46 protein-coding genes (1 of these 46 cut by a window edge) are annotated in these 49151 nt (G+C 64.6%); 28 read left to right on the plus strand and 18 right to left on the minus strand.

Features of this window, described 5'->3' with window-relative positions; genetic code table 11:
- Both AC3WRR_RS09600 and AC3WRR_RS09605 read right to left on the minus strand, forming a co-directional pair.
- Positions 1-642, minus strand: partial view of an alpha/beta fold hydrolase gene (locus tag AC3WRR_RS09600; protein WP_011617467.1) — the 5' portion only. Its footprint begins 180 nt before the window's first position; only the first 642 of its 822 coding nucleotides appear in the window; the start codon lies at positions 640-642; the stop codon falls past the left edge of the window.
- 71 nt (positions 643-713) lie between these two features.
- A complete protein-coding gene (locus AC3WRR_RS09605) occupies positions 714-1103 on the minus strand; it encodes an MAPEG family protein (protein ID WP_011617466.1) in 390 nt (129 codons plus the stop codon).
- Positions 1104-1226: 123 nt separating this feature from the next.
- Between AC3WRR_RS09605 and AC3WRR_RS09610 the strand changes: the two genes are divergently transcribed.
- Entirely contained in the window at positions 1227-2186 is a 960-nt protein-coding gene (locus tag AC3WRR_RS09610) for a GlxA family transcriptional regulator (RefSeq protein ID WP_010810251.1), read from the plus strand.
- A 96-nt stretch (positions 2187-2282) separates the two neighbouring features.
- Entirely contained in the window at positions 2283-2717 is a 435-nt protein-coding gene (locus AC3WRR_RS09615; protein ID WP_010810250.1) for a MarR family winged helix-turn-helix transcriptional regulator, read from the plus strand.
- A 32-nt stretch (positions 2718-2749) separates the two neighbouring features.
- On the opposite strand, the gene AC3WRR_RS09620 is transcribed toward AC3WRR_RS09615, so the two are convergent.
- Positions 2750-3526: an enoyl-CoA hydratase gene (locus AC3WRR_RS09620; protein ID WP_010810249.1), complete on the minus strand. Its 777-nt coding sequence runs from the start codon at positions 3524-3526 to the stop codon at positions 2750-2752.
- 293 nt (positions 3527-3819) lie between these two features.
- Here AC3WRR_RS09620 and AC3WRR_RS09625 point away from each other — a divergent pair, with 293 nt between their 5' ends.
- The 4 genes from AC3WRR_RS09625 (at position 3820) to AC3WRR_RS09640 (ending at position 7086) form a co-directional block, all read left to right on the plus strand.
- Positions 3820-4308 (plus strand): winged helix-turn-helix transcriptional regulator, encoded by a 489-nt coding sequence (locus AC3WRR_RS09625; RefSeq protein WP_492292854.1) that lies wholly within the window; start codon positions 3820-3822, stop codon positions 4306-4308.
- A gap of 116 nt (positions 4309-4424) precedes the next feature.
- On the plus strand, positions 4425-5612 hold the full coding sequence (locus AC3WRR_RS09630) for a thiolase family protein (protein ID WP_011615250.1): 1188 nt from the start codon (positions 4425-4427) through the stop codon (positions 5610-5612).
- Between the two features lie 65 nt (positions 5613-5677).
- Complete coding sequence (locus AC3WRR_RS09635) at positions 5678-6151, plus strand: MaoC family dehydratase (protein WP_010810246.1); 474 nt, start codon at positions 5678-5680, stop codon at positions 6149-6151.
- Positions 6148-7086 carry a 2-dehydropantoate 2-reductase gene (locus tag AC3WRR_RS09640; RefSeq protein WP_010810245.1) on the plus strand — a complete coding sequence of 313 codons (939 nt, stop codon included), beginning with the start codon at positions 6148-6150 and terminating at the stop codon, positions 7084-7086. The genes AC3WRR_RS09635 and AC3WRR_RS09640 overlap by 4 nt, the downstream gene beginning before the upstream one ends.
- 103 nt (positions 7087-7189) lie before the next feature.
- Here the strand turns inward: AC3WRR_RS09640 and AC3WRR_RS09645 are convergent, their stop codons facing one another.
- Together AC3WRR_RS09645 and AC3WRR_RS09650 are read right to left on the minus strand one after the other, a co-directional pair.
- A complete protein-coding gene (locus tag AC3WRR_RS09645; RefSeq protein WP_010810244.1) occupies positions 7190-7531 on the minus strand; it encodes a putative quinol monooxygenase in 342 nt (113 codons plus the stop codon).
- 73 nt (positions 7532-7604) lie between these two features.
- A complete protein-coding gene (locus tag AC3WRR_RS09650; RefSeq protein WP_011617463.1) occupies positions 7605-8354 on the minus strand; it encodes an SDR family oxidoreductase in 750 nt (249 codons plus the stop codon).
- Positions 8355-8467: 113 nt separating this feature from the next.
- Here AC3WRR_RS09650 and AC3WRR_RS09655 point away from each other — a divergent pair, with 113 nt between their 5' ends.
- Together AC3WRR_RS09655 and AC3WRR_RS09660 are read left to right on the plus strand one after the other, a co-directional pair.
- Positions 8468-9385: a LysR family transcriptional regulator gene (locus AC3WRR_RS09655; RefSeq protein ID WP_010810242.1), complete on the plus strand. Its 918-nt coding sequence runs from the start codon at positions 8468-8470 to the stop codon at positions 9383-9385.
- Positions 9386-9453: 68 nt separating this feature from the next.
- Complete coding sequence (locus AC3WRR_RS09660) at positions 9454-10833, plus strand: FAD-containing oxidoreductase (protein WP_492296791.1); 1380 nt, start codon at positions 9454-9456, stop codon at positions 10831-10833.
- Between the two features lie 29 nt (positions 10834-10862).
- On the opposite strand, the gene AC3WRR_RS09665 is transcribed toward AC3WRR_RS09660, so the two are convergent.
- Both AC3WRR_RS09665 and AC3WRR_RS09670 read right to left on the minus strand, forming a co-directional pair.
- Positions 10863-11459 (minus strand): DJ-1/PfpI family protein, encoded by a 597-nt coding sequence (locus tag AC3WRR_RS09665; protein WP_011617461.1) that lies wholly within the window; start codon positions 11457-11459, stop codon positions 10863-10865.
- 83 nt (positions 11460-11542) lie between these two features.
- The gene (locus AC3WRR_RS09670) at positions 11543-12667 is read right to left on the minus strand and encodes an NAD(P)H-dependent flavin oxidoreductase (protein ID WP_492296793.1); all 1125 of its coding nucleotides are present in this window, start codon (positions 12665-12667) and stop codon (positions 11543-11545) included.
- A gap of 264 nt (positions 12668-12931) precedes the next feature.
- Between AC3WRR_RS09670 and AC3WRR_RS09675 the strand changes: the two genes are divergently transcribed.
- Complete coding sequence (locus AC3WRR_RS09675) at positions 12932-13831, plus strand: GntR family transcriptional regulator (RefSeq protein ID WP_492296795.1); 900 nt, start codon at positions 12932-12934, stop codon at positions 13829-13831.
- Between the two features lie 108 nt (positions 13832-13939).
- Here the strand turns inward: AC3WRR_RS09675 and AC3WRR_RS09680 are convergent, their stop codons facing one another.
- Entirely contained in the window at positions 13940-14608 is a 669-nt protein-coding gene (locus AC3WRR_RS09680) for a GntR family transcriptional regulator (protein WP_010810237.1), read from the minus strand.
- Between the two features lie 335 nt (positions 14609-14943).
- On the opposite strand from AC3WRR_RS09680, the gene AC3WRR_RS09685 reads away from it, so the two are divergent.
- Genes AC3WRR_RS09685 through AC3WRR_RS09700 form a run of 4 tightly spaced genes read left to right on the plus strand, consistent with a single transcriptional unit; the run spans position 14944 to position 20467 of the window.
- Positions 14944-16197, plus strand: a complete 1254-nt coding sequence (locus AC3WRR_RS09685; RefSeq protein WP_010810236.1) for an MFS transporter — start codon at positions 14944-14946, stop codon at positions 16195-16197.
- A gap of 28 nt (positions 16198-16225) precedes the next feature.
- The gene (locus AC3WRR_RS09690; RefSeq protein ID WP_010810235.1) at positions 16226-17038 is read left to right on the plus strand and encodes a putative hydro-lyase; all 813 of its coding nucleotides are present in this window, start codon (positions 16226-16228) and stop codon (positions 17036-17038) included.
- Between the two features lie 27 nt (positions 17039-17065).
- Positions 17066-18709: a 5-oxoprolinase subunit PxpB gene (gene pxpB, locus AC3WRR_RS09695; protein WP_492296796.1), complete on the plus strand. Its 1644-nt coding sequence runs from the start codon at positions 17066-17068 to the stop codon at positions 18707-18709.
- A 27-nt stretch (positions 18710-18736) separates the two neighbouring features.
- Positions 18737-20467, plus strand: coding sequence for an acetyl/propionyl/methylcrotonyl-CoA carboxylase subunit alpha (locus tag AC3WRR_RS09700; protein ID WP_492296798.1), 1731 nt, complete (start codon positions 18737-18739; stop codon positions 20465-20467).
- A gap of 39 nt (positions 20468-20506) precedes the next feature.
- On the opposite strand, the gene AC3WRR_RS09705 is transcribed toward AC3WRR_RS09700, so the two are convergent.
- Positions 20507-21310, minus strand: coding sequence for a BPL-N domain-containing protein (locus tag AC3WRR_RS09705; RefSeq protein ID WP_492296799.1), 804 nt, complete (start codon positions 21308-21310; stop codon positions 20507-20509).
- Between the two features lie 172 nt (positions 21311-21482).
- A complete protein-coding gene (locus tag AC3WRR_RS09710; RefSeq protein ID WP_010810231.1) occupies positions 21483-22394 on the minus strand; it encodes a LysR family transcriptional regulator in 912 nt (303 codons plus the stop codon).
- A gap of 114 nt (positions 22395-22508) precedes the next feature.
- Here AC3WRR_RS09710 and AC3WRR_RS09715 point away from each other — a divergent pair, with 114 nt between their 5' ends.
- On the plus strand, positions 22509-23507 hold the full coding sequence (locus tag AC3WRR_RS09715) for a Bug family tripartite tricarboxylate transporter substrate binding protein (protein WP_010810230.1): 999 nt from the start codon (positions 22509-22511) through the stop codon (positions 23505-23507).
- A gap of 7 nt (positions 23508-23514) precedes the next feature.
- A complete protein-coding gene (locus AC3WRR_RS09720; RefSeq protein ID WP_010810229.1) occupies positions 23515-24690 on the plus strand; it encodes a M20 aminoacylase family protein in 1176 nt (391 codons plus the stop codon).
- A gap of 146 nt (positions 24691-24836) precedes the next feature.
- On the opposite strand, the gene AC3WRR_RS09725 is transcribed toward AC3WRR_RS09720, so the two are convergent.
- The 7 genes from AC3WRR_RS09725 to AC3WRR_RS09755 form a co-directional block, all read right to left on the minus strand.
- Complete coding sequence (locus AC3WRR_RS09725) at positions 24837-25790, minus strand: tripartite tricarboxylate transporter substrate binding protein (protein ID WP_011617455.1); 954 nt, start codon at positions 25788-25790, stop codon at positions 24837-24839.
- Positions 25791-25848: 58 nt separating this feature from the next.
- Positions 25849-27348 (minus strand): aldehyde dehydrogenase family protein, encoded by a 1500-nt coding sequence (locus AC3WRR_RS09730; protein WP_492296801.1) that lies wholly within the window; start codon positions 27346-27348, stop codon positions 25849-25851.
- Between the two features lie 24 nt (positions 27349-27372).
- Complete coding sequence (gene mmsB, locus AC3WRR_RS09735; RefSeq protein WP_011617453.1) at positions 27373-28272, minus strand: 3-hydroxyisobutyrate dehydrogenase; 900 nt, start codon at positions 28270-28272, stop codon at positions 27373-27375.
- A 12-nt stretch (positions 28273-28284) separates the two neighbouring features.
- The gene (locus tag AC3WRR_RS09740; protein WP_492296803.1) at positions 28285-29421 is read right to left on the minus strand and encodes a CaiB/BaiF CoA transferase family protein; all 1137 of its coding nucleotides are present in this window, start codon (positions 29419-29421) and stop codon (positions 28285-28287) included.
- The gene (locus tag AC3WRR_RS09745; protein WP_492296805.1) at positions 29418-30671 is read right to left on the minus strand and encodes a CaiB/BaiF CoA transferase family protein; all 1254 of its coding nucleotides are present in this window, start codon (positions 30669-30671) and stop codon (positions 29418-29420) included. Before AC3WRR_RS09745 ends, AC3WRR_RS09740 begins: the two co-directional genes overlap by 4 nt.
- A gap of 73 nt (positions 30672-30744) precedes the next feature.
- Positions 30745-31581, minus strand: coding sequence for a patatin-like phospholipase family protein (locus AC3WRR_RS09750; protein WP_492296806.1), 837 nt, complete (start codon positions 31579-31581; stop codon positions 30745-30747).
- Positions 31582-31677: 96 nt separating this feature from the next.
- A complete protein-coding gene (locus tag AC3WRR_RS09755) occupies positions 31678-33813 on the minus strand; it encodes a flavin-containing monooxygenase (RefSeq protein ID WP_492296807.1) in 2136 nt (711 codons plus the stop codon).
- 298 nt (positions 33814-34111) lie between these two features.
- On the opposite strand from AC3WRR_RS09755, the gene AC3WRR_RS09760 reads away from it, so the two are divergent.
- The 13 genes from AC3WRR_RS09760 to AC3WRR_RS09820 all read left to right on the plus strand — a co-directional run bounded on the left by AC3WRR_RS09760 (position 34112) and on the right by AC3WRR_RS09820 (position 48149).
- Entirely contained in the window at positions 34112-35218 is a 1107-nt protein-coding gene (locus AC3WRR_RS09760; protein ID WP_011617448.1) for a Zn-dependent alcohol dehydrogenase, read from the plus strand.
- Positions 35219-35273: 55 nt separating this feature from the next.
- Positions 35274-36425 (plus strand): 4Fe-4S binding protein, encoded by a 1152-nt coding sequence (locus AC3WRR_RS09765; protein WP_011617447.1) that lies wholly within the window; start codon positions 35274-35276, stop codon positions 36423-36425.
- Between the two features lie 20 nt (positions 36426-36445).
- On the plus strand, positions 36446-37642 hold the full coding sequence (locus AC3WRR_RS09770) for a cytochrome P450 (protein ID WP_439669210.1): 1197 nt from the start codon (positions 36446-36448) through the stop codon (positions 37640-37642).
- A gap of 40 nt (positions 37643-37682) precedes the next feature.
- A complete protein-coding gene (locus tag AC3WRR_RS09775) occupies positions 37683-38543 on the plus strand; it encodes an enoyl-CoA hydratase/isomerase family protein (protein WP_039016261.1) in 861 nt (286 codons plus the stop codon).
- Positions 38544-38613: 70 nt separating this feature from the next.
- Positions 38614-39474, plus strand: a complete 861-nt coding sequence (locus tag AC3WRR_RS09780; RefSeq protein ID WP_011617444.1) for an enoyl-CoA hydratase-related protein — start codon at positions 38614-38616, stop codon at positions 39472-39474.
- Positions 39471-40664: a CaiB/BaiF CoA transferase family protein gene (locus AC3WRR_RS09785; protein ID WP_011617443.1), complete on the plus strand. Its 1194-nt coding sequence runs from the start codon at positions 39471-39473 to the stop codon at positions 40662-40664. Before AC3WRR_RS09780 ends, AC3WRR_RS09785 begins: the two co-directional genes overlap by 4 nt.
- Before the next feature lie 2 nt (positions 40665-40666).
- Positions 40667-40912: a ferredoxin gene (locus AC3WRR_RS09790; RefSeq protein WP_136227872.1), complete on the plus strand. Its 246-nt coding sequence runs from the start codon at positions 40667-40669 to the stop codon at positions 40910-40912.
- A gap of 58 nt (positions 40913-40970) precedes the next feature.
- Positions 40971-41768, plus strand: a complete 798-nt coding sequence (locus AC3WRR_RS09795; RefSeq protein ID WP_041688154.1) for an enoyl-CoA hydratase — start codon at positions 40971-40973, stop codon at positions 41766-41768.
- 58 nt (positions 41769-41826) lie between these two features.
- Positions 41827-42795 (plus strand): LysR family transcriptional regulator, encoded by a 969-nt coding sequence (locus tag AC3WRR_RS09800; RefSeq protein ID WP_492296810.1) that lies wholly within the window; start codon positions 41827-41829, stop codon positions 42793-42795.
- A 261-nt stretch (positions 42796-43056) separates the two neighbouring features.
- Complete coding sequence (locus AC3WRR_RS09805; RefSeq protein ID WP_492296811.1) at positions 43057-44661, plus strand: class I adenylate-forming enzyme family protein; 1605 nt, start codon at positions 43057-43059, stop codon at positions 44659-44661.
- A gap of 18 nt (positions 44662-44679) precedes the next feature.
- Positions 44680-46101 (plus strand): aldehyde dehydrogenase family protein, encoded by a 1422-nt coding sequence (locus tag AC3WRR_RS09810; protein ID WP_011617438.1) that lies wholly within the window; start codon positions 44680-44682, stop codon positions 46099-46101.
- Between the two features lie 44 nt (positions 46102-46145).
- The gene (locus AC3WRR_RS09815; RefSeq protein WP_439669208.1) at positions 46146-47174 is read left to right on the plus strand and encodes a zinc-dependent alcohol dehydrogenase family protein; all 1029 of its coding nucleotides are present in this window, start codon (positions 46146-46148) and stop codon (positions 47172-47174) included.
- Positions 47175-47222: 48 nt separating this feature from the next.
- On the plus strand, positions 47223-48149 hold the full coding sequence (locus AC3WRR_RS09820; protein WP_011617436.1) for an AraC family transcriptional regulator: 927 nt from the start codon (positions 47223-47225) through the stop codon (positions 48147-48149).
- 43 nt (positions 48150-48192) lie between these two features.
- On the opposite strand, the gene AC3WRR_RS09825 is transcribed toward AC3WRR_RS09820, so the two are convergent.
- Positions 48193-48954: an SDR family NAD(P)-dependent oxidoreductase gene (locus AC3WRR_RS09825; protein WP_492294283.1), complete on the minus strand. Its 762-nt coding sequence runs from the start codon at positions 48952-48954 to the stop codon at positions 48193-48195.
- Between the last annotated feature and the right edge of the window lie 197 nt (positions 48955-49151).

Genomic DNA, 49151 nt, shown 5'->3' on the forward strand with positions numbered 1-49151 from the left:
ATCCTGCTCGCTGAGGATGTACCAGGACGGCCTGGTCCGCCATGCGGCAACCGTGACCTTGTCCTCGAAGCTCTTGCCGCTGACGGGTCCCTGTGTCGCCGCCATGATCCGGGTCTGGGCCGCTGGCACGTCCTGGGCGAAGTGTTTGGACATCCCCTCGGGCGTCAGCGTCAGGAAACCGTCCTTGTCAGCGACGATGAAGCTGGATCCCTCGGGCTTTGGGTAATCCTTGGCCAGGTCCGCCACCGACTGGTTTTCCGAAGGTGCAAACGCCGCGACATAGACCAGGGCCTTGACGCGCTCATGCTGTCCGATTTCAGAGATCACCACACCGCCCCAGGAATGCCCCACCAGCACGACCGGTCCGGCCTGCTTGTCGAGCGCGCGGCGCGTGGCTGCCACGTCGTCGGCCAGGGAAGACAGCGGGTTCTGGACCGATACAACATGAAGCCCCTTGGACTGGAGCAGGGCAATGACCTTGTCCCAGGCCGATCCGTCGGCAAAGGCGCCGTGCACAAACACCACCGTGGTAGCGCGGGTGTCAGCAGCCGGTGCGGCGGCGGCTGTGCTCGCAGCGGCTGCAAGGCTGCTGACGGTGGCAACAAGCGCCGCAGTCCTGATGAACGTATTCAATGTCTTCATGCGATTCCCCTTAAGGGTCAGGTACTAATGGGATTGGAGAGTGGCCGCTCTGCCGGCATCGGCAGCCCGGGTCAGACGGTGAGGGCGGCCACGCAAAGGGCTGTCCCGAAGGCATACGTTCCCAGGGCACCAACGGCGCGGGCCGGATTCGGCCTGGACATGGAGGGCCAGGCAAGCAGTGCAACCACCAGGAGCACGCGACAGGCGGTTGCACCTGCCATGCACCAGACCGCCCAGCCAGGCGGATGCTGAGTTCCGAGGTACAGGAAGAGCACCGCAAGGAACGGCGCGTACTCGGTGGTGTTGCCGTGAGCGCGAATCAGCCGTGCCAGCAGTTGATCGGGCTCGGATGGGTAGCCGCTCAGCACGCCGATCCTGGACCGCTGCACCGAGGTGGCGAGTCCGAGCGAGAACAGAAGCAGACCGAGGACAGTGGTGCAGGCCAGCGCAATGATGTTCATTCGATACCTCGTGGATGGTCGATAGCGCGCATTGGGAGAAGCCCATCGGGAGTTGATTGACAGTTTCAGGATAGGGTCCTAGCCTTTGTCCTGAATGACGAACTTCCCTCGTTTCAGGACAACATGAACCAAATCGGCCTCGTGCTCTTCCCCGGCTTTCAGATGCTCGATTTGGCGGCGGTGTCGGTCTTCGAGATGGCTAACCTCGAAGTGCGGGTCCCGGCCTACGAAATCCATGTCGTCTCGGAACGCGGCGGGGCCGTGAAGAGTTCAATGGGCACGGCGATCCAGACCACCGCGATGGATCCGCTGGCTTTTGACACGCTGATGGTTGGGGGCGCTACCTCGGTGCCGGCGCCATCGCCCAGGCTGCTGCGCCTGCTAGGCCATGCACTCGAGCCGACCAGGCGCATGGCCAGCATCTGCACAGGGGCGTTCATCCTCGCCGAGGCCGGCATCCTGGACGGCCGGCGGGCTACTACGCATTGGCACCATGCCAGTACGCTGCGGCAGCGCTTTCCTGCGGTGCGCGTCGAAGACGACCGCATCTTTGTCCGGGACGGAACGGTGTGGACATCGGCCGGCATGACGGCATGCATCGACCTTGCGCTGGCACTGGTAGAGCAAGACCTGGGGACCGACGTGTCGCGCGCAGTCGCGAAGAAGCTCGTGGTTCATCACCGCCGTGCCGGGGGGCAGTCCCAGTTCTCGATGCTGTCGGAACTGGAATCGAGGTCAGAGCGCATACAAGCGGCATTGACCTACGCCAGGAATCATCTGCACCAGGATCTGTCGGTGGAGCTGCTCGCCAGCGCCGCCAACATGAGCCCGCGGCATTTCAGCCGCGAGTTCCGGCAGAGCACGGGCCAGTCCCCGGCACGTGCCGTCGAGCGCTTGCGCGCCGACACGGCCCGCCTGCTCGTGGAAGCCGGCACGCTGACGATCGAGCGCATCGCCAGCAAGACCGGCTTCTCCGACCCGGAGCGCATGCGCCGGGCGTTCTTGCGGATTTTCGGCGAGCCGCCGCAATCCCTCAAGCGTGCCGCCCGTGCGCGGCGCAGCGAAGAGCCGGCCGCCGTGTGACGGACGGCCAGGCGCTGTGCGTCACGCTATTCGGGACACCGGCGCATGATAATATTCGCATGCGAACGAAATCTCACCCTTTATGACGCACCAGACATGGAACATCGCCTCGTCTACCTGTTGAACGTGGGTCAGCGGCGCCTGCAGCGGTGGTCACAAGCGCGCACTGCCGCGGGTGGCGTGACATCAGCCCAGGCCGGACTGCTTTTCTTCCTGGGCAGCAACGATGGCGCGCTGACGAGCGAGGCTGCCGCGGCGCTGGACCTGGGCGCGCCCGGGATGAGCGGCCTGGCCGACCGGACCGAAAGGGCCGGCCTGATCGAGCGCCGGCCGGACGAGAACGACGGCCGTGCCTCGCGCCTGTGGCTGACGGAGGCAGGGCGCCTGGCGCGCCAGCGTTCCAAGGCGAGCATGAAGGCATTGAATACCAGGCTCACCGAAGGTTTCACCGCCGCCGAGATCGACGTGGTGGCGCGCTGGCTGACCAGCCTGCAGACAAAGTTTCCGGCCGCGGACGAGGGCGAGGTGTAGCCTCGCAGCGGCCGGAGAGCGAGGCAGTCGACTCACTGCGCGGCAACCCTGGTGAAGTCTGGTTTGCGCTTTTCGGCGAAGGCCGAGAATGCTTCCCGGGCTTCCGCACTGGCCAGCCGCTCCTCGAACCTGGCGCTTTCGCTGTTCATCTGCGAAACCAGTTTTTCCGCATTGCGCATGAGCTGTTTCATTGCGCTCAGGGAGCCGGCCGGCCTGGCGGCAATCTTCTCGGCCATCCGGCGCGCATCCGTGCGCAGCTGGTCATTGGCGCAAACCTTGTTCGCGATGCCCCATGCCAAGGCCGTTTGCGCGTCAAGCGGCTCGCCCAGCGCGAACATCTCGAAAGCCCTGACGTGCCCGATCCGCAGCGGGAGCAGGTAACTCGAAGCCGCTTCGGGAACCAAGGCGAGATTGACGAAAGGCGTGATCAGTTGCGCGTCCTGGCCGAGCACCACGTAATCACAATGCAGCAGCATGGTGGTCCCGACGCCGACGGCCTTGCCATTGACCGCGGCGACAATCGGTACGGTCGAATTGGCAAGGGCGCGCAGGAAGCGATGCACGTGACGTTCGCTGGGGCCATTTCCCGACGCGATCGCCGCGAATTCGCCGAGATCATTGCCGGCCGTAAAGCTGTCCCCGTCCCCCTGCAGCAGCAATACCCGGATAGCCCGGTCCTGCTGTGCCTGCTCGATGGTGTCGGCAAGTGCGCCGTACATCTCGTTCGTCAAGGCGTTCATTTTGTCCGGCCGCGCAAGCGTCATGGTCAGCACGCCGCCGGTGAGGTCAATGCGGATTTCGGGGGTCATTGGTCGGTCTCCAGGTGAGAGTTGCACGCTGCCGTGCAGGCATCGCGATTAAGTTCGCATGCGAAGTATATAGATAGTTCGTGTGCGAAGTAAACGGTTGAGGCCGGGCAGTGTGCGGAATCGGCGTCTGGGCGGCGGCGCCCTCCACATAGACGGTGTGGGCAGGGGCGTGCTTCCGGTGCCTCGCGGGCGCGGAATACAGCACAAGCGAAGAACGAACTTGCATGATGATAGTGACTACCCTAGACTGACTTTCAAATCGATAGCAAGCAGGTCTCTCGAGGAAGCCAATCATGCAGAAGAAGCCACTTGGCGAAACGCCGTGTCCGATTGCTCGCACCGCGGCCCGCGTCGCCGACAGCTGGAGCGTATTGATCCTGCGCGAAGCCTTTTACGGCGTGACCCGGTTCGACGAGTTCCAGCAAAACCTGGATATCGCGCCCAATATGCTCACGCGTCGCCTGAACTCGCTTGTCGAAGAAGGCATGCTTGAGCGTCGCCAGTACTGCGACCGCCCGCCCCGCTCCGAGTACATCCTGACCGAGCGCGGGCGCGATTTCCGCCAGGTGCTGCTGGCGATGCTGGCCTGGGGCAACAAGCATCTCGCGCCTGAAGGCGAAAGCGTGCAGTTGACGAACCGGCGCACCGGCGTGCGCGTGGAGCCTGTGCTGGTCGACCCTGCCAACGGGCGCCCGGTCACCGATGCCGACTATCACCTTGCACCCGGCCCCGCCGCCAGTGACCGCGTGCGCCAGCGGTTGTCGCGCTCGACAGACGCCTGAGCCGGATTTCCCGCGCAGCCAATTCTTGCTGCAACCTTCAAGACCCGGCTACCGGGCGCATACCGCATGGAGTGCGTGCGGCCGATTGAAACTGATTGTTTGGTAGGGAGAATGCGATGCATGCAAGAGATGTCGTGCTGTGCCAGCCGGTGCGCACCGCCATTGGCGCCTACAACGGCTCACTGAAGGCCGTTCCGGCGGTTGATCTCGGCGCCGCAGCGATACGGGCAACCGTGGCACGGGCGGGAATCGATCCAGGCGAGGTCGGCAGCGTGGTGTTCGGAAATGTGATCCAGGCCGGCAACCGCATGAACCCGGCCCGGCAGGCTGCCATTGGGGCAGGGCTGCCGGTTTCGGTTCCGGCGATGACCGTCAACCGCGTTTGCGGCTCGGGGGCCCAGGCCATCGCCACGGCAGCGGACGAGGTACGGCTCGGCTATGTAGATATCGCCATCGCCGGCGGCATGGAAAACATGGATCGCGCGCCATACCTGATGCCGTCCGGCCGCTGGGGTCAACGCATGGGCGATTCCGTCCTGTACGACAGCATGCTGCACGACGGCCTGTTTGACGCCTTCTCCGGTGAGCACTCCGGATGGCATACCGAGGACCTTGTCGCCCGCTACGCGCTGACCCGCGAGGCCCAAGACCGCTGGGCCGAGCGTTCGCAGCGGAATTTCGCGCTGGCGCAGGCGAACGGGCGATTCACCGGCCAGATTGCCGGGGTGGCGACCAAAGGGAAGGGCGGTACGGCCATGTTCGAAGTGGACGAAGCCAACCGCCCTGATACCAGCCTCGATACGCTCGGCCGGCTCAAGCCGGCGTTTCGCCCGGACGGCACGATTACCGCCGGCAATGCGCCCGGGCTCAACAGCGGCGCAGCGGCCATGATCATTGCCGAACGTGCGCTGGCTGAAGCCAGGGGGCTGCAGCCGTTGGGACGATTGGCCGCTTACGGTGTCGGGGCCGTGGAGCCCGGCATGTTCGGGCTGGGCCCGGTCCCGGCGGTGCGGCAGGCGCTGCAACGCGCCGGCTGGGAGCTGGGCGACATTGAACGCATCGAGATCAATGAAGCATTTGCCGCGGTGCCGCTGGCTGTCGCGGTGGAGCTCGGATTGCCGCACGACATCATCAACGTCGACGGTGGCGCCATTGCCCACGGCCATCCGATCGGTGCGACCGGCGCGGTGCTGACGACGCGGCTGCTGCATGCCATGCGCGCCGACGGCATACGGCGCGGCATCGTCACGCTGTGCATCGGCGGCGGACAAGGGATTGCGCTGGCGCTCGAGACGCTGGCCTGATCGGTCTGTTCTCGTAGCGGGCATGCATTGATGCAAAGTTCAGCACAAACCATCTGGAGGAGAAAATGAACATTCAATACATCGAGGATCTCGCGGCGGGCCAACGATACGGTTCGGGGCGGCTGACCGTCGCGCCTGAACGGATCAAGGCCTTTGCTGCCGAGTTCGACCCGCAGCCCTTCCATCTCGATGAAGCCGCCGCCCGCGACACACTATTTCGTGGACTGGCTGCGAGCGGTTGGCATACCGCTGCGCTGACGATGCGCCTGCTGGTCGACGGCGAATTCCGGCCCGCGGGCGGCATCGTCGGCGCGGGCTTCGAGGAGCTGCGCTGGCCAAGGCCGGTTCGCCCTGGCGATGAACTGCATATCGAGAGCGAGATACTTGAAGTGCGGATTTCGAAATCGCGCCCCGACCAGGGCGTGGTGAAGGTGCGTACCACAACCTTCAACCAGGCCGACGAGCCAGTGCAGGTTTTCACCGGCAACCTGATCGTCCAGTGCCGCCCCGCAGCCGCCGCGCAGGCAGAGGCGTCATGAAGATTCTTGTACTCGGTGCCGGGGGCATGGGCGGCTACTATGGCGCGCGCCTGATCGAGGCAGGCGCGGATGTCACCTTCATGTTGCGGCCCGGCCGCGCGCGGGCGCTGGAACGGGTTGGCCTGGCCGTGCGTAGCGAACTTGGCGACTTCCATCGCCCGGTAAAGATGGTCCTGGCCGGTCAGGTCGGCGCGCAGTTCGACGTGGTACTGCTGGCATGCAAGGCCTACGACCTTGCCGACGCGATCCGGGCCATCAGCCCGGCCGTTGGCCGGGACACTGCGGTATTGCCTCTGCTCAACGGCCTTGACGCCTATGACCGGCTCGACCAGTGCTTTGGCAGGCAACGCGTGCTGGGTGGAGTCGCATACATAGCGACAACGCTGGCGGCGGATGGAACCGTCGTGCACGCCGGCCGCATGGACCGGCTGGTAGTCGGCCCGCGCGCCGCGCAGGGGTCGGCATTGGCCGCGGATTTCCATGCGCTGGTGTCCAGGGCGGCCGGTACGCGTGAGCTATCGGGCGCCATCGGGCAGGAGCTGTGGAACAAGTGGGCCATGATTGCCGCCGGCGCAGTGATGACATGCCTGATGCGCGGGACCGTGGCGGACATCATGAAGACCCAGGATGGCCGTCGCCTGATGCTTGACGCGATTGCGGAGTGCCGCACGGTGGCGCAACTGTACGGCCATGCCATCCCTGAACCCGTTGTCGCTGCCATGCAGGCCCGACTGCTGGACGAAGCATCGACCTGGGCTGCCTCGATGATGCGGGATATAGCGCGGGGCGCCCCACGCATAGAAGCCGACGCCATCGTCGGCGATCTCATCAAGCGCGCAGCCGGGTACGGGCATGAGCTTCCGTTGAGCCGTGCGGCATATTGCCACCTGCAGGTCTATGAGCGCCAGCGCGCTGCGCACCAGACGGCTGGCTGAGCAGCCTTCGCCCATTCATGGAAATCACCAATCACGACATGACTATGCCGTCAGACTGTGCTGCGCGCGACCGAGGATGTCGAAAATGCCTTCTCGGCGCTGATCAAGCGTGAAGATCCGGCCGGCACGCTGGCACAAGGCGAGACATCGCCGGCGTTAGAAACTCCGGCGTGCGTGGTGCTTTCAGCAGATCGGCCAGCACCGCCTCGTATTCGCGCCGGTAGGACGCTTTCAGGTGGTGGTCCCTGAAATGCTGCTCGCTGCAGGCCCAGTTCTCATAGAGAACCAGGGTGTCAGGATCTTCGAGCGAGCGGTGCAGATACGTGTTGATAAAGTCCGGCTCCTTCGACATCTGCTCGAGGACATCAAGCAGTCTCGACTCTAGCTCAGCGCGCCGCTCGGGCTTGCCCGGCAGATGGACGATAAAGGCAATGGATTGGTTCATGAAGCTGCTCCAGGCAGGATGGGCCACCTCATGCGCAGACCGCGCCCACGCCGCGGCCCGCAGAGGCATTGACTTACAGTTGGCTCATGCCGCCGTCGGCGATGATTTCCGTACCGACGATGAAGGCCGATTCGGGCGCCGACAGATGCAGCACCGTCGACGCAATCTCCGCCGGCAGGCCGAAGCGGCCCAGCGGAATCCGGCTCTGGATCTGCGCGGCAGTGGCCGACAGGGTGTCGGCTTCCAGGCCCAGCTTGCCGTACAGCGGCGTCGTCACCGGCCCGGGGCTGACCACATTTACCCGGATGCCCGAGCTGACCAGCTCACCCGACAGGGTCCTGGCAAGCGAGATCAGTGCTGCCTTGCTGGCGGCATACACGGAAGACATCGGCATGCCGATGCGCGCATTGATCGAGCCGTTCAGCACGATCGACGTGCCCCGGTTCAGCAGCGGCAGCAGCGCCTGGATCTGGAAGTACGCGCCCTTCACGTTGGCGTTGAAGGTGGCGTCCCACAGTGCCTCGTCCACATCGGCAACGGCGGCAAACTTGGCAATGCCGGCGTTGATGAAGACGGCGTCCAGGCGGATGCCTGCGTCGGTCAGCTGGCGAGCCAGGTCACGCGCGGCCTGCACGGTGCCGGTTTCGTTGCGGATGGCGATGGCCTCGTTGCCGAGCGTGGCGCGGGCGCCCTCCAGTGCCGCTGCGTCGCGGCCGGTGATGACCACGCGGGCGCCTTCCTGGGCGAATGCCTGGGCAGCCGCCAGGCCGATGCCGCTGTTGCCGCCAGTGATCAGAACGGTCTTGCCTTCGAAGCGATTCATGATGTCCTCCAATCGGGAAAGGTGAATTTGAACAATTGCGTGACTGGAGTATGGGCGCTGGCCTCCGGTTTGCCATACGATCAATCCGACGAACACGTTCGAAGGAGTTGCACATGTTGTCGGAGGACGAATTGGCCCTGCTGGAGGCCATCCGGGAGGCCGGCAGCCTGTCGCGCGCGGCGGCCAGGCTGGGCAAGGCGCCGTCCACGGTGTCGCACGCCGCGCGGCAGCTGGAGCAGCGCTTTGATGCACTCTTGTTCGACCGCCGCGGCTACCGCCTGCAGCTGACGCGCGCCGGCGAATTGCTCACCGAAGAAGCCGCCCGGCTTGCGCAGGATGTCGCGCGCGTCACACAGCGCGTGCGGCAGGTCGCCAATGGCTGGGAAGACCGGTTGTGGATCGTGACCGACGAGCTGATGGAATTCGAGACGCTGATGCCCGTCATGCATGCGTTCGACGCGCAGGAATCCGGCGTGGCGCTGCGCGTCACACACGAAGTGCTGGCCGGCACCTGGGAAGCGCTGCGGGATGGCCGCGCCGATCTGGTCATCGGTGCCACCAACGAGCCGCCCGCCATCCCCAACCTGGGGTGGTTCGAGCTGGGCGTGATCGAATGGGTGTTTGCGGTCTCGCCCCGGCATCCGCTGGCGGCCGCGCGCGAACCATTGACACGTGAGGAGATCGCCCGCCATCGTGCCGTGGTGGTGGCAGATTCATCACGCCTCACGGGCGGCCGCGCTTACGGCATGGTGGGCGGTCAGCGCTTGCTGGCCGTGCCGAGCGTGCGAGCCAAGACCCTGGCGCAGCGCGATGGCCTGGGGATCGGCTGGCTGCCCAGGCACCGGGTCGGCTCGCTGCTGCAGCGCGGCGAACTGATAGAGAAGCGCACCGCCGACCCGCGCGAGCCCAACCTGCTCTACGTGGGCTGGCGCGGCGATCACGAAGGCCGCGCGCTGCAATGGTGGCTGGAGCAGTTGCGACGGCCTCGGCTGGCCAGGCTGCTGGTGCGGGGCGTCGACGCCTACGCGTAGCTGGCAGGGCAGCGTCGCACCATCTAAAGTACCTTGTGGCTTTGCGGTACCAGGCAAGGAGAATCGTGATGGCTCAAGGATTCGACGCGATCATCATCGGCACCGGACAAGCCGGCCCCGCACTCGCTGCGCGGCTGGCTGGCGCGGGCATGAAACTGGCCGTTATCGAGCGCGCGCGTTTTGGCGGCACCTGCGTGAACACCGGCTGCATTCCCACCAAAACCCTCATCGCAAGCGCGTACGCAGCGCAACTGGCGCGGCGGGCTGCCGAGTACGGCGTGACCATCGGCGGGCCGGTCGCCGTCGACATGAAGCAGGTGAAGGCACGCAAGGACGAGATCTCCGGCCGTTCCAGCAACGGTGTGGAACAGTGGATGCGCGGGCTGGAGAACGTCACGGTGTATCAAGGTCATGCCCGCTTTGAAAGCGCGCATAGCGTGCGGGTCAACGGCGAACTGCTGGAAGCTGACCGGATTTTCGTGAACGTCGGCGGCCGGGCCCTGGTTCCGCCCATGCCCGGGCTGGACCAGGTGCCGTACCTGACCAACTCGAGCATGATGGAGGTGGATTTCCTGCCGGAGCACCTGATCATCGTTGGCGGCAGCTACATTGGCCTTGAGTTTGGCCAGATGTACCGGCGTTTTGGGGCCAGGGTGACCGTTGTCGAAAAAGGCCCGCGCCTGATCCAGCGCGAAGACGAGGATGTGTCGCAGGCGGTGCTGGAGATCCTGGAGCGCGAGGGGATCGAAATCCGGCTCAATGCCAACTGCCTGAGCGCGCGCGGGGAAGGCGACCACATTGCGGTCGGGCTGGATTGTTCGGACGGGGCGCGCGACGTCCACGGCTCGCACCTGCTGCTGGCGGTCGGGCGCGTGCCCAACACGGAGGACCTGGGGCTGGACCAGGCGGGGGTGGAGACCGACGCCCGCGGCTATATCCAGGTAGACGAACAATTGCGCACCAATGTCCCCGGCATCTGGGCGCTTGGCGACTGCAATGGCCGCGGAGCGTTCACGCATACGTCGTACAACGACTATGAGATCGTCGCTGCCAACCTTCTCGACAACGATCCCCGCAAGGTGACGGACCGCATCGCAGCCTATGCCATGTTCATCGACCCTCCGCTCGGCCGCGCCGGCATGACGGAAGCAGAAGCCCGGCAATCCGGACGCAGGCTGCTGGTCGGCTCTCGCCCCATGAGCCGCGTCGGGCGAGCCGTGGAGAAGGGCGAGAGCCAGGGCTTCATGAAGGTCGTGGTCGACGCCGATACCCGCATGATCCTGGGCGCCGCGATCCTCGGCGTGACCGGCGACGAGGTGATTCACTCACTGCTCGGCATCATGTATGCCAAGGCACCCTATACCACCATCAGCCGCGCGATGCACATCCATCCGACGGTGTCGGAGCTGGTGCCGACGCTGCTGCAGGAATTGCGGCTACAGGCTTAGCTGGCGCGCCGGCTCGACCGGGGCGCACATCAGAGGAACGGCGCAATGTTCGCCATCGCGCGCGTCACGTAGGCCACCTTCTCGCCCACTGGCGCCACATAGTCAATCGCGTTGCGTGCAGCCTCGACGCCTTCCAGACGGGCGATGAACCAGGCGGCCAGGTACTGCGACGCCAGGCATCCGCCGGCGGTTGCAACGTTTCCCCTGGCGACAAACGGCTGATCGAGCACAGCCACGCCGGCCTCCACTACCCATGGCTTGGAGATCAGGTCCGTACAGGCCGGAACGTCGTTCACCAAGCCCAGTTTGGCTAGTATGAGCGTGCCCGAGCATTGCGCGCCCAACAACTGGCGCGTCGGGTCGAAGCGGAGTTGCGACATCAGCGCGGTATCGGCGACGACTTCCCGGGTTCGTATCCCACTACCCACCAGCACAGCGTCCGCGTTGCATGCGTCCTCCAACGATGCTTGCGCCTCCATCACCACACCGTTCAGCGAACGCACCTTGGCCGCCGGACTGGCGATCGAAACCCGCCAGCCGGGCCGCTTGACCCGGTTGAGGATGGAGAGCGCGATCAGCGAGTCGATTTCGTTAAAGCCTTCGAAGGTCAGGATGGCGATATGCATGGGGCCTCGTGGGAGTGGCGACGTTGGGTTGCGCCATCGTAGAGCCGGCAGTCAGTACATTCAAATAATTGTTATAGATACGCTCAGGCTGCGTCCTGCGGGTCCGCAAACGTCGCCATGCGCAGGATCGCTTGCCTGAGCTCCGACCTGAGTTGCGCCACCAGCTCCGCGGCCGGCAGGGACCTGGCCAGCGGCGCTGCCTGCCCGGCCCACTGCGCCGCGTACTCAGCGCTCCCCGCGGCCTTGGCAGCGGCGTGAAGCGCCTTTCCCGCGTCATAGGCGATCGGGTAGTCCGGCACCGGAGGTGCGTCGGCGGCGGCGCCGAGTGCCGTGAGCCGGTTGGTGAAGCCCCTGGCCGCGCGGCCCGATATGGCGCGGGTGAGCGTGGTCGCGCGCGGCTGGGGCGCGGTCAGCGCCGCGCGATAGGCGGCATCGGCAGATGACTCCGGGCAGGCGACGAATGCGGTGCCAAGCTGGGCGGCTTCTGCCCCGAGAGCCAGTACCGCGGCAATGCCTGCCCCGTCCATGATGCCGCCCGAGGCAATCACCGGAAGTTTCGTGCCCAGCACCAGAAGACGCACCAGAGCCAGCGTGCCGAGGCCTTCGTCGTAGCCATCGGTGTCGAAGGCGCCGCGGTGTCCGCCAGCTTCAATGCCTTGCGCGACGATGGCGTCCACGCCGGCGGCCTCTATCTGGCGGGCCTCATGCAGGGACGTTGCACTGGCCAGCAGCACAATGCCGGCCGCGCGCAGCGCGTCAATTTTCTGCTTGGCGGGAAGGCCAAAATGGAAGCTCACAACCGCTGGCTTTTCTTCCAGCAGCATCTGGAACATGGCGTCGTCGGCCACGAAACTCCTGTAGATCTCGCGCAAGCTGGCGGGTGTGGTCGCGCCGTGCTCGGCAAACTGGGCGGCAAGGTAGGTGAGCCAGGCCTGCTCGCGCACCTCATCGGCCTTGGCGGGGGCGTGGCAGAACAGGTTGACGTTGAATGGCTCGCCGGTCAGCGCTCGTGTCTCGCGGATTGTCTTTCGCGCCGCTTCGGCATCCATTGCCCCGACGCCGAGCGAGCCCAGCCCGCCGGCCTCTGACACGGCTGCAGCCATGGCCGCTGTGCTGACACCGGCCATGGGCGCCTGGATGATGGGCGTGGAAATGCCCAGGATCGAACAAAGGTTGCGGCGCTGGCTGGAAGGCCTGGAAGTGTCCATGAGAGTCTCTTTCGCTTTGATGTGCATGATTCCGCTCGGGAAATTTTCGAAGGCGAGGCTGTGTCGGAGGGTATCGAGAATGCCATGAAATCTCGCGGCGTGAGAAGTTGCTGCGGCTTCGCAATGCATTGTTCATCGCGCGACGCATCCGGACCTGTCGGTGCCGGGCAAGGTGGCTTACCGCGCGCGCCCCGCATTGCGTGCCTGGAATACCCGGCAACTATCGACTAGCTTGAAAGCCTTGGGCCGCTTTGATGGGGCATCATGATGAAGAGGATCACAGGGCGCCTGGCCACCATTGTCTCCGTGGGTGTAGCAGCGGGCCTTACTGCCGCAAGCGGCGCGTGGGCCTCTGACATCGTCTGCAAGCCAATTGCGCGCGAATCCCCCGTACGCTGCAACAATCCGGATGGCTCCGGGGTGAGATGCAGCCTTGCGACGGACGAGGCCGGTCCGCAGGCGCGCCCGCGGCATCTGATCTGCGATTCCCCCAGGCTGTCAGAGCGCTACGAGCGCATTTACGCCGAGCAGCAGAGGATGCTGCGCAAGGGCAGGATCCTGGACTCGGACATCGCGGCGTGGCGCGGCCGGCGCGATGCCTGCGGCTCGGTGCGCTGCCTGGAAAGCATGTTCGCGAAATTCTGGCGGGAGCGGGATTCGATGCGAATCGCACCGGGCCGGTCCGACTCCGCGAATCAAGCAGCAACGGCGGTGTCGCCACCCGCCAGCCAGGAGGCGGCACCGCCGCCTGTGGTGTCTTCCGCGCAGGGCTCGCAGACCTCAACGCAGATCCCTGCGCCGACGCAGCGCGTGCAAGAAGAGCCGCCGCCGGCAGAGCCGCTTGCCGCGGCGGCTGGACCGGAACCCGTCGAACCAACACGGCCGACGGCTCCGGCTGTTGAAACGCTGCCTGTCTGGCAAGCCACAGCGCCTCCCGTTGCCGAGAACAAGAACAGCCGCCCGGACAAGTCCCATCCGGCAGCCCTTGCCGTGGAGAGTCTGCTTTCAGGACTGGTCGTGATGGGTGCGGGTTTCCTGTGGACGCGCCGTGCCGCGCGCGCACAGGATCGGACGCGTTTCGCCATCCCGGCGGCGGCGGTGGTCGTCTATGGCTTGCTGCTTGTGAATGCGCTGCTGCTGCCGTTTACGCTTGCCGTGAAGTGAGGACACTGGCGCCTTACCGACGACAATGCATGGCTCCGCATCTTGAGCAGGCGGTGGCCATTGCGGCTCGGCGTGCAGCAGCTATGCATGGATGCGCCGCACCGGCGTTCAACGCCCCTTGAAAATCGGGTGCCGGGCGCAAACCGACAGCACGATGCGCTCGGACTGCACCAGGTAGTCATTGAGGGCTGCGGCACACTCTGCGAGCTTGCCCGCCTCGAACAACTGCAGGATGTGCTGGTTCAGCTCGACATATGGGCCATGCAGGAATTCGGGATCCTGCAGCATGCCGAAAGCCAGGCGCAGCTCGGCCAGCAGGTGGGCGAACATCACGTTCAGCCGCTCGCTGTCGGCCAGTTCCACGATCGCCATATGGAACTCCATATTGGCGGTACCCGCGCCTTGCCAGTCGCCGCTGTCGCGGCAGCGCAGTCCCATTTCCACCGCTTCGCGCAGGTGCTTCCTGGCTGGATGGCTGGGGTAGGCCTGGGCGATGGCCTGGCACTCGATCATGCGGCGCACGCGGTAGATGTCGATGATGGCCGCAATGCTGGGAATTGCCACGGATACCCCGCGGTTGGGTTCGTGCTTGAGCAGGCCTTCCTTGGTCAGCACGCGAAAGGTCTCGCGCAAGGTGTTGCGCGAGATCTGCAGGCTCTCGCTAAGCGCGGCTTCCGACAAGCGCTGCCCGGGCGCGAATTCGCCATGCACGATGCGCTGGCGAATCTGCTCCGTGACCCGCTCGGCCAGGTTTCTTACGTCAGTACTGGATGTCATGTTGGCTTGCGTCAGGGGCGACAGGTTCAGCCATGCCCCGTGCGGCGATGTTATCTCACTTTGTTGAACAATAGGCACAAGATTGGTGCGAAGTCTGCCCTGCAGACGTGACTTAGGTGTATACGAGAATCGAACCTCATCCAATATTGTTCAACAATATGTCACAGTGGTTGAGTCATACGTGCAGATAGATGAACATGGCATGTGTTTTGCTAAACAGCGGCTGGGGTGCGGGGCCGCTGTCTTAGTGGTCTTGCTCGCTACCGGAACTTCGTCGTGAAGACATCGCGACGAGCCTTGTCCACGCTTTGTCCTTATCCATAGTGAGCGCAACCATGTGGCTTAAAGAAACAAATCAGGCGGAGCGCAAGACGCTCTTTGCCGCCTTCGTCGGCTATGGGGTCGATGCCTTCGACTACATGATCTACACCTTCATGATCCCCACCTTCATCCTGGTGTGGGGCATGACCAAGGCCGAGGCTGGCTACATCGCGACGGGCGCGCTCATCAGCTCGGCCATCGGCGGCTGGCTGGCCGGCATCCTGGCCGACAAATATGGTCGCGTGCGGATCCTGCAGCTGACCGTGCTCTGGTTCAGTTTCTTCACGTTCCTGAGCGGCTTCACCCAGTCCCCCGAGCAACTGTTCCTGACCCGCATGCTGCAAGGCCTGGGCTTTGGCGGCGAATGGTCAGTCGGTTCCCTGCTGATCGCCGAGATGATCCGGGCCCGCCACCGTGGCAAGGCGGTCGGACTGGTGCAAAGCAGCTGGGCCATCGGCTGGGGCCTGTCGGCGATTGCATTCTGGGCGGTCTATGCCGTGTTCGAGCAGCAATACGCATGGCGCGTGCTGTTCTGGGCCGGCGTGCTGCCGGCGGTCTTTATCCTGTATATCCGCCGCAATATCTCCGAGCCCGAGGTGTATCAGGAAACCAGGGCCAAGCTGGCCCGCACCGGGCAAAGCAATAACTTCATGCTGATCTTCAAGCCCGGCGTGCTGCGCGTGACGGTGCTGGCAAGCCTGCTGGCGACCGGCATGCAAGGTGCCTACTATTCGGTGACGACCTGGCTGCCCACCTACCTCAAGATGGAACGCAATCTCTCCGTGCTCAACACCAGCGGCTACCTGATGGTGCTGATCGCCGGGTCCTTCGCCGGCTACCTGACCAGCGCCTGGCTGTCCGACCGCCTGGGGCGCCGGCGTTGCTTCATGCTGTTTGCGGTGAGCGCGGCCTTCCTCGTGATCTGCTATACGCAGTTGCCGATCACCGACGCCGCGATGCTGGTGCTGGGTTTCCCCCTGGGTTTCTTCCTGTCCGGGATCTTCTCGGGGATGGGGGCCTACCTGACGGAGCTGTATCCGAGCCATATCCGCGGCTCCGGCCAGGGCTTCTGCTACAACTTTGGCCGTGCGGTCGGTTCCATATTCCCGGCCATGATCGGGCATATGAGCGCATCGATGTCGCTGGGGGTTGCCATCGGCTATCTCGCCGCCGGCGCCTATGGGCTGGTCGTTATCGCCTGCCTGCTGTTGCCGGAAACGCAAGGGCGCGAATTGCTCGCCGAAGCCGGGGCCGAGGCCGCGCATTGATCTGATCCAAGACACTGGAGCAACACGCATGCAAGATTCCGCACTGGAACGCACCCGCATCGCCGCCGTGAACGCCGCGCGCGCAGCGCGCGCAAGCTACCGTGCCGGCACGGTACAGCCTACCGCCGGCATTGCACCGGGGATGACGCAAGCCAACATGATCGCGTTGCCGCGCGACTGGGCCTGGGACTTCCTGCTGTACGCGCAACGCAACCCCAAGGCCTGTCCCGTGCTCGACGTGATCGAAGCGGGTGCACAGCAGACCGTGCTGGCGCAAGGGGCCGATATCCGCACCGATATCCCGCTGTATCGCGTGTGGCGCGACGGCAAGCTGGCGGAGGAGGTGGCGGATGCCACGCCCCTGTGGACTGAGCACCCGGACCTGGTCACCTTCCTGATCGGCTGCAGCTTCACCTTCGAGACGCCGCTGCAAGAGGCAGGCATCGAGGTGCGGCATATCGCCGACGGTTCCAACGTGCCGATGTACCGCACCAACCGCCAGTGTCGCCCGGCTGGCCGCCTGCATGGCGAGATGGTCGTGTCCATGCGGCCCATCCCTGCGCATCGGGTTGCCGATGCGGTTTCCATCAGCGGACGCTTCCCGTCGGTGCACGGCTCGCCCGTCCATGTCGGCGATCCGGCCGCGCTGGGCATTGCCGACCTCGCCAGGCCTGACTTTGGTGACGCCGTGCGTATCGAGCCGGGCGAGATCCCGGTGTTCTGGGCTTGCGGCGTCACGCCCCAGGCGGCCGTGATGGCGTCAGGCGTGCCGTTCGCCGTGACGCATGCGCCGGGCCACATGTTCATTACCGACGTGCCAGACAGCACGTATCACGTCTAGGACCTCCGGGTCATTGCGGAGCTCGTTTTGCGTTTTCTGCCCGTCACTTCGAATGCACTGCTGGTGGAACTGGCCGACCTGGACCAGACCCTGGCCCTGCTGGCCTCGCTGCAGCGCGATCCCGTGCACGGCGTGGCGGAGCTGGTGCCCGCCGCGCGCACCATCCTCGTTCACTTCCGCCCATCGGCCATCAGCGCCGCCGCGCTGGTATCGGCCATCGCCGCGCGCGACCTGTCGCAGCGCGTCGAGCGCAGCAACATCCTGGTCGAGATTCCGGTGCGCTATGACGGCGAGGACCTGGCCGAGGTGGCCCAGCTGCTTGGCATCACGCCCAGGGAAGTGGTGCGCCGCCACACCGGCAGCGAATACACCGTTGCCTTTACCGGCTTTGCGCCAGGCTTTGCCTATCTCAGCGGCGGCCATCCCAGCTTCGACGTGCCGCGCCGCAGTACGCCGCGCACGCGTATTCCCGCCGGCGCCGTGGGCCTGGCTGGCACCTTCAGCGGCGTGTACCCGCAGGCCAGCCCGGGCGGCTGGCAGATCATCGGGGTTACCCCCGTGGCCATGTGGGACCTGAATCGCGAACAGCCTGCGCTGCTGCAGCCCGGCTATCGCGTGCGCTTCATCGACATCGCCACGCTCGATGGCGTGCTCGATGCGGGCAGCGCCATCGCCGCCGGCGCCCCGGCGCGCCAGCCGTTGCCGACGGACAAGGCGGCTGCTGCCGCGGCGCTGAAGGTGAGGGCCACCGGGCTGCAGACCGTGTTCCAGGACCTGGGCCGGCACGGCCAGGCGGGGCAGGGCGTCTCGGCCTCGGGTGCGATGGACCAGGCCGCCCTCAAGATGGCCAACCGCCTGGTCGGCAACCGCAGCGACGGCGCGGCGCTCGAGACCGTGGGCGGCGGCCTGCAACTGCAGAGCGTGGGTGAAACCGTGCTGGCTGTCACTGGCGCCGATGCGGCGCTGACGGTGCGCACTGCCGATGGTCGCCAATGGAGCGTCCCGAACCACCAGGCCGTGGCGCTGGCCGATGGCGACACGCTGAGCATCGGTCAGCCTCTTGCCGGCGCCCGCAGCTATGTGGCAGCACGCGGCGGGTTTGCCGTCACGCCGGTCCTGGGCAGTTGTGCGACTGACTCGCTGGCCAAGGTCGGTCCCGCGCCACTGGCCGTGGGCGATGTGCTGGACCTGCTGCCCGCACCGGCCGGCGCCGTCGTGGGCACCCCCGGGTTGCCTGCCGCCGATCTGCCCACGGTGGAGCAGGACGTCGTGCTGGATGTGGTGCTCGGTCCCCGCACCGACTGGTTCACTGCGGAGTCCGTGGCGCGCCTTGCTGCGCAGCGCTGGCAAGTCACCCCGCAATCCAACCGCGTGGGACTGCGCCTGGCCGGCGAGGTGCCGCTGGAGCGCGCCATCACCGGCGAGCTGCCCAGCGAGGGCACCGCCCTGGGTGCGTTGCAGGTGCCGCCAAGCGGCCAACCCGTGCTGTTCCTGGCCGACCACCCGCTGACCGGCGGCTACCCCGTGATCGGGGCCGTGGCGCCTTACCACCTGGACCGCGCCGGACAGATTCCGGTTGGCGCCTGGCTGCGCTTCAACCCGCTCGGCGCCTTCGAAGAACTTCAACCGTCAGAGCTGCAACTGTCGGCGCAGCGACCGTCTGCCGCCTGAGCGTACAAGCCCCAACCGAGATTTGCGATGAAGAAAGTCCTGATTGCCAACCGTGGCGAGATTGCCGTCCGCATCATCCGCGCCTGTGCCGACTACGGAGTCGGGTCGGTGGCCGTGTATGCCAATGCTGATATCGACGCGCTGCACGCGCGGCTGGCCGACGAGGCCTACGGCCTGGATGGCGACCGTCCGGCCGACACCTACCTGAACATTCCCAAGCTGCTCGATATCGCCCGGCGCAGCGGGGCAGATGCCGTGCATCCAGGCTACGGCTTCCTGTCGGAAAGTGAAGCCTTTGCCAAGGCCGTGATCGATGCCGGCCTGGTCTGGATTGGCCCGTCTCCCGCCACGATTGCGCGGCTGGGCGACAAGGTGGAAGCGCGCAAGATCGCCTTGCAGGTTGGCGCCCCGCTGGTCGCCGGCACGCCCGACCCGGTCGTGGATGCCAGTGAGGTACTGGCCTTTGCCGAGCAGTACGGCCTGCCGATCATCATCAAGGCAGCCTTCGGCGGCGGCGGCCGCGGCATGAAGATCGCATGGCGCATGGATGAGGTGGAAGAGTTGTACGCCTCCGCCGTGCGCGAGGCTGTCACTGCCTTTGGCCGCGGCGAATGCTTCGTTGAGCAGTTCCTCGACAAGCCCCGCCATATCGAAGCGCAGGTACTGGCCGACCAGCATGGCAATGTCGTGGTGCTGGGCACGCGCGACTGCTCGCTGCAGCGCCGCAACCAGAAGCTGGTCGAAGAAGCCCCCGCGCCGTTCCTGACCGACGCGCAGCGCGCGCGTATCCACGCCGCCGCCCGCGACATCTGCGCGGCGGCCAGCTACACCAGTGCCGGCACCGTGGAATTCCTGCTCAGCGCCAGCGGCGCGATCTCCTTCCTGGAGGTCAACACCCGCCTGCAGGTGGAGCACCCCGTGACCGAGCAGACCACCGGCGTGGACCTGGTGGTCGAGCAATTGCGCGTGGCGGATGGCTTGCCGCTCTCCATTACCGAAACCCCGGCGCCGCTGGGCCATTCAATCGAGTTCCGCATCAACGCCGAGGACGTGGGCCGCGGCTTCCTGCCCACGCCCGGGCCGGTGCAGACCTTCGAAGCTCCGTCGGGCCCCGGGGTGCGCGTGGACTCGGGTGTGCAGTCGGGCTCGGTGGTCCCCGGCACATTCGACTCGCTGATGGCCAAGCTCATCGTGACCGGTGCCACGCGCGAACAGGCGCTGGCGCGCGCAAGCCGTGCGCTGCGCGAGTTCCGTATCGAGGGTGTGGCGTCGGTGCTGCCGTTCCACCGTGCGGTGATCGACCACGCAGATTTCCTCGGCGCGGATGGCTTCAGGGTCCACACGCGCTGGATCGAGTCCGACTTCGCCGAACCGCTGGCAGCGGCCACCCGTGCCGAGCCCCGGCACGATGCCAGCCTGTTGCGCACCGCCATCGAGATCGACGGCCGCCGCATGGTGCTGGGGCTGCCGGCGCAGCTGCTGCGCGGCCTCGCCGACGCGCCCGGGCAAGGCAGCGCCGCGGCGCCGGCCCAGGCCGCCGCTACTGACCCGGCCGACCTGCCATCCCCGATCGCCGGCACCGTGCAGACCTGGAAGGTCGCAGTTGGCGACGAGGTCAAGGAAGGCGATCTGATCGCCGTGATGGAAGCCATGAAGATGGAGATGCAAGTCCATGCTCATCGCGGCGGCCGCGTAACGTGGCAGGCGGCCGCAGGCACGTTCCTGACGGCGGGGACGCGGCTGGTCAACATTGTGTGAATTCACCAAGAATGCCGGCCAAAGGGTAGGGCGCGCCGCTCAGTTCAGCACCAGCCCCGCGTGCGCCAGCAAGCGGCGAAACACCGCCAGGCGTGTATCGCCGGTCTCCGCCAGCCGGTCGCAGACATGGAGGTGTTCAGGCATATCGCTGTGTCCGCGCAGCGCATCCTTGCACTCCCGCTCGGAGATCTCCAGGTGGACGCCGGCGAGCACCGCGCGGCCCTTGCCAACCCGTGAACTGACGATGGCGGGCGGCGTGCCATCGATATCCGCATAGACGGCCAGGACCTGCGTGTCAGCACCGGGAGCGTCGCCGAAGTCAAAGCGGCAGCCGCCATGGTAGTGGGTGTATAGCGACATCGGGACATCGGTCAGGCTGTCCGTGGTGCGCAGTCTCACCGCGGCCGTGGTACGCGGCGTGCCGTCATACAGCATGCCGTCAGTCAGTTCTGGCAGCGAGCCCACTGCCACGGCGTCGACAAAGCACAGCTCGCGCGGGCCGCAGATTGCGCCCCTGGTGCCGGCGTGAAACGCCAGTTCCCGACATGCGTAGTAAGCGCCCGCGCAAATCCCGAGGTAGACGCCGCCCTGCTCGACGAAACGCCGGATGCGCGCGTTCGGGGCACCGTTCAGCATTGCACAGTAGGGAAGGTCGGCGCCTCCCGGCATGACAAACAGCACCGCCCCATCGAACAGCGTGGCGTCGTGCCGGATGTCGTCTGCCATCACCGCACGGTTCTCGTAGGTGCTGGCGTGGAGTTGGTGCCCGATGGTCCGCATCAGGCATGCGGTCCAGTCGGAAGCGCCGGCGTCGACATAGGTCAGGATCTGGGGCCTTGGCATACCGGCATCCGCTTTTGAATAAGGAACGGGAACTCACGGGACGGCTCCGGTACCGGTCTCGGAGTGGAGGTTGGGTGATCCAAGGAACTCTTGTTGTGCATCGACAAGGCACATCATTGCCCTGAATGGATTCAAGCATAACGCTGCCGATCGGGAACAGCTCGCCTGGCGGCTAGTCACGCAAATGCTCGTCCGTGAATTTCCGGAATATTTCCATGCTGGGCGCCTCGGTCCGCCCCGCCAGGGTGAAAAAGGCATAGCGGGGGCCATCATCGACCGCTGGGGTCGTGACCAGTTCGCATAGTTTTCCTGCGGCAATCTCCGCACGCACTGCGGCGACGATGCTGAACAGTATCGCGTCGGAATCCAGCACAGCTTCGACCAGGCTCCGGACATTCTCGCACCTGAGGCTAAGGCAATGCTCCGGATCCGCGCGTGGACCGAAGCGCTTCACCAGGTTGCGCGCGACTTCCGTGCTGAGCGGGGCGGAAGCCAGCGGATAACGCATGACATCGTCAAACGATACGGCGTCTCCGCCGGCAGCCTGTTGCACAAGCGGATGTCCTGTGCGGCAGATAAAGCGGCCCTGCAACGCGTTCAGCAGTTCGTGGCGAAGGTCCGTTGCTGGCGCCACGCTGCTCACCTCCACGATGACTGCATCAAGCGATCGCTGACGCAGCTGGATCATCAGCGCATCGGAAGTACCAAGCGACACGCTGACCTGTATGCCGGGATGGTGCCTGGCCATGTATCGGAGAAACGGCGTCGCCAGCACTGCGCCCGGCCCCGCGCCCAGCCCGACGCGGATGGCACCCAGGTGGTGGTGGTGGAACAGTTCGACGCTGCGGTGCAGTTCCGCTTCCTCGAACACGATGCGCCGGGCCCGGTTTGCAGTCAGCTCCCCCAATGGGGTCAGCACATTGCGCTTGCCGTGCCGGTCGATCAGGCGGCCTCCCAGTTCGTCCTCCAACGTCTGGATGCTCCGGCTCAGCGCGGACTGGGTCAGGTGCAGGCGTTGTGCCGCCTGGCTGAAGGACGCCATATCCGCCACCATCAGCAGATGCTTGAGATGTTTGAGATGCATTGCGCACTTATAGATGAGATTTTTGAATAAATTTTAGACCGATAATGCATTGGACGCATGCCGGACGGCGCTTTACGATCCGATTCCACAAGAACATGCATTGAGGAGACCGCCATGACCCGATTCAAGAACATTGGCCGCCGTTGGCTCGGCGGCTTGGTTGCAGCACTGCTTTTTGCAGGGCTGGCGCCGGCACACGGCTTTCCTGACCGGCCGGTAACGCTGATGGTGCCGTTCCCGGCGGGCGGCCTCTCCGACGTTGTTGCCCGGAACCTGAACGGGTCCCTGGCCCGGCAGTTCGGGCAGCCAGTCATCGTCGAGAACCTCGGGGGAGCTGGTGGCGCGATTGCCGCGCAGAAGGTCCTTCATGCACCGGCCGACGGCCACCTGCTATTGCAGGCAGGGCCCGGCGAGCTCATCACTACGCCGCTGGCCAATGCCGCAATCAAATTCAGGAGCGAAGATTTCAGGCTGGTGCATATGGTCGGCACTGTCGATCTTGCCATCCTGGTGCGCAGGGATCTGCCGGTAAAGGATGTCGACGAACTCGCCGCCTATGCCGCGCAGGCAGCCAAGGCCGGCAAACCACTGACGTACGCCAGCGTCGGCATCGGCTCGCTCTATCACCTCCTGGGGGCGCACATGTCCCAAACCATCGGAGCGCCGATGACTCACGTCCCTTACAAGGGCGGCGCGCCCGTGATCCAGGACCTCGTTGGCGGAATCGTCGATATCTTCATCTCGCCATTTGGCAAGCCTGACATCGAACGCATGCGCACCGGCCAGGTCCGGATGCTGGCCGTACTGTCGCCTACGCGAGTGGAGGCAGTGAAGTCGGTCCCCAGCGTCAATGAGAGCAAGGCGCTGCGAGGCTTCAACTATTCAACCTGGGCTGGCATCTTCGTGAAGAAGGACACTGCCGAGCCTGTCGTGCAGGCGGTGCACAACGCGATTGTGCATACGCTGGCCGACCCCTCGGTGCGCGCAAGCCTGGATGCCGCGAACCTGCCTGCGTCCAAGCCGGTGTCGCTTGCCGAAAGTCAGAAGGCCTATCAGCAGAGCATCGAACAATACCGCGGCATTGCCCGTGCCATCGGCTTGCAGCCGCAATAAGGACGACATGCATCCCATCCTGGCCGCGCTGCGGGACAGCGCCGAAGAGTTCGTAGCAGTTCGCCGTGACCTGCACCGGCATCCGGAGCTCGGCTTCGAGGAACACCGCACCAGCGACATGGTGGCCAGCCTGCTCGCCGAATGGGGCTATGAGGTCGAGCGCGGGCTGGGGACAACGGGGGTCGTCGGCCGGCTGCGACGCGGTACGGGCAACCGCAGCCTTGGCATTCGCGCCGACATGGATGCCCTGCCGATGGAGGAGGCCACAGGGCTCCCCTATGCCAGCTGCCATCCCGGCGTGATGCACGCCTGCGGGCATGACGGGCATACCACCATGCTGCTTTGCGCAGCAAAGTACCTCGCCCGGCGCGGCGACTTCAGCGGAACCCTGAACCTTATCTTCCAGCCGGCAGAGGAGGGGTTGGGCGGTGCAAAGAAGATGATGGAGGACGGACTGTTCAGGAAGTACCCTTGCGATGCCGTCTTCGCCATGCACAACGTACCGGGCACCGCATCGGGCCGTCTGCTGTTGCGCGAGGGCGCGGCGCAGGCTTCGGCCGACAACGTCACCATCACGCTGGAAGGCGTCGGCGGCCATGCGGCGATCCCGCACCACGCGGCCGACCCTGTCGTGGCCGGCGCCTCCATCGTGATGGCCTTGCAGACTATCGTGGCGCGCAATGTCGATCCGCTGCAAGCGGCGGTCATTACCGTGGGCGCGTTCCAGGCCGGTACCGTCTCCAATATCATTCCCTCGCACGCCGTGCTCAGGCTGAGTGTCCGCGCACTGGACCGCGATGTGCGAGAGCGGATCGAGCAGCGTGTCAGGGACCTGGTATCCGCGCAGGCGCAGAGTTATGGCGTCACGGCGCAGGTCGATTATCAGCGCGGGTATCCAGTCCTGGTGAATACGCCGGCCGAAACGGCGTTCGCAAGCCAGGTCGCCCTGGACTTGCTGGGCGCGAGCCACGTCAACTGCCAGGCGTCGCCCATTGCCGCCAGTGAGGACTTTGCCTTCATGCTGGATGCCGTGCCTGGCTGCTACCTGTGGCTTGGAAACGGCGAAGGCGGAAAGGCCGGAGGCTGCTCGGTCCACAATCCCGGCTACGACTTCAATGATGGGAACATTGCTGTCGGTGCGGCGTATTGGGCCCTGCTGTGCGAACGTTTCCTCGTGGACTAAACGCCACCGAGCCCCCTGGAACTGTCTGGCGACCGTCGAAATGCTGCTCGATTTCGGGGCCGCACGGCTTGCGCCCAGCGCGGCCCCGAGCCGATGTGCCCGGGGACAGACACGTCAGGCTATTCGCACCAATGCATGTGGCTTCTCTATTCCGGCTTGAGGTCGAGCTGATTGGCAATCTGTTGGTACCGCGTTGTGGTCGCGCCGAGCATATCCCGGAAGGCCTTGGGAGATGCAGGTGAAGGGAGAAATCCCAGCCTTTCTGCAAAGGCCTTGAATTCAGGGTCTCGGAGGACCTTGAGCAATGCGGCGTTCAGTGTATCGACGACGTGCGGATCCATGCCGGCCGGACCAAGTATGCCGATATAGTTGTCCTCTACGTAGCCTGGGATGCCAGATTCAGCAAGCGTCGGTACGTCCGGAAGGAGAGGGTGGCGGTTTTCGCCGGTAACCAAAAGAGCCTTGGCGCGACCCGATCTGATGTTTGGCAGCTCCGCGGCAACGCTGTCAAACATCACGGATACCCTTCCAGAAGTCACATCGATAAAGCCTTCCGGTGCGCCACGGTACGACACGCGCATCAGGTCGAAACCGGCCAGCGCCTTGATTTGCTCGGTCGCAAACATGATGCCCGGCGACGGCGAGGCGTAGCTCAGGCCTTTCTCTTTTCGCGCCATCTGGACAAATTCTCGGCCATTGTTGGCCGGAAGGCCCGGACTACTGACCAGTACAAGAGTCACTCTGACCAGACTGGAAATAGGAGTGAAATCCTTCAACGCATTAAGCTTGTGCGATGAGTACAACATCGGCCCGATAATCAGCGCATTGCCGCCGACAAGCAAGGTACGGCCGTCTGGTGGGCTCTTGGCGACAACGCCAGCGGCAATGTAGCCGTTTGCCCCGGGCCGGTTTTCAACGACAACAGGTTCGCCCAGTACCTGAGAAAGCTTCTGGCCGATTGCCCTGGAAAGCGTGTCGCTGCCTCCGCCCGCGGTATAGGGAACGATGAGGCGACGGGGCGTCGTGCTGTCATTGGCGTGAGACGGCATCGAGACTGTGGTGACCAATGCACAGAACAGCAGCGCGATCGAATTTTTCATGACCGGTGTCTCCTTAATGATTTTCTGAGGCAGAGCGGCGCCTGCGGCGCCGCTGGTGCTATGCGAGATTCACGAGGATGGTCTTCATCTGTGTGAAGTGGTCCAGCATTGCCTCAAGCGATGCCTCCTTGCCCAAGCCGGAATTCTTGTAGCCGCCATACGAGAGGCCAGGCTGGGCTACGAGATTCTGGTTTACCTGGACGAAGCCGGCCTGAAGCCTCAGGCTGGCATCCATCGCCGTCTTCAGATCCCGGGTCCAGACTGACGCCGTCAAGCCGTAGTCTGTGTCGTTGGCCATCGCCAACGCGTCCCTGTAGCTCGAGAATTTCATGACGCAGACGACCGGACCGAAGATCTCTTCGCGCGCCAGCTTACTATCATTGGTCAGGCCGGTGAACATCACAGGGCGGATGAACAGTCCGGCTCCCAGCGCCAGGTCTGCTGGCAATGTCGAGCATTCCACCGCGGTTGTGCCGGGCAGGGATCGTCCCGCTTCGATGTATCCGCACACCTTGTCGTACTGGGCTGGCGAGATGATAGTGCCGATGTCCGTGGCCTCGTCCATCGGATCGCCAATCTTCATGGCATCGACCAGCGCCTTCACCTTGCCGACAAATGCGTCATGCACCGACTCGTGCACGATCATCCGGCTGGAGGCCGAGCAGCTCTGGCCCTGGCGGGTGAACCGCATGCCGGCCACCGCGCCGGCGGCAGCCTGATCCAGGTCAGCGTCGGGCATGACGATCATCGGGCTCTTGCCGCCAAGCTCGAGCGTGACGGGGATCAGCTTGTCGGCCGCTGTCTTGTAGATGATCTTGCCTGTTTCCACGGAGCCGGTGAAAGTGACCTTGTGCACACCGGGATGCGCGACCAGCGGCGCGCCGCATTCAGGGCCATAGCCGGCAACCACGTTGAGGACACCCTTGGGCAGCACCTGGCTCAGGATCTGGCACACGCGCAACACTGCCAGGGGTGCTTCCTCGGCAGATTTCACCACGACAGTGTTACCGGCCACGAGCGAGGGTCCGATTTTCATCGCCAGGATGTACATTGGCGCGTTCCAGGGCAAAATCGCGCCAACGACGCCGAGCGGTTCCCGCACGGTGAGCGTCAGGACATCCGGCCGGTGGGGCACGGTCTCGCCCTTCAGCTCCGGGGCCAGGCCGCCGTAGTACTGCAGCATGTCGGCGATACCTTCCGCTTCGGGACGGCTTTCGGTCCGAATCGCCTTGCCGGTCTCGAGTGTCACAAGCCGTGCCAGCTCCTCGACGTGCGAGGCCAGCAGCCGGGCACATTCAATGACCAGGGCGCCGCGCCTGCGCGCCGGTGTATCGGCCCATTCGCGCTGGGCGCGCTGCGCGGCATGGACGGCGAGATCCACGTCATCGGCAACGCTGAAGGGCGCATCCGCGATCTTGCGGCCGGTGGCGGGATTGATCACGGCGAACGTCCTGCCCGAGCGTGCGGGCGCAAGCTCGCCGTCGATGAAATTGTGCCCACTCAGGGCCAGGGCCAGATCTTCCGCGTTGAGGTTGGGATGGAGGGGGTTAGCTGACACAGAGGTCTCCTGGGCTATGCAGCATTAATTGAGAGAAGCGCTGTTTTCGATCAACCTGGCAACTACGGTCCAATCGCGGGCGCCAAGGCCAGATTCGCTTAGCTGCCGGTACAGCTGGATGGCCCTGGCGCCAAACGGTGTCGCGGCGCCAACCTCACTGGCGGCAGACGCGACGAGGGAGAGGTCCTTGAGCATCAGATCCGCCGCAAATCCAGGGACATAATCGCGACTGGCGGGCGAAGACGGCACGGGGCCCGGCACCGGGCAGTTGTGCGAGAGGGTCCAGCACTGGCCGGTAGACTGTGTGATGATGTCGTACATCGTCTGATAGTCCATGCCGAGCTTGCTGCCCAGGATGAAGGCTTCCGAGACGACCGCGCTGCTGACGCAGGCGATCAGGTTGTTGCACAGCTTGGCAATCTGGCCATTGCCGCTGGCCCCGGCATAAAAGATTCTGGCGCCCATCTGGCGCAGGACTGGCTCAGCGCGGTCGAAGGCCGTGCGCGCGCCGCCGACCATGAATGTCAGCCGCGCTTCGCGGGCGCCAGCCTGGCCGCCGGCCACGGGAGCATCCAACATCGCAAAGCCGGCTTGCGCCGCTTCCGCGGCGACAGCACGCGCGGCGGCGGGTCCGATGGTTGAGCTCTCGATCAGCAGGGCTCCCGGCGCGGCGACGTCCAGGACACCGCCTGCGGTGCAGTACAGGTTCTTCACGTCATCGGCATTTCTCACGATGGAAATGACGATCGACGCGCCATCGACAGCCGCTGCCACGCTGCGCTGCGATTGCCCCCCCTGTCCGGCGAAGCCGGCCAGTGCGGCTTCCGAGATATCGAATCCCTGCACGTCGTGGCCCGCACGTACAAGGTTCAGGGCCATGGGCATGCCCATATTGCCAAGACCAATGAATGCAATTCTGCTCATTTCGCTTACCCCTCAGCTATCGGTTGCCGGTTCGCTTGCGCACGGTGCGGTGCGACGCCCGGGGCGGATCGCATCGCGATCGTCCTGTTGAGGGCGAAGCATCCTGGGTGCATCGTTCACGGTGCGCGAGTAGCGCGGAGCCGGGCTGGGCTGCACGACACCATTGATGGTCGTGAATACCCCGCGCGCGCGGGCGTGCGGGTGATCGGGCGCCTCGCTCATCGAAAGGACCGGGGTGACACAGGCATCGGTGGGGTCGAAGATGCGGCACCATTCGTCGCGGCTGCGGGTCTTGAAGATCGTGGAAAGCCTGGCTTTGAGATCCGGCCAGGCTTTCGGGTCCCGCTGGCGGTCGAAGTCCGGGTCGTCGGCCAGACCTAGCCTTTCCCGCAGCAGCGCATAGAACTCGGGCTCAACCGCGCCGATCGCGATGTACTTGCCATCGCTGGTCTCATACGTCTCGTAGAAATGCGTGCCGGTGTCGAGCAGATTGACACCGCGCTCGTCGCGCCACACACCGGCGGAACGCAGCGACCACATCATGCTCATCAGCAACGCGGTGCCGTCGAGCATGGCGCAGTCCACCACCTGACCTTCCCCCGTGGCGCGTGCATGCAGGATGGCGCTGACCATGCCGAACGCAAGCAACATGCCGCCGCCGCCAAAGTCTGCGACCAGGTTGGCGGGTGGCGTTGGCTTGCCGCCCTCGCGCCCGAAGGCGTGCAATGCACCGGCCAGCGCGATGTAGTTGATGTCGTGCCCGGCGCGCTGTGCGAGGGGCCCGTCCTGGCCCCATCCGGTCATGCGCCCGTACACCAGCCGCGGGTTGTCAGCCAGCAAGACCTCAGGGCCAAGCCCGAGTCTTTCCATGACGCCCGGGCGGTAGCCCTCGACAATGCCGTCCGCGTCGCGTGCGAGCGCGTGGGCCTCGCGCACACCTTCGGGCGTCTTGAGGTCAAGGTGCACGACGCGGCGCGAGCGTGCCAGAACGTCCTTGCTCGCATCCATGATGCCTTGCCGCCAGGCCGGTACATGCCGCGCCACGCGGATGACGTCCGCGCCGTTGTCGGCCAGCATCATGCAGGCGAATGGCGCCGGCCCGATTGCGCCGAACTCGATGATCCTGACGCCTTTCAATGGACCGCTCATGCTTGTGCTCCCACCGCGGACTTGCCTGCGGCATCCGCCTCGTCCATGCGGCCGGCGACCACCCGGCTTGCAAAGGCCTGGTTGATCTGCGTTGCCGTCTTGCCCAGGCCCGCGAGGAGTGCGCTGGTGTCCTCCCCGAGCAGGGGCGGCCGGCGGCGGCTGGCCGCTGGCGTCAGCGCCAGGCGGATCGGGGACCGAAGCTGACGCACTCTTCCGAGCAATGGATCGTCATCGTCCGAGTACGTGCCGTTGTGCCGGACCTGCGGATCGGCGAAGAACCCGGCCAGGTCGTTGACGCGCCCAAGCGGGACGCTGTGCTTCTCGGCAAGCTGCTCGACGGTGGCCGTGTCGAGCCGCCGCGCGCTGTGCCGGATTTCATCCCACATCGCCTCACAGTGATCGCGGCGCTCCTTCACACCAGCGAAGCGGGGATCGTCGATCAGGTCCAGGCGGTCAAACATCCGGCAGAGATTCCTGAACTGCTCGTCGGTGAAGATATGGCCCATGACGTGGCCGTCCGACGTCCGGATTGGGAAGTAGGTGTTGGGCAGGGCGCGCGCACCGATACTTGGCGTCTGGAAGTAGTGGTTCACCATCAGATCCGGCAGCATGAAGGCGGCGTAGGCGTCCAGCAGCGACACGCAGACCCGCTGGCCCTTGCCGCCGTTGCGCTCGCGGTGGACGAGCGCGGCCAGAATTGCTTGTGCGGCGGTGGCGGCGGTAATCTTGTCGACGACCGAATTGCGGACGGGCTCGGGCTGGTCCTGGCTGCCGATGCCCGGCATGGTCCCGCTCAGCGCCTGCACGACATGATCGTATGCGGGCCGTGCGGCATATGGTCCATCGACGCCGAAGCCATTGATTGACGCATAGATGAGCCTTGCATTGGCCTGGCAAAGGGTCTCATGCCCGAGCCTGAATCCGGCCATCACGCCCGGGCGGAAGTTTTCAATCAGCACATCGGCAGTCAACGCCAGCTCGCGCGCCAGCGCTTGTCCCGAAGGGGACTTGAGGTCGATGCACATGCTTCGCTTGCCACCGTTGAACAGCGCGAATCCAGCCGCGACCCCCTGGTGCTGGGGGTGCCCCTTGCGCATGGGATCGCCACTGATGGGCTCGATCTTGATGACCTCGGCCCCGAGATCGGCCAGCATCTGGCCGGCGAACGGCCCGGCAACCATGGTTGCGAATTCCAGCACGCGCAATCCTGCGCACGGGCCGGGTGCCTTGTCCCCGTTTTCGGTTGTCATATTGTTCCCCGAAGTTTCTGTACACCCAGGCGGTGTTGCGTGAAAGACGCCCGCCGCCGTCGGGTTCCCTACATCAGCACACCCGCCATGCGTCCGGCATTTCACGGACGAGTTGCTTACCCTGCCGTCTCCCTGCCTCGGCGGCCACCTGGCGCCGGCTGGGGTCGAAGTTGTTCTGGCCGATCGCGGCCTCACTGCTCGCGTCAGGAACAATGAGCACGGCGTCGTCGCGCTTGCCGCAGGCGTCGATCTCGGACTGCACCGTGACGCCGGTTAGGTTGCCCGGCCGGGGCGAGATGACGATGCATTGGCCGAATCTCCGTGCGAGGTGTGCATTGGTCACCGATACGCTGCCGCCGTCCACCCAGCGTTTGCCGCCGGCCGAGATCACGGGCCAGATGCCCGGCGCCGCACCGCTGGCAGCGGCAGCGTGCACCAGGTCGATGCCCGAGTCGCTGGTAAGCAGGTGCAGCTCGCCGCTGTCCACGTCGATGGCGGTGAGCATCAGTCGGTCGGACGGCCAGTCATCGCGGTCGAGCCGGTCGCGCACGACAGCCAGGCGCTGGCGGACCTCAACGGATGAGGCCGCCAGCGCAAACTCGCCGATGCGCCGTCCGGCGCGCGCCGCGTCGCCGGCGCATTCCGTCAGCAATACGGACAGGGTCTGGATGACATCAGAGGACGAGGCGACCGGCACCTCTTGTACGCTCGCAGCAACCTGCCGCGCGTACGCCCACGCAATGCCCCTCGGGTCAAGGAGTGCGCAGCCGGCAAATGCGCCGGCCGATGTCCCGATGACTTCGCTTGCGCCGAGCAGGTCGATGCCGCCGGACGCAAGCCCGTGGAGCACGCCAATCTCCCAGGCGAGGCCGAGGACGCCACCGCCCCCAAGTATCAAACCGCGGTTCATGCTCTAAGTTCCCGTTACCTTGACTGGTTCATAGCCCCGCGCCGGAGGGCTGCCTGCCGGCAAGCATCCGGGCGTCGGGGCGCCGACGGCATTGCATCAGCGCAGGATGAAGGCTTCCTTCATGGGCTCGCGGGTCATGCGCCAGAAGTCCACATGGCGCCATGGCGTCGGGAGGATGGGCCGCCCCTTCTGGTTGGTGTAATAGGTGTGGGCGCGCCGCTCCCAGGTCCAGATCGCCCCCGCCATCTTCTCGTCGAGCTTGCGGTTGTGTTCATCAAACGCTTCCTGGGTCACCTCCAGCGAGCGGGCATCCTCCTCGACCAGTAACTGCAGGCATTCCATCGCGTAGTGGTTGACGACCTCCGCCATGAAGTTGTGCCCGCCAGCATGCCCAGCCCCGGTATGCGGGCCAGAGTTGATGAAGAGATTGGGGAACTTCGGCACCATCCCGCCCAGGTAGGAGGACGGATTGTTGTCGCGCCAGACGTCGGATAGCCGTACCCCGTTGCGTCCCGCCACCTCGATCGGCGACAGCCAGTCGAGGGTCAGCCCGGTCGCGTAGATGATGACGTCGAGCTCGATCAGCTTGCCGTCCACGGTCAGGATGCCGTCCGGCACCACACGCGCCAGCTTGCTGGTCTCGAGGGCCACGTTCGGCTGCGACAGGGCGTAGTAGAAGCCACCGGGGGCAAAGTCGTACGGGTCGCGCACGCTTCGCTTGCCCAGCGGTGCGTAGTCCGGCGTCAGCTTCCGGGCCAGTTCGCTACCCTCGCCAAAACACGAGTTGATGTAGTTGATGCAGAACTGCATCAGGCGGTCGTTGGCTGGAGAGATGGAGACGTGCGTCTTCGCCCATTCTGGGTCTGCGCGAACGATCGGATATCCGACCTTGTCGCTATAGGTCCAGTAAGACTTCAGCCTGTCCCAGTGGAGGAAGTACGGCAGGTGCTGGCGCGCCCAGCGCTTGCTTTGCGGAATATCCCCGTCTCCCGCCTGGTTGGGAATGATCCACATCGGCTGGCGCATAAAGACGGTGAGGTGGTCCACTTCCTGTGAGATCTTGCCGATCACCTGCACGCCGGTCGCTCCGGTGCCGATGATGCCGACGCGCTTGCCGCGCAGATCGACGTCATGCTTCCAGCGGTTGGCGTGAATCGATACGCCCTTGAACGTCTCGCGGCCTTGCAGGTCGGGATAGTTCGGGCGGTTGAGGTGGCCGAGGCATGACATGACTGCTGTGGCGCGCACCCGAGATGCCTCGCGCCCCTTCTTGACCACCATCAGTTCCCACTCCTGGTCCTCTTCGATCCACTGGATCTTCAGGATTTCGCTCTCGAGCTCGATGAACTCACTGATGTTGTGCTTCTCGACGATGCCTTCGAGATAGCGCAGGTACTCGGAGCCCACCGGGTAATAGTTGCTCCACGATGGATTGAGTTCGTACGACAGCGAGTAATACGTGGCGGGTGTATCGACCGCGACGCCTGGGTAGTCGTTCGCCGCCCATACGCCACCGACCTTGTTGTTGCTATCGAAGATGCGGTAGCGGAAGCCGCGGTCCTTCGCCTGGATGGCGGCCGCGATGCCACTCATGCCGGCACCGATGATGGCCAGTTCGATACGCTCGGTCGGGCGGCCGCGCTGCGGCAGCACGGGCTGGTTGCGCACAAAGCCTGCCTGTTCGAGCAGCATGTCGCCAAACTCGGCATCGATCGGCTCGCCGGTGACCATCGCTGCCATCTTGAGAAACAGATCGGGCGCCAGATCGTAGCCCGACAGGTATTCGGTCTGTTCGGAGGCGGGCTTGTCCAGCGCGGCAACCGTCAGCTCGATCATCTCTTGCCGGATAGCCCCTGGGATGGTGGCGACCTGGGCGAAGCCCTTCAGCGTTTCGACGACCTTCACGCCAGGCATGAGATCGCCCTTGTCCGGCATCTTCAGTTCAGGCGCGTAGCGGCTGAGCAGCGATGGGTCGCGCGTGATGTGCACGAGCGACGCTAGCAGCAGCGCCGGGTCTACGTCTGCAAGGTATTTGCGAAGGTCAGATTCCGCGATCTGGCGTTGACGCGCAATGTTTGTGAAGACATCTCGGAGTTCGCTCCTGGCTGCAAGCGGGTTGGTCCCGGCAGCGGATGGGATGGCTGCGTTGGAAGGTTCAATATACATAGTGGATTGGCGTTCCGGTTTAGTGGTTTGTTCATGTGGCACGGCCTTGCAGATTGCGGGGACCATGCCGTCCCTGGTCACGTGTCGGAAGTGTAGGAACGGCGCAGTGCCGGACCAACAGGAACCGGTGAAGATGAGAACTTCGCAAAACGCGATATGCAGCGCCAGCGCATGCCGAATGGATCGGCGATCGAGGGTCGTGCTGACGCAGTGCAGCAGTACGAGGCGCGCCTGGACTGGTGATGCAAAGAGGGCAGGAATTGCTCGAATTGAGCAAGTAAGAACTTCGTGAAACGGCGCAATGCGCCCGGACGTCCGCCTCTAAACTTCAAGCGACTGAAGACCGGAAACAAGAGGCGACGCGATGCGAACAAAGGTGCAGGCTGCCGTGATGGTGAAGGCCCGCGAACTCCAGGTGGAGTTGCTGGACCTGGATGAACCGCACGATAACGAAGTGATGGTGGAGATTGCCGCGACAGGCGTGTGCCATTCGGACCTGTCGGTGTACCAAGCAGTGCTGCCGACACCGCTGCCAGTGATACTGGGGCACGAAAGCGCGGGTGTCGTCGTGGGCCTGGGATCTCAGGTGTCGGGCCTGGCGCTCGGCGACCGCGTGGTGCTCAGCCTGCTGGCCCAGTGTGGCAACTGCTTCTATTGCAACCACGGCCAGCCGGTGTTGTGCGAGTCGGGGCAGCCATCGATGCTGCAGGGCACCATGGCAGATGGCACGACGCGATTTACATGGAATGGCGCACCGGTGTTCCAGATGGCCGGTCTGGGAACGCTTGCACAGCGGGTTGTCGTACCGGCTACATCGGTCGTTCCCATCCCGGACTCTCTGCCGCTGGAGCAGGCGGCATTGCTCGGCTGCGGGGTCATGACGGGCTGGGGCGCAGCGGTCAACACGGCCCGGGTCGAAGTCGGCGAAGCGGTGGCCATCCTCGGTTGCGGCGGTGTCGGCCTGCATGCGATCCAGGGCGCGCGTACCAGCGGTGCCAGCATGATCATCGCAATCGATCCCCGTACGGATCGCCTGGAGCTGGCGCGGTCGCTGGGTGCGACCCATCAGCTGCAGCCCGGGACCGGACTGGTGGAAAAGGTACGCGCGCTCACCGGTGGGCGCGGCGTCGAGGTCGCGCTGGAAGTCGCCGGGCGCCAGCAATCCATCGATGACGCCATACGGATGACCCGACGAGGCGGCCGTGCCGTCATTGTCAGTGCGCCGGGTAAGGACGTGGTGGTGAACATCTCCGCGTTCGGCGGGCTGGTGCTCACAGAGAAGACCATCCGCGGCTCCCTCTATGGTTCCGCTCACGTGCGCCGCGACATTGCGCGGCTGGTAGACCTCCACGGGGCGGGCAAGCTGCAACTGGACAACCTCGCGTCAGTCATCTATTCGCTGGACCAGGTCAATGAGGCCATGGCGCATTGCGCCACGGAGGCGGGCGGTCGGGCCATCGTGCGCCCATGAGGTCACGCGCGATGCCTACTCGCCGCGCAGGCGCCGCCAACGAACAGGAGCAACCATGACGCTTCCCACGTCAACATCGATCACGCAGCACCTGATTGATCCGGCCATTTGCATACGCTGTAACAGCTGCGAGGAGTCCTGCCCGGTTGGCGCGATCACACACGACCACAACAACTACGTGGTCGACGTCGAGCGCTGCAACCATTGCCGTGCGTGTCTCCCCCCGTGCCCAACGGGCGCGATCAATCACTGGTACCCGGTGCAGCAGCCGTACACGCTTGCGCAGCAACTTTCGTGGCAGGATCTGCCAACGCCGATGCAAGCGGGCACCGAGACCGATGCCAACGAGAGTCCTGTCCTAGTGCGGGCGCCCGCGTCGGCGAGTGCGCCGGCACTGCACCTGTACAGCCGCGCTGCACCAGCCGTCGCGACGGTGACATTGCGCGAGCGGGCCACGGCACTCGACGCTGACGATGATGTCTGGCACATCGTGCTGGATTTCGGCAACCAGGCGATGCCCATCCTGGAGGGCCAGAGCATTGGCATTCTGCCGCCCGGCCTCGATGCCAATGGGCGCCCGCATATCGAGCGACTGTACTCGGTCGCCAGCGCAAGAACGGGCGAGCGGCGGGGCACCAGCACCGTCGCACTGACGGTGCGGCGCAAGCCGGGCGGCCTGTGTTCGAACTATCTGTGCGGCCTGGTCCCAGGTGAAACGGTGCGGGTCGTCGGCCCGCTGGGCGATACGTTCCTGATGCCCATGGAAGCGTCCGCCAACCTGATCATGGTCTGCACTGGCACAGGCGTCGCGCCTTTTCGGGGCTTCATCCAGCACCGCCTGCGCAGCATGCGCGGCGCCACAGGCAGCCTGATGCTTTTCTTCGGCGGCCGTCGTCCCGTGGAGCTGCCTTACTGCGGTGAGGAAGACGGGTTGCCGGAGGGTTTTGTCGACCACTACTTCTGCTTCTCGCGTCAACCGGACGCGCCCCGCATATATGTGCAGGACGGCATCCGGGCCGCCGGCAAGCGAATCAGGACGCTTCTACAGGACGAACTCACGCACGTGTTCCTGTGTGGCCGCAAAGGCATGGAAGCCGGTGTGGAGGATGCCTTCGCGGGTGTCCTTCGCGGCGACGGCGCATCCGCATGGCCAATGGTCCGGGAACGCCTGTTAGCCAGCGGACGCTATCACGTTGAAACGTACTGACATTTTCCAGGAGATCCCAAGTGACCGACACCAACCAGCACGCACTGCCCCATGACGGCTATGACCTTCTCTCCGACCACTATGTACAGGAGGCGCATGCCCTGTGGCGCGACATCCGTTCCAGCGGCTGTCCGGTGGCGCATAGCGAAAAGTGGGGCGGCTCCTGGCTGCCGACAACATACGACGATATCCACCATGTCGCCCAGAATCCCGCAGTGTTCTCATCGCGGGCCGCGGAAATTGCGGGCGAAGTGCCGCCGCAGGGTTCGGGCCTGGTGCTGCCACCGCTGACCAGCGACCCGCCGGATCACAAGATCCACCGTGACCTGCTCGAGCCCTACTTCACGCCGGCGCGAGTTGCAGCCATCGAGCCGTACGCACAGAGTCTCGCGCGCGACCTGGCGCGACGGGTCGCCGTCAAAGGCGAAGCGGACCTTGGCGAGGACTACTCCAAGCCCTTCGTCTTGTCATTGCTGACACGCTTCCTCGACGTACCCGACGACCGTCAGGAGCGCTTCATGGACTGGGCCATCCGGGTCCTGAAGTACGGGCCCTTCGACCAGGAGTTGCGCAAGGCGGCGTTCGATGAAGCCTTCGCGGATCTTGAGCAATTGCTCAAAGAGCGGGAGCAGGACCCGGGCGAAGACCTCGTCAGCCATATCGCACTGGCCACCATCGACGGCAAGCCGATCTCGCGCAAGCACCGTATCGGTAGTCTGCTGCTGGCCGTCCTTGCGGGCGCCGATACCACGTGGAACGCCCTCAACGCCAGCCTGAACCATCTGGCTGATCACCCTGCCGACCGGGCGACGCTGATCAACGAGCCAGGCCTGTTGAGGACGACTGCGGTGGAGGAGTTGCTTCGCTTCTATGCGCCGCTGTCTATCGCGCGCGTCACCACCGAGGAAGTGGAGTTGAAGGGGCGCTGCATCGGTGCTGGCGAGCGGGTGATTCTGGCTTACCCGGCGGCCAATCGCGACCCGGCGGTATTCGAGAACCCAGACGAAGTGCAGCTTGATCGCAAGCGTAACCGACACCTGACCTTCGGGGTGGGCGTGCACCGATGCCTCGGGTCCCACCTCGCCCGCATGGAAATGCGCGTCGCCATCGAGGAATGGCTCAAGGCGATTCCGAATTTTGAGCGCATATCCGGCGCGGTCAAGTGGTCTGCGGGCAATGCCCGTGGTCCTGAGAACGTGCGTATCCGGGTGGTTTGACGCCTGGATGCCCCAGCGGATACAGAACAAGGAGACGACGTTGAACAGCACAGTGATCCTGGAAAAGGACGGCCCGGTGGCGCGACTGATCCTGAACCGGCCGGAGAAGCACAATGCCCTGCGCTTCGATGAGATGGACGACCTGGTTGCCGCCCTGCGGGATGCCGAGTACGACGATGACATCAAAGTCATCATCCTGAAGGGGAACGGGCCCTCATTCTGCGCAGGCCACGACTACAACGATGCCGTCAAGTCGTACGGGCTGGAGCTAACCCCGGACGGCGGCAAGCCGCGGCGCCCCAACCAAAGAACGCGCTTGCAGCGGGACCGACGCCTGGGCATGAGCTACATGGCGTTCCAGAATTCGGCCAAGCCGGTTATCGCACAGGTCCATGGCCATTGCACCGGCGTGGGCATCTACCTGGTGGAGCTGGTGGATCTGGCGATTGCCGCGGACGATGCCTGCTTCAGCCATGCGGAACAGCGCTTTGGTCTCGCCGGCAATACCTGGCACATGAACTCGCAGATCCTGATGTATGGCGCCAAGGTTGCCCGGGAACTCATGCTACTGGGCGAGCGCTTCAATGGCAGCGAGGCTTGCCGGCTCGGTCTGGTCAATCGCGCGGTGCCGTTGGCTGAACTGGAGACTACCGTTGAGAACTGGGCCGGACGTATCGCCAAGCACCCGCGCGACGCCCTGGTGACGGGCAAGGCCATGCACCAGATGGCGCTGGAAAGCCTGGGCTGCGCGGCCCAGTTCACACGTGGCTTTGTCGGCCACACGCTCGGTACGAACCTGAGGTTCGAGAGCGACGAGTTCAACTTCCTGCGCGAGCGCAGGGAGTCTGGCACAACCGCGACTTTCAAGCTGCGCGACATGAACCATCGGGATGCCGACTGAGGCGAGGCCCGGCCGGCAACGACGCTGCCCACCTGCGCGTCAATGCCCATCACCCTGATAAGGAGACGGCGTGGAACTGCATGTCACCCAACTGAGCGTCGACAACGGCGTCGGCCTGGTTCGGCTCAGCCGCCCCGGGCGCGGAAATTCCTGGACTACGCGCATGAATGCCGAGTATCGTTGGCTGATGTCATGCCTGGACGACGACCCGCGCGTGCGTGTGATTGTTGTCACCGGCGCGGGCCAGCAGTTTTGCGTCGGCGCTGACACGAAGGCGCTGGACCATTACCGTGAGTCCGATCAGGACTATCTCGAAAGCTTCAGGAATGACGTGATGGCAACGCCGGGTCACGGCGTACGCCCGGAGTACGAGCACGAGCTGATCTGGCATTGGGGCCTGCAAAAGCCCGTCATTGCCGCCATCAACGGGGCCTGCGCCGGCATCGCCGTCGCGCTGGCCGCTTACTGCGACCTTCGCTATGCCGCGGCAGGCGCCAAGCTCACGACCTCAACGCCACGGCTAGGGCTGCCTGCCGAATTCGGGCTGTCCTGGATCATGCCGCGTATCGTGGGCCTGACCCACAGTGCCGACATTCTGCTGTCAGGGCGCGTGTTCCTGGCGGAAGAGGCGCGCGCCATGGGGTTCCTCAACGGCGTGATGCCGCGTGAAACCCTTGAGGAGGAAGTTCTCCGGATCGCGCGCGGCCTGGCGGACTCGACATCGCCGGTGGCCGTGAAAACGGCCAAGCGTCAACTCTACGCCGACCTCATGCGGCACGACGCGGGCGCCGCGATCGAGGATTCCCGGGAACTGATGGGGCAGTTGATGAAACAGCCGGATTTCAGTGAAGCCATGCGGGCCATGAAGGACAAGCGGCCGCCGGCCTTCAGCCCGCTGCCCGGCACGGCCATGGGGAGTACCGCGTCATGAGTGCCTCCAATCGGCAGGGCCCGCTCGAGCGCTTTCGTGTACTCGACCTCACCCGCCTGCGAGCGGGCCCGACGGCGGTACGGCAGCTGGCGGACTGGGGAGCGGATGTCATCAAGATTGAAAGCCCGCAGGCGCTTGACGTCAGCGACGGCTGGATCGGGGACCGCCTCGGCTCGGATTTCCAGAACCTGCATCGCAACAAGCGCAGCATCACGCTCAACCTCAAGGATCCGGAAGGCGTGCGGATTCTCCAGCGGCTGGTCGAGGCCGCTGACGTGCTGGTGGAGAATTTCCGGCCAGGCGTGAAGACCCGGCTTGGGGTGGACTATGAAACCTTGCAGCGCAGCAATCCCGGGCTCGTCTACGCCAGCATCTCGGGCTTCGGGCAGGACGGCCCGTATGCCGACCGGCCAGGCTACGACCAGATTGTGCAGGGCATGGGCGGGCTGATGGCGATCACCGGCGAAAAGGGGCAACCGCCGTTGCGGACCGGGATCTCGCTGGCGGATACCGGTGTCGGCCTGTACGCGGCGCTCGGCATCATGACGGCCCTGCTCGAGCGTGAAGTGTCGGGCCGTGGGCAATGGGTGCAGACCTCCCTGTTGCAGGGCATGATCGCGCTGACCGACTACCAGGCGGCACGATGGCTGATGGACGGCGAGGTGCCGGAACCGGCAGGCAACGATCATCCCACTGCGACGCCAACCGGCGTGTTCCCGACCGCCGATGGCCATATCAACATTGCCACGGCAGGCGAGGAGATGTGGCGGCGCTTGTGCAATGCGATCGGGGCGCCGGAGCTGCTCGGGCGGGTCGAGTATGCCAGCAACGAACTGCGCACAAAGAACCGGGAGGCGTTGAAAGGCGAGCTTGCGCAATACACGAGGCGCAAGACAAGTTCCGAATGGATCCGGGCCTTCGAGCAGGCGAGCGTTGCCTGTGGCCCCATTTACCGGATGGACGAGGTATTTGAGGACCGGCAAACGCAGCATCTGGGCATGGCCATATCCCTGCGGCATCCGGAGCTTCAGGAGATAAAGGTCGTGGCGCAGCCGTACACGTTGTCGCGCACGCCAAGCCAGATGCGCACGGCAACGCCCGGGCGAGGCGAGCATACCGAAGCGGTGTTGATGGAACTGGGATATAGCGCGGAACAGATCTCGGACCTGCGCGAGCGTCACGTGGTGTGATCGTGGGCGAGCGCGCCAACCTGACCACAGACTACGGAGTGAGCATGAAAATTCGAATTGAATCGGCACGATGCAAAGGGCATCAGAACTGCATCCGGGCGGCGCCGGAACTGTTCATCGTTGGGGAGGACGGCTATGCGCGCGTCAGGGGAAGTGGCGATGTGCCGCCGGCCCTGAAGGAGGAGGTGCTGCTTGCCTGGGCAAACTGCCCTGAGTTCGCCATCGAGGTCGAGGACGACGAGCAATGACCCGGCCTTGATGCGGATACCTGGCGCGACTGGCGCTTTGTAACGAAAACCGGACCATATGATGGAGAACAGCAGGGGACACCTGATTCTCGAGCGCGACGGTGCGACGGGGCGGATTGTGTTCAGCAATATCGCCCGTCGCAACGCAGGCACGGACTCGATGTGGCGCGACGTGGCGCCGGCCCTGGATTCGCTCGCTGGTGACCCGGATATCCGGGTCATTCTGATCGAGGGCGACGGCGGACGCGACTTCATGTCCGGCGCCGACATCGCCGAGTTCAACAGCCGCTTGTCGCAGGCCGATGCCGTGCGCACGGTCGAGCGCAGTGCGCTGCAGGCTTACCGGGCAGTCTGGGACTGTGCCAAGCCGACCGTGGCCGTGATCCGTGGCTACTGCCTCGGCGGGGGACTGGCGCTGGCGAGTTGTTGCGATCTTCGGATCGCATCGGAAACGGCGCGGTTTGGCATTCCTGCTGTAAAGCTGGGAGTTGGCTATCCGGGTGACAGTATGGCGAAGATCCGTTCGCTCGTCGGGCCGGCGTTCATGAAGGAAATCCTCCTGACCGGACGCCAGTTCTCTGCTTCGGAAGCGCTGCGCATTGGACTTGTCAATACGGTCGTGCCCGATGGGGACCTGGCTGCGGAAGCCAGGAGCGTGGCCGCCGCCATTGCCGCCGCAGCACCCCTGACTGTCCGGGCAATCAAGCTGATAGACCGTGATCTGGACAGGTCATCCGCGGACTGGAATACTGAGCGTTGGGACGAATCTATTGCTGCCTGCTTCGCGAGCGAGGACTTTGTCGAAGGTTGCAAGGCATTCGCCGAGCGGCGCGCGCCGCAATTCAAGGGAAGCTGATTGGCCTGGATGTCGTGCGCGCAGTGCAGTGCAGTAGTGGGCGCAGGAGCAAAGGTTAGTGGATAAGTTCGCGGCTATTCAATCCTTCGTCGCCGTTGCGCAAAGGGGAGGCTTCTCGGCGGCCGCTCGCCAGCTCGGCGTGACGGCGTCCATTCTGACCCGGCGGATCGCAAGCCTGGAGCAGGAATTGCGCGTGCCGCTGCTCGTGCGCAATACCCGAAAGCTTGCTTTGACGCCGGCGGGCGAGGCGTATTTTGTGCGCTGCCGCGAAATCCTTTCCTCCATGGAGGAGGCGGAACAGGAGCTGGAACGCGCCTGCGATGATCCGGTCGGCCGGCTGCATGTCCAGCTGCCGCTGATCGTGGCGCGGCTGCACGTGGTGCCACGCCTCAGTGAGTTCGTTGAGCAGTATCCGGGAATCAATCTCAAGATCACGCAAGCCGACGGCTTGCAGCACGACCTGATCGGACGCGGCCTGGACATTGCCGTCTGGGGCGGCGATTTGCCCGACTCGCGGCTCGTCGCGCGCCCACTGACACGGAACCTGCGCGTCACCTGCGCGACGCCGGAGTATCTTGACCGCTACGGCCGACCCGAACGCATCGAGGACCTGGCATCGCACAACTGCCTGACTGCGGACCTCTTTCATGGCGGGCGCTCGTGGCTCTTTCAGACGCCGGAGGGAGAACGCCTGGCGCCCGTGAAAGGCAACCTGGCGTTCGACAACAGCGACAACTACCGGGAAGCGGTTCTTGCCGGGTTGGGGCTGGGCCAGGGCCCATCGATCCTGTTCGATGTTGACGTCAGAGTCGGGCGCCTTGAACAGGTCCTGACCGGGTACGTCGCGCGCGGGCAGACCCTGTACGCGGTCTACCCGCCAGCACAGGGCCGGAACGCCAAAGTGAAGGCGTTCGTCGAGTTCCTGTCCCGCGTGCTTCCCGTGGGCTGGAGTAGCATGACCGTGAGCCAGCCGCGCCTGGACGAAGCCGCGCAGGCGCCGGCAGGCAGCCGCGCGCAAAGTCTGTAGGGCGCGATCCCCGGTCGGCGAAATCACGTCGCCCAATCCGGTACGCGCTGCATCTCTCGCCTGACGAAGTACTCTTGTTCGCTTCGCTGTGTTGATCGCCGCCAGCGCACGGGGTCTACTACTACCCATGCGATGTGCGATCAGCATCGGGGTATCCCGGTCAATGGTCGGTACCGCGTGGGGCCATGGCCTCGACCCCGGATGTCGAGGCCTGGTGGCTGGACTCCCGTCAACGTAGTCGTCTGCATTGGTACCACTCCTATGATCACCCCACGACGCTGGTCTCGCGAGGTCGCGAGAGCAAGAGTTGAGAGCTACTCAACACTGGTCTATACATATCGTCCGACGTCACTGGCCGAGTTTCTGCTCGACGCGCGCCGCTGGGCAGACCGTCCGTTCATTGTGCAAGGTGAACTGCGCCTGAGCACCCGGGAATTCGAATGCGCCGTACGGCGCGTCGCCGGCTTCCTGGCCGCGCAGGGGATTGGCCGCAGGACGAGCGTGATGTTGCTGGGCCATAACAGCCTGGAGTGGCTGCTTGTGTTCTGGGCGGTGCAATGTCTTGGCGGCGTGACAGTCCTTGGTAATGCAATGTGGGGCAATGCACAGGCGCAAGCTTGCGCGGAGCTGGCTGAACCGACGCTGCTCATTACGGACAGGGCGACGGCGTCGCCCCGGGGGCCGTGGTTGACCACTTCCTTCGATGAGATTGGCGCGGCCTTGCGCAACACGACTGCGGCGTTTCCATGCCCGGAGCCTGCGCCTGACATGGAGGACGAGACCGCCGTTATCATGTTCAGCTCCGGCACCACGGGCGACGCCAAGGCGGTGGTGATCTCGCACCGGTCATTCATCGCCAATATCCAGAATCTTCTGGTCCTGACCGGGCGCCTGCCTGACGAACTCGCGCCCGAGGCGTCGGGGACCATCAGCCTGCTGACCATGCCGCTGTTCCACATGGGAGGCATCCAGATCGCCACGACCACCCTGCTGACCGGCGGGACCCTGGTGATGCTGGAGGGACGCTTCGATCCGGTGACGGTGCTGAGGCTCATCGAGCAGGAAAGGGTGCGCGTCTGGGGCAGTGTGCCCACGATGGTTTCGCGCGTGGTGGAGCACGAACTGTTCGGCAACTTCGATACCACCAGCCTGAGGTCGATCCCGATGGGTGGCGCGGCTCTGTCCGACGATCTTCGCGCCAGGATCCAGAAGGCGTTCCCGTCCATGCGAAAGCGGGTGGGCAGCCTGTATGGGATGACGGAGGCTGGCGGTGTCCTGGCGGCAGGATCGAGCGCAGAGATCGAAGGCCGGCCCAAAGGGTGTGTTGGCAGGCTGCTACCCCTGGCCGAGGTGAGGATCGACGCCCCCGACGACGCGGGGGTAGGGGAGATCATGGTGCGCACCGCCACGATGACCCGGGGCTACCTTCGCAACCCTGAGCCGATGACCGATCCGGACGGATGGTTTGCCACGGGCGACCGCGGCTGGCTCGATGCCGAGGGCTACCTGTACCTGGTTGGCCGTTCCAAAGACATCATCATCCGTGCAGGGGAGAACATCGCATGCGCGCAAGTCGAGCAATGTCTGCTTCAACACGGCGATGTGGTCGAAGCAGCGGTCGTGCCACTGCCGCACGCCGACCTTGGCGAGGAAGTCGGCGCCGTTGTTGTCTTAAGGCCGGGTACCACCGTTACGCCTGAGCGCCTGCGCGCCCATGCTGCCGCGCTGCTCGGGCGGCATGAAGTGCCCTCCCGCTGGTGGCTGCGCGCCGAGGCACTGCCAACGAATGCTGCCGGCAAGGTCGCCAAGCGAGAAGTCCTGGCTCAGTGGCGGCAGGCGGGGTCGGATCTTCCGCATGCTGATTGAGCGACGTGAGACTGTTACATGATCGAACGCACCACTCTCTATATTGGAGGACATTGGCTGACGCCGTCCTCTGCCGGGACACTGCAGGTGACAGACTCGAACACGGGCGACCTCTTTGCCACCATCCCTGCCGGCTCCGAGGCGGACGTGAATGCGGCCGTCAGTGCAGCGCGTGCGGCTTTCCCCGGATGGTCTCAGACCTCGTCAGCCGATCGTGCGAAGGTCCTGCAAAAGGTATCCGATGGCCTGCTGAAACGCGGTGACGCGTTGACGCGGCTGATTGCCACAGAGGTCGGTACGCCGCTGCGGGCCTGCTCACTGGTCCAGGTCGCCGCGCCCGCGAATTCCTGGGCGTACTACGCGAGACTGGCACAGCAGTTTGACTATGAAGCGCGCGTTGGCAACTCAATGGTTGTGCGCGAACCCGTGGGGGTGGTCGCCGCCATCACGCCCTGGAACTATCCGCTGCACCAGATCACGCAGAAGATCGCGCCGGCGCTTGCCAGTGGGTGCACGGTTGTCCTGAAGCCGTCTGAAATCGCTCCACTCAATGCCTTCGTTCTTGCCGAGGTCATTCATGAGGCCGGCCTGCCGCCGGGAGTATTCAATCTGGTGACGGGTCTCGGTCCGTTGGTCGGTGAGGCACTGGCAGCGCACCCAGAGGTGGACATGGTCTCGTTTACCGGGTCAACGCGCGCCGGCAAGCAGGTTAGCAGGATCGGCTCGGAGACGATCAAGCGCATCTCGCTGGAGTTGGGCGGAAAGAGCGCATCGATTGTGCTTGACGACGCCGACCTCGCGAAGGCCGTCCAAGCCACCGTTTCACACTGCTATCTGAACTCAGGCCAGACCTGTGCAGCATGGACTCGCATGCTGGTGCCTAGAGACCGCCTGGACCACGCACGCGAATTGGCGCGCCAGGCAGCCGATTCGTTTGTCGTAGGAAGTGCCTTTGCCGAAGGCGTAAAGCTGGGTCCGCTGGCGTCGGCAGCGCATCGGGACCGGGTGCTCAGCTACATTCGCCTCGGCCTCGAAGAAGGCGCCGAACTCGTGACCGGTGGACCCGAGGCCCCGGCCGGCACCGGTGACGGGTATTTCGTCCGGCCCACGGTGTTCGTCGCGGATCCTCGGAGCACGGTTGCACGGGAAGAGATCTTCGGCCCCGTACTTACGATCATTCCTTATGACTCCGAGGCCGAGGCCGTGAATATCGCCAATGACACGATATATGGACTGTCGGGCGCTGTCTGGGCCGGAACGGATGATCGTGCTCTCGGTGTCGCGCGGCAATTGCGCACGGGCCAGGTCGACATCAACGGCGGCCGCTGGAACCCCCTGGCTCCGTTCGGCGGATATAAGCAATCCGGACAAGGTCGCGAGAACGGAATTTACGGATTGGAAGAATTTCTTGAGTACAAGGCAATCCAGCTACGTGCCTGATGCGCAGCCGGCTGGACGCCCGGGATCTTTACAGGACCATAGACATGGCCACAGCGATACGCCTGGGACGGCCCGCCGGCATCGATCAACTGGTGCCATTCGATGAGGAGCCGGGTCGTCCGGGACCCGGGGAGGTGCTGGTGCGGGTGCGCGGCAGCTCGCTGAACTTCCACGACTACCTCGTGGTGACGGGCCGCATGCCGACTGCCGAGGGCCGTATCCCCTTGTCCGACGGCGCGGGCGAAGTTGTTGAGGTAGGGCCGCCACACGGGGATGAGGCGGATCCGTCCATGGCATGGCGCGTGGGCGATTCGGTGCTGGGGACGTTCTTTCGTCACTGGCGCGAAGGGGCACCCGCCCAGTGGAAGCATGGCGCCGTTGCCGGGGAACACGTCGACGGGTACGCGCGCCAGTTTGCCGTGGTGCCGGCGGCCGCCCTGACGCGCGTGCCGCTTGGCCTCTCGCTGGCGGCAGCCGCAACCCTGCCCTGCGCCGGCCTGACCGCGTGGCGCGCACTTGGATGCTGTGGCGGCATCGGTCCTGGCGATGTGGTGCTTGTCCAGGGCACGGGCGGGGTGTCGGTGTTCGCGCTGCAGTTCGCCAAGACGAGGGGGGCAGCGGTGATTGCGACCTCATCCTCCGAGGGCAAGCTGGAGCGTCTTCGCGCGCTCGGGGCGGACCACGTGATCCACTACAAGGCGGAGCCGGACTGGGGGCGCGCGGCCAGGCAATGGACGGGCGGCCGGGGCGTCGATCACATTGTCGACATCGGCGGCGCCGACCTGCTTAACCAGTCGATCGAGGCCTGCCGGACCGGCGGCAGCATTGCGCTCGTGGGCTTGCTCGCAGGCACGGCCGGCCGTGTCGACACGGGGCGGATCATGGCGCGGCAACTCCGGCTGCAGGGGGTTGTGGTCGGCAGCCGCACGGATCAGCTGGAGATGATCCGTGCGATCGAGGCGGCTGGAGTGCACCCAGTGATCGATTCCAGTTTTCCCCTGGAAGCACTGCCTGCCGCGTTCCGGCACCAGGAAGCCGGTCGCCATTTCGGCAAGATCGTTGTCGAAATCTAGCTGAGAACAAAACCCGTACCGCGCTGGCCTCCGCGCCACCCATGCACCATGAATGAGGACCCACTCACTGACATTCTCACCCTGGCCAGCGCGCAGTGCGTCGACGTCGGGAGCCTGGCTGCGGGAGGATCGTGGGCATTGCGATTCCCTCCGCCCGGGCAGCTCAAGTTTATGGTTGTCGTGAAGGGTGCCTGCTGGCTGACCATCGAAGGGATGACCGCGCCGCGCGAGGTGACGAGAGGCGACGTGTTCGTGCTGCCAGCCGACCTGGCTTTCGTGCTGGCGAGCGACTTGCAGACAGCGTCCGTCGATGGCCGTGAGCTTTTCTCTGGTGCATTAGAAAGCAAGGTGACACTCGGCCATGGTCTAGATTTCTTCGCCGTTGGTGCTCACATTGCCTTGGACCGCGAGCGTGGCAAGCTGCTCTCGGAGGTGTTGCCACCATACCTTCATATCGGCGGAAATTCGGCCGAGGCTGCGGTCGTGCAATGGCTCTTGAATCAACTTGTTCAGGAGCTTGTCTCTGAGCGACCAGGGGTTGCGCTGGCAACCAGGCAGCTTGCGCAACTGCTGTGTGTTCAGGCCATCCGGTCATATCTCGATGCTTCCGGGCCTTGTGTGGCGGGATGGGTCAAGGCACTCAGCGACGAGCGCCTCGCTCCGGCGTTGCGCCTGATGCACCGCGAGCCTGGCCGGGCATGGGAGCTTGGCCAACTGGCGAAGGAAGTTGCCATGTCACGCTCCAGCTTCGCCATTCGCTTCAAGGCTGGTGCGGGCATCCCGCCCCTGACTTACCTGCAGAACCTGCGCATGTGCCTTGCCGAATATGAATTGCGCGAGGGCGTCATGCCCATATCGGAACTTGGCCGTTCGCTGGGCTATTCATCTGAAAGCGCGTTCAGCAGCGCCTTCAAGCGTTCCTCAGGCATGGCCCCCGGGCGCTACCGGTGCCTCTTTGCGAAGGCAAGCCGGTAGCGATCAGGCAGCGGGCGGGGTCCCCGTGCTTAGCGCGGAAGCCTCAAACTTGTCTCAATCCGCCGTCGACAAACAACTCGACGCCGTTCACATAGCTTGATGCATCGCTGGCGAGGAAAACCGCGACCTTGCCGATTTCGCGAGCATCACCGATGCGGCCCGCTGGGCTTCGTTGCGCGATGGATTGAACGATGGCGTCCGCCATATCGGCGCCTGCCGCCTTGATAAGCGCTCTGCGCAGGGAAGGCGTGTCTACTGCCCCCGGGCTCAGAATGTTGATCCGGACGCCGGTGTCTTTCGCATCCTGGATCAGGGACCGGACCATGCCGTGGAATGCGGCTTTGATCGCGCCATAGATGCTCATGCCTGCGGGTGGGGCGACTGAAGCGGTCGACCCGATAAGAATGATGCTGCCGTCGCTCTCCAGCAGCGGCATCGCAGACTGGATAGTGAAGAGCACGCCCTTGAGATTGACGCCGACCATCTTGTCGAACTGTTCTTCTGTAATCTTGCCCAGCGGCGCATGCTCGTCAGCGACGGCGTTGGCGATGACGGCATCCAATCTCCCGTGATCGGCTTTGACTCGCTTCAGCAGCGCGTCCATCTCGGCAATGCTGGAAGCATCCGCCTTGGCACCGAAGCTGCGCGGGCCGATTTCCCTGACGGCTTCGTCGAGTGGCTCCTGTTGAAGCGCAGTCACAACAACTTTAGCGCCTTCCGCAACGAATTCCTTGGCGATTGCCAGACCGATTCCTGTTGTGCCGCCCGTGATCACGGCGACTTTTCCTTCAAGGGAATTACTCATGTCATCTCCAATTGGATTGATTAAACGTCCTCTTGCAGAAAGATACTTCCATCGAGCTGTGCATGGAATGCTTGGGATTCTATAAAACCTGCGAGAGCGTCCAAGATGAACCGCCCCGGATTTTGAGGAGGCTCCAATCGTTGAGAGAATGGAGCCATGAGGAAGTCAGTGAAGTTTTCCCCCGAGGTCCGCGAGCG

The organism is Cupriavidus sp. FW305-3-2-15-C-LB2 (assembly GCF_058787575.1).

What these genes read in the sequence shown, in the direction of transcription:
- AC3WRR_RS09720 (WP_010810229.1), top strand. Translation starts at nt 23,515, where the DNA reads ATGCATCCCATCCTGGCCGCGCTGCGGGACAGCGCCGAAGAGTTCGTA.
- AC3WRR_RS09825 (WP_492294283.1), bottom strand. Translation starts at nt 48,954, where the DNA reads ATGAGTAATTCCCTTGAAGGAAAAGTCGCCGTGATCACGGGCGGCACA.
- AC3WRR_RS09645 (WP_010810244.1), bottom strand. Translation starts at nt 7,531, where the DNA reads ATGAACCAATCCATTGCCTTTATCGTCCATCTGCCGGGCAAGCCCGAG.
- AC3WRR_RS09810 (WP_011617438.1), top strand. Translation starts at nt 44,680, where the DNA reads ATGATCGAACGCACCACTCTCTATATTGGAGGACATTGGCTGACGCCG.
- AC3WRR_RS09750 (WP_492296806.1), bottom strand. Translation starts at nt 31,581, where the DNA reads ATGAACCGCGGTTTGATACTTGGGGGCGGTGGCGTCCTCGGCCTCGCC.
- AC3WRR_RS09820 (WP_011617436.1), top strand. Translation starts at nt 47,223, where the DNA reads ATGAATGAGGACCCACTCACTGACATTCTCACCCTGGCCAGCGCGCAG.
- AC3WRR_RS09815 (WP_439669208.1), top strand. Translation starts at nt 46,146, where the DNA reads ATGGCCACAGCGATACGCCTGGGACGGCCCGCCGGCATCGATCAACTG.
- AC3WRR_RS09665 (WP_011617461.1), bottom strand. Translation starts at nt 11,459, where the DNA reads ATGCATATCGCCATCCTGACCTTCGAAGGCTTTAACGAAATCGACTCG.
- AC3WRR_RS09605 (WP_011617466.1), bottom strand. Translation starts at nt 1,103, where the DNA reads ATGAACATCATTGCGCTGGCCTGCACCACTGTCCTCGGTCTGCTTCTG.
- AC3WRR_RS09680 (WP_010810237.1), bottom strand. Translation starts at nt 14,608, where the DNA reads ATGACATCCAGTACTGACGTAAGAAACCTGGCCGAGCGGGTCACGGAG.
- AC3WRR_RS09715 (WP_010810230.1), top strand. Translation starts at nt 22,509, where the DNA reads ATGACCCGATTCAAGAACATTGGCCGCCGTTGGCTCGGCGGCTTGGTT.
- AC3WRR_RS09670 (WP_492296793.1), bottom strand. Translation starts at nt 12,667, where the DNA reads ATGGACACTTCCAGGCCTTCCAGCCAGCGCCGCAACCTTTGTTCGATC.
- AC3WRR_RS09700 (WP_492296798.1), top strand. Translation starts at nt 18,737, where the DNA reads ATGAAGAAAGTCCTGATTGCCAACCGTGGCGAGATTGCCGTCCGCATC.
- AC3WRR_RS09650 (WP_011617463.1), bottom strand. Translation starts at nt 8,354, where the DNA reads ATGAATCGCTTCGAAGGCAAGACCGTTCTGATCACTGGCGGCAACAGC.
- AC3WRR_RS09740 (WP_492296803.1), bottom strand. Translation starts at nt 29,421, where the DNA reads ATGAGCGGTCCATTGAAAGGCGTCAGGATCATCGAGTTCGGCGCAATC.
- mmsB (WP_011617453.1), bottom strand. Translation starts at nt 28,272, where the DNA reads ATGAGCAGAATTGCATTCATTGGTCTTGGCAATATGGGCATGCCCATG.
- AC3WRR_RS09690 (WP_010810235.1), top strand. Translation starts at nt 16,226, where the DNA reads ATGCAAGATTCCGCACTGGAACGCACCCGCATCGCCGCCGTGAACGCC.
- AC3WRR_RS09765 (WP_011617447.1), top strand. Translation starts at nt 35,274, where the DNA reads ATGACGCTTCCCACGTCAACATCGATCACGCAGCACCTGATTGATCCG.
- AC3WRR_RS09725 (WP_011617455.1), bottom strand. Translation starts at nt 25,790, where the DNA reads ATGAAAAATTCGATCGCGCTGCTGTTCTGTGCATTGGTCACCACAGTC.
- AC3WRR_RS09745 (WP_492296805.1), bottom strand. Translation starts at nt 30,671, where the DNA reads ATGACAACCGAAAACGGGGACAAGGCACCCGGCCCGTGCGCAGGATTG.
- AC3WRR_RS09705 (WP_492296799.1), bottom strand. Translation starts at nt 21,310, where the DNA reads ATGCCAAGGCCCCAGATCCTGACCTATGTCGACGCCGGCGCTTCCGAC.
- AC3WRR_RS09610 (WP_010810251.1), top strand. Translation starts at nt 1,227, where the DNA reads ATGAACCAAATCGGCCTCGTGCTCTTCCCCGGCTTTCAGATGCTCGAT.
- AC3WRR_RS09805 (WP_492296811.1), top strand. Translation starts at nt 43,057, where the DNA reads ATGATCACCCCACGACGCTGGTCTCGCGAGGTCGCGAGAGCAAGAGTT.
- AC3WRR_RS09635 (WP_010810246.1), top strand. Translation starts at nt 5,678, where the DNA reads ATGAACATTCAATACATCGAGGATCTCGCGGCGGGCCAACGATACGGT.
- AC3WRR_RS09685 (WP_010810236.1), top strand. Translation starts at nt 14,944, where the DNA reads ATGTGGCTTAAAGAAACAAATCAGGCGGAGCGCAAGACGCTCTTTGCC.
- AC3WRR_RS09795 (WP_041688154.1), top strand. Translation starts at nt 40,971, where the DNA reads ATGATGGAGAACAGCAGGGGACACCTGATTCTCGAGCGCGACGGTGCG.
- AC3WRR_RS09660 (WP_492296791.1), top strand. Translation starts at nt 9,454, where the DNA reads ATGGCTCAAGGATTCGACGCGATCATCATCGGCACCGGACAAGCCGGC.
- AC3WRR_RS09625 (WP_492292854.1), top strand. Translation starts at nt 3,820, where the DNA reads ATGCAGAAGAAGCCACTTGGCGAAACGCCGTGTCCGATTGCTCGCACC.
- AC3WRR_RS09760 (WP_011617448.1), top strand. Translation starts at nt 34,112, where the DNA reads ATGCGAACAAAGGTGCAGGCTGCCGTGATGGTGAAGGCCCGCGAACTC.
- AC3WRR_RS09640 (WP_010810245.1), top strand. Translation starts at nt 6,148, where the DNA reads ATGAAGATTCTTGTACTCGGTGCCGGGGGCATGGGCGGCTACTATGGC.
- AC3WRR_RS09630 (WP_011615250.1), top strand. Translation starts at nt 4,425, where the DNA reads ATGCATGCAAGAGATGTCGTGCTGTGCCAGCCGGTGCGCACCGCCATT.
- AC3WRR_RS09675 (WP_492296795.1), top strand. Translation starts at nt 12,932, where the DNA reads ATGATGAAGAGGATCACAGGGCGCCTGGCCACCATTGTCTCCGTGGGT.
- AC3WRR_RS09655 (WP_010810242.1), top strand. Translation starts at nt 8,468, where the DNA reads ATGTTGTCGGAGGACGAATTGGCCCTGCTGGAGGCCATCCGGGAGGCC.
- AC3WRR_RS09755 (WP_492296807.1), bottom strand. Translation starts at nt 33,813, where the DNA reads ATGGTCCCCGCAATCTGCAAGGCCGTGCCACATGAACAAACCACTAAA.
- AC3WRR_RS09710 (WP_010810231.1), bottom strand. Translation starts at nt 22,394, where the DNA reads ATGCATCTCAAACATCTCAAGCATCTGCTGATGGTGGCGGATATGGCG.
- AC3WRR_RS09620 (WP_010810249.1), bottom strand. Translation starts at nt 3,526, where the DNA reads ATGACCCCCGAAATCCGCATTGACCTCACCGGCGGCGTGCTGACCATG.
- AC3WRR_RS09785 (WP_011617443.1), top strand. Translation starts at nt 39,471, where the DNA reads ATGAGTGCCTCCAATCGGCAGGGCCCGCTCGAGCGCTTTCGTGTACTC.
- AC3WRR_RS09615 (WP_010810250.1), top strand. Translation starts at nt 2,283, where the DNA reads ATGGAACATCGCCTCGTCTACCTGTTGAACGTGGGTCAGCGGCGCCTG.